Source organism: Bacteroidota bacterium (genome assembly GCA_016714535.1).
In the GTDB taxonomy this organism is placed as follows: domain Bacteria; phylum Bacteroidota; class Bacteroidia; order AKYH767-A; family OLB10; genus JADKFV01.
Window position 1 is genome coordinate 1 of record JADKDR010000017.1, and the last position, 57,671, is coordinate 57,671.

The 57,671-nt window shown below is 38.3% G+C and carries 49 protein-coding genes and 4 pseudogenes (1 of these 53 running past the window's edge); 19 read left to right on the forward strand and 34 right to left on the reverse strand.

The features are described 5' to 3' along the window. On the forward strand, positions 1 to 485 hold a 485-nt coding region (locus IPO27_17935; protein MBK8848310.1), incomplete at its 5' end, for a type I glyceraldehyde-3-phosphate dehydrogenase. Positions 486 to 514: 29 nt separating this feature from the next. Here IPO27_17935 and IPO27_17940 read toward each other — a convergent pair. Then, complete coding sequence (locus IPO27_17940) at positions 515 to 2,314, reverse strand: peptide MFS transporter (GenBank protein ID MBK8848311.1); 1,800 nt, start codon at positions 2,312 to 2,314, stop codon at positions 515 to 517. 234 nt (positions 2,315 to 2,548) lie between these two features. Here IPO27_17940 and IPO27_17945 point away from each other — a divergent pair, with 234 nt between their 5' ends. The 4 genes from IPO27_17945 (at position 2,549) to IPO27_17960 (ending at position 9,095) form a co-directional block, all read left to right on the forward strand. Next, the gene (locus tag IPO27_17945; GenBank protein ID MBK8848312.1) at positions 2,549 to 5,098 is read left to right on the forward strand and encodes a PKD domain-containing protein; all 2,550 of its coding nucleotides are present in this window, start codon (positions 2,549 to 2,551) and stop codon (positions 5,096 to 5,098) included. A 203-nt stretch (positions 5,099 to 5,301) separates the two neighbouring features. Continuing rightward, positions 5,302 to 6,774 carry a glycosyltransferase family 39 protein gene (locus IPO27_17950; protein ID MBK8848313.1) on the forward strand — a complete coding sequence of 491 codons (1,473 nt, stop codon included), beginning with the start codon at positions 5,302 to 5,304 and terminating at the stop codon, positions 6,772 to 6,774. 142 nt (positions 6,775 to 6,916) lie between these two features. Continuing rightward, positions 6,917 to 7,786 carry a lipoyl synthase gene (gene lipA, locus IPO27_17955; GenBank protein MBK8848314.1) on the forward strand — a complete coding sequence of 290 codons (870 nt, stop codon included), beginning with the start codon at positions 6,917 to 6,919 and terminating at the stop codon, positions 7,784 to 7,786. Positions 7,787 to 7,808: 22 nt separating this feature from the next. Further along, positions 7,809 to 9,095, forward strand: a complete 1,287-nt coding sequence (locus tag IPO27_17960; protein ID MBK8848315.1) for a bifunctional folylpolyglutamate synthase/dihydrofolate synthase — start codon at positions 7,809 to 7,811, stop codon at positions 9,093 to 9,095. On the opposite strand, the gene IPO27_17965 is transcribed toward IPO27_17960, so the two are convergent. After that, positions 9,088 to 9,459, reverse strand: a complete 372-nt coding sequence (locus tag IPO27_17965) for a nuclear transport factor 2 family protein (protein ID MBK8848316.1) — start codon at positions 9,457 to 9,459, stop codon at positions 9,088 to 9,090. The two genes, IPO27_17960 and IPO27_17965, sit on opposite strands and share 8 nt — an antisense overlap. A gap of 78 nt (positions 9,460 to 9,537) precedes the next feature. Here IPO27_17965 and IPO27_17970 point away from each other — a divergent pair, with 78 nt between their 5' ends. The 3 genes from IPO27_17970 to IPO27_17980 all read left to right on the forward strand — a co-directional run bounded on the left by IPO27_17970 (position 9,538) and on the right by IPO27_17980 (position 12,431). Next, positions 9,538 to 10,125, forward strand: coding sequence for a hypothetical protein (locus IPO27_17970; protein ID MBK8848317.1), 588 nt, complete (start codon positions 9,538 to 9,540; stop codon positions 10,123 to 10,125). A 144-nt stretch (positions 10,126 to 10,269) separates the two neighbouring features. Continuing rightward, entirely contained in the window at positions 10,270 to 11,811 is a 1,542-nt protein-coding gene (rpoN, locus tag IPO27_17975) for an RNA polymerase factor sigma-54 (GenBank protein MBK8848318.1), read from the forward strand. Between the two features lie 137 nt (positions 11,812 to 11,948). After that, complete coding sequence (locus IPO27_17980) at positions 11,949 to 12,431, forward strand: hypothetical protein (protein MBK8848319.1); 483 nt, start codon at positions 11,949 to 11,951, stop codon at positions 12,429 to 12,431. Between the two features lie 58 nt (positions 12,432 to 12,489). Here IPO27_17980 and IPO27_17985 read toward each other — a convergent pair whose 3' ends face one another. The 7 genes and pseudogenes from IPO27_17985 to IPO27_18015 all read right to left on the reverse strand — a co-directional run bounded on the left by IPO27_17985 (position 12,490) and on the right by IPO27_18015 (position 17,535). Continuing rightward, complete coding sequence (locus IPO27_17985) at positions 12,490 to 12,933, reverse strand: GNAT family N-acetyltransferase (GenBank protein MBK8848320.1); 444 nt, start codon at positions 12,931 to 12,933, stop codon at positions 12,490 to 12,492. A 90-nt stretch (positions 12,934 to 13,023) separates the two neighbouring features. Next, a complete protein-coding gene (locus tag IPO27_17990; protein ID MBK8848321.1) occupies positions 13,024 to 13,509 on the reverse strand; it encodes a hypothetical protein in 486 nt (161 codons plus the stop codon). 21 nt (positions 13,510 to 13,530) lie between these two features. Then, positions 13,531 to 13,983, reverse strand: a complete 453-nt coding sequence (locus IPO27_17995; GenBank protein ID MBK8848322.1) for a hypothetical protein — start codon at positions 13,981 to 13,983, stop codon at positions 13,531 to 13,533. Between the two features lie 31 nt (positions 13,984 to 14,014). Continuing rightward, entirely contained in the window at positions 14,015 to 14,572 is a 558-nt protein-coding gene (locus IPO27_18000) for an RNA polymerase sigma factor (protein ID MBK8848323.1), read from the reverse strand. A gap of 45 nt (positions 14,573 to 14,617) precedes the next feature. Further along, the gene (locus IPO27_18005; protein ID MBK8848324.1) at positions 14,618 to 15,571 is read right to left on the reverse strand and encodes a transketolase family protein; all 954 of its coding nucleotides are present in this window, start codon (positions 15,569 to 15,571) and stop codon (positions 14,618 to 14,620) included. 248 nt (positions 15,572 to 15,819) lie between these two features. Continuing rightward, positions 15,820 to 16,748 (reverse strand): annotated as a pseudogene (locus IPO27_18010) (isoaspartyl peptidase/L-asparaginase). Positions 16,749 to 16,773: 25 nt separating this feature from the next. Next, entirely contained in the window at positions 16,774 to 17,535 is a 762-nt protein-coding gene (locus tag IPO27_18015) for a glycosyltransferase family 2 protein (protein ID MBK8848325.1), read from the reverse strand. A gap of 133 nt (positions 17,536 to 17,668) precedes the next feature. Between IPO27_18015 and IPO27_18020 the strand changes: the two genes are divergently transcribed. Continuing rightward, complete coding sequence (locus IPO27_18020) at positions 17,669 to 19,426, forward strand: carboxypeptidase-like regulatory domain-containing protein (protein ID MBK8848326.1); 1,758 nt, start codon at positions 17,669 to 17,671, stop codon at positions 19,424 to 19,426. Between the two features lie 35 nt (positions 19,427 to 19,461). Then, on the forward strand, positions 19,462 to 20,928 hold the full coding sequence (locus IPO27_18025; protein MBK8848327.1) for an aminoacyl-histidine dipeptidase: 1,467 nt from the start codon (positions 19,462 to 19,464) through the stop codon (positions 20,926 to 20,928). A 172-nt stretch (positions 20,929 to 21,100) separates the two neighbouring features. On the opposite strand, the gene IPO27_18030 is transcribed toward IPO27_18025, so the two are convergent. From IPO27_18030 to tsaD, 15 genes and pseudogenes are all read right to left on the reverse strand, one after another. Continuing rightward, the gene (locus IPO27_18030) at positions 21,101 to 21,388 is read right to left on the reverse strand and encodes a T9SS type A sorting domain-containing protein (protein ID MBK8848328.1); all 288 of its coding nucleotides are present in this window, start codon (positions 21,386 to 21,388) and stop codon (positions 21,101 to 21,103) included. A gap of 146 nt (positions 21,389 to 21,534) precedes the next feature. Continuing rightward, the gene (locus tag IPO27_18035; protein MBK8848329.1) at positions 21,535 to 22,857 is read right to left on the reverse strand and encodes a hypothetical protein; all 1,323 of its coding nucleotides are present in this window, start codon (positions 22,855 to 22,857) and stop codon (positions 21,535 to 21,537) included. Positions 22,858 to 22,872: 15 nt separating this feature from the next. Then, positions 22,873 to 23,079, reverse strand: coding sequence for a DUF2892 domain-containing protein (locus tag IPO27_18040; GenBank protein ID MBK8848330.1), 207 nt, complete (start codon positions 23,077 to 23,079; stop codon positions 22,873 to 22,875). Positions 23,080 to 23,245: 166 nt separating this feature from the next. Continuing rightward, entirely contained in the window at positions 23,246 to 23,911 is a 666-nt protein-coding gene (locus tag IPO27_18045) for a Crp/Fnr family transcriptional regulator (protein ID MBK8848331.1), read from the reverse strand. A gap of 422 nt (positions 23,912 to 24,333) precedes the next feature. Further along, positions 24,334 to 24,669 carry a hypothetical protein gene (locus IPO27_18050; GenBank protein ID MBK8848332.1) on the reverse strand — a complete coding sequence of 112 codons (336 nt, stop codon included), beginning with the start codon at positions 24,667 to 24,669 and terminating at the stop codon, positions 24,334 to 24,336. Between the two features lie 27 nt (positions 24,670 to 24,696). Further along, positions 24,697 to 25,197 carry a T9SS type A sorting domain-containing protein gene (locus tag IPO27_18055; GenBank protein MBK8848333.1) on the reverse strand — a complete coding sequence of 167 codons (501 nt, stop codon included), beginning with the start codon at positions 25,195 to 25,197 and terminating at the stop codon, positions 24,697 to 24,699. Positions 25,198 to 25,498: 301 nt separating this feature from the next. Further along, a complete protein-coding gene (locus IPO27_18060) occupies positions 25,499 to 26,164 on the reverse strand; it encodes a hypothetical protein (GenBank protein MBK8848334.1) in 666 nt (221 codons plus the stop codon). Positions 26,165 to 26,216: 52 nt separating this feature from the next. Further along, positions 26,217 to 27,818, reverse strand: a complete 1,602-nt coding sequence (locus IPO27_18065; protein ID MBK8848335.1) for a T9SS type A sorting domain-containing protein — start codon at positions 27,816 to 27,818, stop codon at positions 26,217 to 26,219. A 61-nt stretch (positions 27,819 to 27,879) separates the two neighbouring features. After that, entirely contained in the window at positions 27,880 to 28,170 is a 291-nt protein-coding gene (locus tag IPO27_18070) for a hypothetical protein (protein MBK8848336.1), read from the reverse strand. A gap of 732 nt (positions 28,171 to 28,902) precedes the next feature. Continuing rightward, a complete protein-coding gene (locus IPO27_18075) occupies positions 28,903 to 29,502 on the reverse strand; it encodes a hypothetical protein (GenBank protein ID MBK8848337.1) in 600 nt (199 codons plus the stop codon). A gap of 25 nt (positions 29,503 to 29,527) precedes the next feature. Further along, positions 29,528 to 30,373: a hypothetical protein gene (locus IPO27_18080; GenBank protein ID MBK8848338.1), complete on the reverse strand. Its 846-nt coding sequence runs from the start codon at positions 30,371 to 30,373 to the stop codon at positions 29,528 to 29,530. Beyond that, complete coding sequence (locus tag IPO27_18085) at positions 30,333 to 32,525, reverse strand: hypothetical protein (protein ID MBK8848339.1); 2,193 nt, start codon at positions 32,523 to 32,525, stop codon at positions 30,333 to 30,335. Before IPO27_18085 ends, IPO27_18080 begins: the two co-directional genes overlap by 41 nt. A 111-nt stretch (positions 32,526 to 32,636) precedes the next feature. Continuing rightward, the gene (locus IPO27_18090) at positions 32,637 to 33,296 is read right to left on the reverse strand and encodes a hypothetical protein (GenBank protein ID MBK8848340.1); all 660 of its coding nucleotides are present in this window, start codon (positions 33,294 to 33,296) and stop codon (positions 32,637 to 32,639) included. 394 nt (positions 33,297 to 33,690) lie between these two features. Continuing rightward, positions 33,691 to 34,980 carry a T9SS type A sorting domain-containing protein gene (locus tag IPO27_18095; protein MBK8848341.1) on the reverse strand — a complete coding sequence of 430 codons (1,290 nt, stop codon included), beginning with the start codon at positions 34,978 to 34,980 and terminating at the stop codon, positions 33,691 to 33,693. A gap of 305 nt (positions 34,981 to 35,285) precedes the next feature. After that, positions 35,286 to 36,316: pseudogene (gene tsaD, locus IPO27_18100) on the reverse strand (tRNA (adenosine(37)-N6)-threonylcarbamoyltransferase complex transferase subunit TsaD). 77 nt (positions 36,317 to 36,393) lie between these two features. Here tsaD and IPO27_18105 point away from each other — a divergent pair. From IPO27_18105 to IPO27_18135, 7 genes are all read left to right on the forward strand, one after another. Next, entirely contained in the window at positions 36,394 to 40,563 is a 4,170-nt protein-coding gene (locus IPO27_18105; GenBank protein MBK8848342.1) for a translocation/assembly module TamB domain-containing protein, read from the forward strand. After that, the gene (locus IPO27_18110) at positions 40,556 to 40,828 is read left to right on the forward strand and encodes a translocation/assembly module TamB domain-containing protein (GenBank protein ID MBK8848343.1); all 273 of its coding nucleotides are present in this window, start codon (positions 40,556 to 40,558) and stop codon (positions 40,826 to 40,828) included. The genes IPO27_18105 and IPO27_18110 overlap by 8 nt, the downstream gene beginning before the upstream one ends. 60 nt (positions 40,829 to 40,888) lie before the next feature. Then, complete coding sequence (locus IPO27_18115) at positions 40,889 to 41,554, forward strand: 16S rRNA (uracil(1498)-N(3))-methyltransferase (GenBank protein ID MBK8848344.1); 666 nt, start codon at positions 40,889 to 40,891, stop codon at positions 41,552 to 41,554. 4 nt (positions 41,555 to 41,558) lie between these two features. Beyond that, the gene (locus tag IPO27_18120; protein ID MBK8848345.1) at positions 41,559 to 42,194 is read left to right on the forward strand and encodes a hypothetical protein; all 636 of its coding nucleotides are present in this window, start codon (positions 41,559 to 41,561) and stop codon (positions 42,192 to 42,194) included. A 12-nt stretch (positions 42,195 to 42,206) separates the two neighbouring features. Then, the gene (locus IPO27_18125; GenBank protein ID MBK8848346.1) at positions 42,207 to 42,515 is read left to right on the forward strand and encodes a DUF4286 family protein; all 309 of its coding nucleotides are present in this window, start codon (positions 42,207 to 42,209) and stop codon (positions 42,513 to 42,515) included. An 84-nt stretch (positions 42,516 to 42,599) separates the two neighbouring features. Continuing rightward, positions 42,600 to 43,364 carry a ribosomal RNA small subunit methyltransferase A gene (rsmA, locus tag IPO27_18130; protein MBK8848347.1) on the forward strand — a complete coding sequence of 255 codons (765 nt, stop codon included), beginning with the start codon at positions 42,600 to 42,602 and terminating at the stop codon, positions 43,362 to 43,364. A gap of 9 nt (positions 43,365 to 43,373) precedes the next feature. Further along, positions 43,374 to 45,311 carry a PD40 domain-containing protein gene (locus tag IPO27_18135; GenBank protein ID MBK8848348.1) on the forward strand — a complete coding sequence of 646 codons (1,938 nt, stop codon included), beginning with the start codon at positions 43,374 to 43,376 and terminating at the stop codon, positions 45,309 to 45,311. Here IPO27_18135 and IPO27_18140 read toward each other — a convergent pair whose 3' ends face one another. The 8 genes and pseudogenes from IPO27_18140 to IPO27_18175 all read right to left on the reverse strand — a co-directional run bounded on the left by IPO27_18140 (position 45,312) and on the right by IPO27_18175 (position 53,131). Further along, on the reverse strand, positions 45,312 to 45,596 hold the full coding sequence (locus IPO27_18140) for a hypothetical protein (GenBank protein MBK8848349.1): 285 nt from the start codon (positions 45,594 to 45,596) through the stop codon (positions 45,312 to 45,314). It abuts the gene before it with no gap. 74 nt (positions 45,597 to 45,670) lie between these two features. Then, positions 45,671 to 45,820 carry a hypothetical protein gene (locus IPO27_18145; GenBank protein MBK8848350.1) on the reverse strand — a complete coding sequence of 50 codons (150 nt, stop codon included), beginning with the start codon at positions 45,818 to 45,820 and terminating at the stop codon, positions 45,671 to 45,673. 230 nt (positions 45,821 to 46,050) lie between these two features. Beyond that, complete coding sequence (locus tag IPO27_18150) at positions 46,051 to 47,100, reverse strand: anhydro-N-acetylmuramic acid kinase (GenBank protein MBK8848351.1); 1,050 nt, start codon at positions 47,098 to 47,100, stop codon at positions 46,051 to 46,053. Positions 47,101 to 47,128: 28 nt separating this feature from the next. After that, positions 47,129 to 48,460 carry a DUF58 domain-containing protein gene (locus tag IPO27_18155; GenBank protein ID MBK8848352.1) on the reverse strand — a complete coding sequence of 444 codons (1,332 nt, stop codon included), beginning with the start codon at positions 48,458 to 48,460 and terminating at the stop codon, positions 47,129 to 47,131. Positions 48,461 to 48,496: 36 nt separating this feature from the next. Then, entirely contained in the window at positions 48,497 to 49,351 is an 855-nt protein-coding gene (locus tag IPO27_18160) for a UbiA family prenyltransferase (GenBank protein MBK8848353.1), read from the reverse strand. Continuing rightward, the gene (locus IPO27_18165; protein ID MBK8848354.1) at positions 49,351 to 50,976 is read right to left on the reverse strand and encodes a hypothetical protein; all 1,626 of its coding nucleotides are present in this window, start codon (positions 50,974 to 50,976) and stop codon (positions 49,351 to 49,353) included. The genes IPO27_18160 and IPO27_18165 overlap by 1 nt, the downstream gene beginning before the upstream one ends. A gap of 40 nt (positions 50,977 to 51,016) precedes the next feature. Further along, positions 51,017 to 51,789, reverse strand: a pseudogene (locus IPO27_18170) (C40 family peptidase). Positions 51,790 to 51,955: 166 nt separating this feature from the next. Continuing rightward, positions 51,956 to 53,131 (reverse strand): acetyl-CoA C-acyltransferase, encoded by a 1,176-nt coding sequence (locus IPO27_18175; GenBank protein ID MBK8848355.1) that lies wholly within the window; start codon positions 53,129 to 53,131, stop codon positions 51,956 to 51,958. Positions 53,132 to 53,256: 125 nt separating this feature from the next. Between IPO27_18175 and IPO27_18180 the strand changes: the two genes are divergently transcribed. Then, a complete protein-coding gene (locus IPO27_18180) occupies positions 53,257 to 54,126 on the forward strand; it encodes a PIG-L family deacetylase (protein ID MBK8848356.1) in 870 nt (289 codons plus the stop codon). Positions 54,127 to 54,183: 57 nt separating this feature from the next. Here the strand turns inward: IPO27_18180 and IPO27_18185 are convergent, their stop codons facing one another. Both IPO27_18185 and IPO27_18190 read right to left on the reverse strand, forming a co-directional pair. Then, entirely contained in the window at positions 54,184 to 54,804 is a 621-nt protein-coding gene (locus tag IPO27_18185; GenBank protein ID MBK8848357.1) for a LysE family transporter, read from the reverse strand. 13 nt (positions 54,805 to 54,817) lie between these two features. Further along, positions 54,818 to 56,351 (reverse strand): annotated as a pseudogene (locus tag IPO27_18190) (GH3 auxin-responsive promoter family protein). 174 nt (positions 56,352 to 56,525) lie between these two features. Here IPO27_18190 and IPO27_18195 point away from each other — a divergent pair. Beyond that, on the forward strand, positions 56,526 to 57,671 hold the beginning of the coding sequence (locus tag IPO27_18195; protein MBK8848358.1) for a methylmalonyl-CoA mutase family protein. Its footprint extends 2,256 nt past the window's final position; only the first 1,146 of its 3,402 coding nucleotides appear in the window; it begins with the start codon at positions 56,526 to 56,528; the stop codon falls past the right edge of the window.

Here is a 57,671-nt window from a genome sequence, read left to right on the forward strand (position 1 = left end):
CCACAGTGCATAGCATGACCGGAGATCAGAATTTGCACGATGCGCCACATAAAGATTTGCGTAGAGCGCGCAGTGCACCGGTTTCCATTATACCAACAACTACCGGAGCTGCAAAGGCATTAAACGATATCTTTCCTGAACTTAGTGGTAAACTCGGAGGTGCCGGTATTCGTGTTCCGGTTATAAATGGTTCGCTTACCGATATAACCTGCATACTTACCAAGAGTGCAACCGTTGATTCGCTAAATGCCTTATTTAAAGAGGCTGCACAATCATCGCTCAAAGGAATTTTGGAATACACCGAAGATCCTATTGTAAGCATAGATATAGTTGGTAATATGCATAGCTGTATTTACGATGCTCAACTTACAAGTGTACTGGGTAACATGGCTAAGGTAGTGGGATGGTATGATAATGAAATGGGCTACAGTACCCGGTTGTATGAGTTGGTAAAACTTTTGCAAAAAAAATACCCGCTTAATTAGCGGGTATTTTTTTTGGACTTTATCAAACTTTAATTTATGCCATGCATCATTTTTTTCAGCATGGGGCATAATGCAAATAGCAATACTGCCGCTATTCCACACAACACTACAAACACCATAAAAAATTCGAATAAATTATGAATGGTGAACCCTGCAAAGGATGGGTACTTTACCGTAATTATGTTTTTTGATTTTATCAAGTTCAGTTGTTCTTCCGATACAACAGTAGTTGTATCCTTAAACATGGTAGTAAATTTAAAATTGTTTTCCTTGGCAAGTTTGTCGTTAATTTCTGCACACTTGTTTTTAGCAAGTAGATATAATTCTTTCCCCGAAGGGTCAACCTTGCCATCCAGTATTCCTTGTAAATCGATATTTTCTTTTTGTGCTGCAACAAACTGCTCGCTTGTTGGAGGTAGGATAGAACCAAGTGTACCTGCAAGTGCATAGCCCGATGCATTGGATAAGAAAAACACCCCAAACAATAAAGAAGCAAAACGCTTGGGAGCAAGTTTACCAACCAACGAAAGACCAATTGGCGACAGACACAATTCACCAAGAGTTTGAATAAGGTATAATAAAATCAACCACTTTACAGCAAGCATACCGCTTGTTCCAAGTTCTTTCACATTAAACGCTATAATAAAATAGCTAAGTGCAATCAATGCCAGCCCAAAGGATTGCTTCATGGGCGAAATAGGTTCTTTTCCATTTGCACGAAGTTTATCCCACAGAATACTGAAAGGAAAGGCAAGAATTACCACAAAAATACCATTGAATATTTGTACCATGGATGGAGGCATATCCCAACCAAAAAAGTTTCGATCGGTTTGGTTATCGGCAATAAAAGTTAATGAAGAACCAGCTTGTTCAAACGCTGCCCAAAAGAAAATGATAAAGAACGAAACAATGTAAATTACAAGAATACGATCTCTTTCAATTTTGGTTAATGACTTATCGCTAATGATTAATCCGGCAAGTGTAAGTCCACTTCCATAGATAATGGAGTAAATATAATTCTGACCGAATAGATAATGAAACACTGCTGCCAGGGCAACAAACGCGACTACCGAAATCATTAATGCCTGATTAGTAAACTGTGCCTTTTGCGATTCGCCTTCTTCAAAATCTGTGGCGTCATTTTTAGATGGTAAACCTCCTATTGGCTTGCCTTCAGGTGTCATCACATATTTATCTTTCAATAAGAAAAAGGTGATTGATCCCAGTACCATGGCAACAGCCGCAGCAAGAAAGCCCCATTTAAAGGCAGAAACATCGCGCGTTCCATCTTCGGCAACTACATCGCCCACCAAAGGACAAATCAGCTGACCAAGGAATGCCCCGATATTAATACCCATATAGAAAATGGTAAAGGCTGTATCCAATTTATTTTTTTCGCTTTTGGGATACAAGCTGCCTACCATACTTGAGATGTTTGGCTTGAAAAATCCGTTTCCAAAAATAATTACTCCTAAAGCAATGTATAATAAGGTGCGTGCAAGCTCAAGATTGGAATCGAATATACTCGCACTGAAAAATAAAAGTAATTGTCCGCAAGCCATAAGCATTCCACCTAGTAATATACAGTTTCGGTTTCCTAAAAACCGGTCGCTGATAAAGCCACCCAGCATGGGTGTTAAATAACAAAGACCAAGAAAGCCCCCATAGATAATGGACGACTCTTCTTTGGACATCATCAATGCGTTGACAATAAAGAGTGTGAGTATGGTGCGCATTCCGTAAAAATTGAAACGCTCCCACATTTCGGTACCAAATAGCACCCATAATCCTTTAGGATGTTTGGTATCGGCTACAGCTGTTTTTGACATAGTTTAAGTAGTTTTTTTATTAAAATTAAAATTTGAAAGGTGGGCTAAAGTATATATTTTTTAGTCGTAACCAACTGCCAGCTTTATTTTATATCAACGTTAACGAATATAATATGTCCTACGTAGTACATACTGAGAGAAATTCTATTTTTGTGAACTTCCGGAAATTTAACTTTTACATAGTTAAGTAGTTCCACGCACTTCAAATCACATATATTAATTAAAAACAGGAGAATGAAATTAAAAACGTTTCTATTAACAGCTTTAACCGTAACCATATACGTTTCTGCCATTTCCCAGGGGCAATGGACGTGGGTAAGTGGCAATAACAATATCAATGTTAGCGCGGTTTATGGAACACAAGGTGTTCCATCGACAGCTAATCACCCACATGCCTTTTACGAAACTAATGATTGGACCGATGCACAAGGCAACCTATGGATATTTGGAGGTCGTGTAGCCGCAGGCGATTGCTACGATGATGTATGGCGTTACAATCCATATACAAGCGAGTGGACGTGGATGGCCGGCAACGCTACCGCCAATAAAACACCCGTGTATGGCACACTTGGTGTTCCCAATACCAACAATACACCCGGTGCACGCCTATGCGCTCTTACATGGGTAGATAATAATGGAGATTTTTACATGTATGGTGGCAGCAACAATCAAGGTAAAAGGCACGCGGACCTTTGGAAGTTTAGCAAGGCCTCTTTAGCATGGACGTGGATTGATGGTTCGCAGCTAACCAATGTTAATGCTTTTAATGGCACCAAAGGGCAGTTTGGAAATTTGAATACACCCGGAAGCCGCGGAGAAACTACAGTTTCGTGGGTCGATAACACTAACAGATTGTGGTTTTTTGGTGGGCAAATGAATACCGCATCCGATTTTTACAACGATGTATGGCAATATAATCTAACTACCAATCAATGGGCATGGATGGCCGGTAATAATGTATTTGGCCCAAATGCTGCTCCTAATTGGGGCACGCAGGGAGTACCTGCCTCAAGTAACACTCCGGGTGCGCGCAATGCCTTTGGACGTTGGCGCGATGCGCAAGGCAATCTGTGGATGTGTGGTGGTATAAAATCAAATGGCAACAATGATGCTTTTAATGATATTTGGAAATATGATATTACTACCAATCAATGGACATGGATGTATGGAAGCGCGCAACCAAATGATACCGGGAATTATTCGGCAAGTTGTTATTTCAACAATGTTGTGAAACCACGTGCACGCCACGAGAATAAAGCTGTTGTAAAAGATTCGAGGGGAAATGTATGGATGTTTGGAGGTACCGATGCCGCAACCACTATTAACTTTCGCGATTTATGGATTTTTAATATGGATACGCTTCAATGGAAATGGATAGAAAATGATGGAACAGCAACCACCACAGCCAATCATGGCACGCTGGGCGTTTATAATGCAAGTAATTTTATGCCTGCGCGAGATGGTGCCATTATGTTTACTGATACTAATTGTAATGTCTATGTTTTTGGAGGAATACTAAGAGCCATTTTTGGGGCTTGTTGGTCAGATACATGGCGTTATACTCCTGATACCAATTGCGTGCCTTGCAAACCTATTCAGCCTGTTGTTGCCTCATTTTATGCAAACGACACTACCGTGTGTGTCAATAGTTTGCTCACCTTCGTTAGTAACTCATCAAGCAATGTTACAAGCTATCAGTGGTATTTGCCCGGCAGTAATATTGGTAGCAGCACACAGCAAATAGTTAGCGGGGTTCAGTATGCTACTTCCGGAACGTATCCTGTGACTTTAGTAGTAACCGATGGCCTGGTTATAGATAGCACTTCGCTTACTATCACGGTTACAGCTCCTCCGAAAAATTTTATAGGCAACGATACCATAGTTTGTAATGTACTAAGTTACACCATTGTCCCCGGAAGTTATCAAACATACTTGTGGAGCAATGGCAGCACCAATCAGGTATTAACCGTAATTACGTCAGGCATTTATTGGTTGGTTGTTAATGATGGAACATGCACCGGGGTCGATTCTATAAACGTAACTTTGCAGCCTTGCGCTGGGCCAACTGCTTCACTTATTGCAAGTAACTATTTATTATGTGAAAAGGGTAGTATAGACTTTACTGATAATAGTGCCGGCAATCCAACACAATGGTTGTGGTACTTTACAGGGGCCAATCCATCAACAAGCACGATGCAAAATCCTACTGGAGTTTTTTATCCCAATTATGGAGTCTTTGATGTTTCGTTGGTTGTAACCAATAGCTTTGGCAGCGACTCTTTGTTTTTTCCTAATTGCATTACGGTAGTTGCTAATCCACCTGCGCCATCTATTACGTATCAAAATAATGAGTTGTGCAGCAGCCCCGCAGTTGGTTACCAATGGTATTTTAATAATGTGCCATTACCTAACGATACCACACAATGTTTTACTCCTGATAGCATCGGTAGTTATTATGTTATTATTACGGATACCAATGGTTGTAATAGTGCAAGCCCTTCGTTTGTGGTTTCGGGCATTAACGATTTTCAAAATGCTGAAAATGCAACAACGTTGCATCCTAATCCCGGTCAGGATCTTTTTACCATAACATTTTTACAAAATGTAAATACGGATGTATTGGTAACCGTATATGATGTAACAGGGAGAGAAGTGCTGTCTGTTTCTCAGGCCAACCATCCACAGGTATTAAATGTAGACTGTTCAACATGGAGCAAAGGGCTTTATCGCGTAATAGTAAATTACAATAATAAATCAGATGCCCTGCTATTTGAGAAGTTGTAGTTTTTATTCCTGAATAAAAAGCAAGTAGTGCAAATGCTGCAAGCTTCACTGTTCTGAGAGCTCGATTTGGTTGCTAAGAAACTTGAAGGAGTGATTATTCTTATAGCTGATAGCCGCTTGCAAAAAAGCGGGAGTGTTCAATTATTATTTTTTTTATCTTTTTGCAAAGTCTATTTCTACTTAATGAATGTCAATCGTTTTTTATGAAGTTGAAAATTGAAACACTTGCTTTAATAGTTTTCAACCTTATCGTTCTTGGGTTGATTGTAAGCGTGGGAATTAATACAGTAAGCCTTGCCCAAATCAATCCGGATGGAAGTTACTATTTGTCCTACAGCGAAAATATGTTCAAAGGATATAGACCATATACCGATATGGGTTTAGACTACATGCCATTCGTAATTTATATTTTCTTTTTTTTCAAAATGATATTTAATGGTATTCAATATGAGCACTATTTAACGATACAAATTTTAAGCTATTTTCTTTCTGGTTTTCTTATCTATTTAATTGTATTGCACTTTACTTTAAGGAATAAAATTGTTTCCATAACAGCCGGATTTTTATTTATCGGTTCTATTTTTACTTTTGATGGAATCTATATTATCCTTGAGCCTTACCTAATTGTCTTCGCACTATTAACCGTTCTTCTTTTAATTAAGGCTAACGAAAAGAACAATTCACTCTTGTTTTTGTTCGCTGGTTTTTTTTCAATTTGTTGCTTTTTTTGTAAGCAATATGGTGTCCTTATTTATCCCGCTGTGGCTATCTATTTTTTGTGGCAGTACTATAGCAAGGTTATTAAATTAAAAAATATGTTTACATTTTTTATGGGAATAGTAACAGCTTCAATTTTGTTTTTGGCTTTTTTGTTTTTAATACACCGCGTAGAGCCTTCAGGTTTTTTTTATTCAATATTCAAACCCCAATATGTTGATAGTTATCCAAATTTATCAATTAATGCATTCATCTCTTTTTTTAGATACTCTGTATTTTATGTATTCCCCATTATCATGTTATTTCCATTTATTTTTATAGAAAAAAATAGCAAACACTTTCCGCAGGTTTTATTAGTGATAGTAGCGGCTGCTAGCTTTTTTTCAGTGATGATTGTAAGACAATATCCGCACTATTTTCAATTGTCATTACCATTCTTAATTATCAGTATCTTTATTTTACTGGAGAAAACAAAGGAGATAATGCCTTTTTTTAAATTAATCAGATTGTATCATTTAGCCTTTTTATTAATGATTTTTTCCATGTTTATTACCATAGTCAGATTGAAACAGTTAAACGAGTATTTGATTGGAAATTATAGCATAAAGCAAACCCAACTCAGCAATGCATTAACAATTAATAAATATATTCCGGCAAGAACATTAACTACTAATCTAAGTGCAACTCTTTCTTTTTCTTATTTGTGCGAATTGATTCCTCCCGATTTTAAGCAATCGGGATTTAATTTCTATCTTAGAAATGAACAGGCTATTCCCAATAAAACGTTCGAGCAGATTGACCAAAGAATAAAGCCAAACATTTTGAATAGTGAGTTTGTGCTAACAGATACAATTAGTGAAACATCATTTCCGGGAGTCAATGTTTTTTTGATTCAGCAGCAATTTAATAAAATTGTAACCACCAATAGTGGATTAAGTATTTGGAAAAAAAAGTATTGATGTTAATCCAATTTGCATATTAATCAGCATGCCCTTATTAATGTTGTAAAAAATTGATTTTTGCTTTCGGCCTAAAAGTTATCTTTGCCATTCGAATTATCTGCAAACATTACAAAGGTATGTTTGCAATTTACAAGGTAGTATGAAAGAAGAAACAGTTGCCGCTAATGAGCGAGTTAAAAAGCCGGAATGGTTGCGTGTAAAACTTCCAATAGGTGAGGAGTACCGTACAGTGCGTGGCTTGGTTGATGAGTATAAACTGCACACCATTTGCGAAAGTGGAAATTGTCCAAACATGGGCGAGTGTTGGGGGGCAGGCACGGCCACATTTATGATTTTGGGAAATATATGTACCCGCTCGTGTGGATTTTGTGCTGTAGCAACAGGCCGCCCTTCTGCCGTTGATAAGCAAGAGCCACAGCGCGTAGCAGAGTCTGTTAAACTTATGAAAGTTAAGCATTGCGTAATCACTAGTGTCGATAGAGATGACCTAAAAGATGGTGGTGCTAACATTTGGGTAGAAACCATTGGAGCCGTGCGTAAACTTTCTCCGGATACAACCCTCGAAACACTAATACCTGACTTTGCAGGAAAATGGGAAAACCTTCAGATGCTGATTGATGCCGCACCCGAAGTGCTTTCACATAACCTTGAAACGGTGCGCAGGCTTACCAAACAAGTGCGCGTGCAGGCTAAGTATGATCGCAGCCTTGAGCTACTTAAGCGCGTTAGCAATTCTGGCTTAAGAACCAAGTCTGGTATTATGCTGGGGCTTGGCGAAACCGATGATGAGATTGTTGAATCCATGCAAGATTTGAGAAATAACGGTGTTCACATACTTACCTTAGGCCAATACCTGCAGCCTACCAAAGCACATTTGCCAATATCAGAATTTATTACTCCCGAGCGATTTGCACATTACAAACAACTAGGTATGCAAATGGGATTTAGGTATGTAGAAAGCGGACCATTGGTACGCTCAAGCTATCATGCCGAAAAGCACCTGTTCTAAAAAAAGTTCTTGACTTTTGCCTATGGACAATTACCCGCTTACTTTAGAATATCTATATGCACAATTGCCCATGTTTCATCGCATTGGTGCGGCTGCGTATAAAGCTGATTTGGACAATACATATGCATTGCTTCACATGGTGGATAATCCCCATTTGAATTTGAAATGTGTGCATGTAGCAGGTACCAACGGCAAGGGCAGTGTATCGCACTGCCTGGCTAGCATCTTACAAGAAGCCGGATATAAAACCGGCCTTTATACTTCTCCACACCTCAAAGATTTTCGCGAGCGTATACGTATTAATGGAAAAATGATTAGCAAGCGCGCAGTTGTTGAGTTTGTAAGGAATTATAGGAATGAATTTGAACAAATCAAACCTTCTTTTTTTGAGTGGACCGTAGCACTGGCTTTTGATTTTTTCCACAAACAAAAAGTGGATATAGCAATTATTGAAACCGGACTTGGAGGACGCCTCGATAGCACCAATGTTATTCAACCGCTGGTATCGGTTATTACCAATATAAGTTTCGACCATCAAAATTTGCTTGGCAATACACTGGAGCAAATTGCTTTTGAAAAGGCAGGCATTATTAAAAATAAAATTCCTGTTGTGATTGGGGAGTATGATAAAAAAGTTTCGCAAGTGTTTATTAGCAAAGCGAAAGAACAACAAAGCTATCTTTATTTTGCTTCGCAAAAATTTAAAATAATCTCGCATATAGTAAGCGATGATTTACTAAAAATTGGTATTAGAGATTGTGAGCTAAATAAAGAACTAAAAGTGAGCCTTGCCCTTACCGGCAATTATCAATTGAATAATGTTTGCACCATTATGCAAACGGTGGCATTGTTAAGGAACACCTTGCCAATTTCTAATACTGCATTAAAACGGGGCTTAACCAAAGTGGTTAAGAATACCGGACTGCAAGGCCGTTGGCAACAACTTAACAAAAGCCCTCTGGCAGTTTGCGATACCGGACATAATCAGGCAGGTATTCAAGAGGTTTTAAAAAATATAAGACGATACTCGTTTGAAAAATTGCATATAGTAATTGGGGTTGTAAATGATAAGGATGTGAGTGCCATGTTGAAGTTATTACCAGCAAAGGCAACTTATTATTTTTGTAAACCATCCATACCCCGAGGTTTGGATGTGCTGCATTTGCAACAACTGGCAGCTAGCTTTAAACTGTATGGCGAAGTTTACACTACGGTAAGGAATGCTTATAGACAAGCAATAAAGAATGCAAACAAAGGAGATTTTATTTTTGTTGGAGGCAGCACGTTTGTTGTAGCCGAAGTTATTTAAAAGCGCCATCTGCATTGATTGCCTCTTTAGGCAACATCATGCCAATATCCCACAGCTCTGCTATCTTTTCAATTTCGAATCTGCAAATATGCACTACCGCAATTCCGGCAGCACCTTCATTTGTTTTAATATGAGAGTGCAAGGCAACAATATTTTCTTCTTCAATTACATGATATACCTTTAATATCTTTCCCGGAAATTCTACTTCGTTTTTCAACATTGCTTCGGCAAGGTTTTCTTTTCCTGCCTTAGTATATGCATTGTGATGAGTAAAATTTGAAGAGGTGTATTTTTCATATGCTTCTGAAATATTTCCTGCAATGATTTGGGTTATAAAATCAAGCGCGATTTTTTTATGACTCATTTAACTGATTATTTAGTTGTTAAATATACGTTTTGATTACATTTGGAGAGTAATAAAAACACGCTTAAAATGAATTGAATGTTTGATATTAAAAATAGTTGTATTCTTGGTTTGCTAATAATATTGTTTTGTGCCTCGTGCGGTCAAAAGCCCGGTGCCCCGGCAAATGTAGAAAACACTGTTAGTCGCGATATTGAAAATCGTAATATGCAGGTGGTTAAGATAAGAGATGCAATTGTCAATTCGGATAAGAAGGCCATAGCAACAATGTGTGATTATGCTGCACTTACCAAACAAAACGATATTTGGTTTCTGATGGAGCGCGAAGGCATTTGTGCTGAAAGTATGCAGTTTGGTTTTACGGAGGAAGTATTGAACAAAAATTATGATAATTTTTTTCCTCCCGAAGTATCTGCCACGCTATCAACCATTGACATGGAAGCGTTTGACAGGTCTGGATTTGCTCAGAGCGATACAACCATTATTAATGAGTTCGAATCAGGTTATACGTTCATTAAGTCGCCATCAGCTACTGAAGTAAATATACTGGTCAATTACAATTATATAGACAATTCAAGTAACGTAACCGAATCTACCGTTAGTTATGTGTTCCGGCTTAATGATAAGAGTAAGCTGATGTTGCAGGCAATAACCATTGCAGGTTAAGGCAAATAAGGATTTGCCTCATTTATTTCTTCGAATGTTTTGATGTGATAATTATTTTTCAAATGTTTGTAGGCGATAAACATTTGGCAGGTTTTTTAGCAACCATGTTTTTTTTATTTATATTCACGTCAAAAATAGTAAGTTGTGTTAAAACAGGGACTACATCAAAAGCTACTTCAGAAGTTGTCGCCTCAGCAAATTCAGTTAATGAAGTTGCTGCAGGTGCCTACAGCGCAGCTTGAACAACGGATAAAGGAAGAGTTAGAAATGAATCCCGCACTGGAAGAGGGGGAGGATGAGAACAGCATAGAAGAAATTGAACAGCAAGAAGCAAATACCGATGATGAAATAGATATTGCTGATGAGCCGGAAAAAGAAGCTGAAGAATATGAAGAGATGGATAGCTACGAAGAGTACGAAGAGAAGCAAACAGCCGAAGAAGACAAGAACGATGATTTTGACTTGAGTGACTATGTTGATGATTTAGATGGCCCTGATTATAAGTACAACACCAATAATAATAGCGAAGATGATGAGCAACTAGAAGTGCCGTTAAGTATCAGTGCTACCTTCCATGATAGTCTTATTGCACAGTTAGGATTAACTGATTTGGATGATCATGAGCTTCGTATTGCCGAATATATCATAGGCAGCATAGATGATGACGGATACTTGCGCAGGGAATTAAGTGCCATGGTTAACGATCTGGCTTTTACACAAAATATTCGATCAAGCGAGGAAGAGCTTTTGCGTCTATTGCGGGTGATACAATCCTTTGATCCCCCGGGAGTGGGAGGTCGCAGTTTACAAGAGTGTTTGTTATTGCAATTAAAGCGGAAGGAACAATCGCATCCCGCAATGAAAATTGCCACCATTATTGTAGAGAAATACATGGAAGAATTTTCGCGGAAGCATTATGATAAAATAGCTTCGCGATTAAACTTAAATGAGAAAGATTTAAAAAGTCTTATTGCCCTCATCCTTAAACTTAATCCAAGACCAGGAAATACGTTTAACGATGGTGTCAAATCAGTTCAGCATATTGTTCCCGATTTTATTCTTACCAATAACGAAGGCAGCATCGATCTTACCCTAAATAGTAAGAATGTACCCGAGTTGCGTATTAGTAGAAACTACATCGAAATGCTCGATACGTATTCAAAAGATAAGCGAACTAATCAGACAAATCGTGATGCTCTCGTTTTTGTTAAGCAAAAGCTTGACTCAGCTAAATGGTTTATAGATGCTATTAAGCAAAGACAAAATACGTTGCTTACCACCATGACTGCCATACTTGAATACCAGCACGACTATTTTATGACCGGTGACGAGAAATTATTGCGACCAATGATTTTAAAAGATATTGCCGACATTGTGGAGTTGGATATTTCAACCGTTTCGCGCGTGGCCAACAGCAAATATGTGCAAACACAACATGGTACCTTTTTGCTAAAGCGGTTGTTTAGCGAAGCATTAAGCACTGATAGCGGAGAAGAAGTTTCGAGTAGGGAAGTAAAACAGATTTTGCTTGAGAATATTCAGGGTGAAGATAAAAAGCGACCACTACCCGATGATAAATTAACTGATATACTACAACAGAAGGGTTATAACATTGCACGCAGAACCATAGCCAAATACCGCGAACAATTAGGCATACCGGTAGCACGGCTACGAAAAGAATTATAAGCGCAGTGAAATTAGCGGCTACCATTATTTCTTATTTGGCACATCCGGTATTAATGCCGATGTTCTTATTTACCTTGCTTTTTTTTCTGCACCCCTGGGTTGGGTTCCTCATTCATGGTCAGCCTTTTTGGATTTTTATGGCCTTAATATTTATTACCACATCACTCATGCCTTTATTATCAGCAATGCTTATGCTTAAGCGGACTGATAATAATACCCTGCAAATGCATTCAAAGGAAATACGCTCAACACCGTTGTTTTCTAACTTTTTATATTATGCAATGGCCACTTATTTTATTTATACGGCCAACCTTCCCGAGGTGCTTTGGCGTTTAATGCTTGCATTTTCTGTTAGTGCCTTTTTGTTGTGGCTCATTAATTTTGAAATGAAAATTTCGCTGCATGCCGCAGGTGCCGGTGCGTTGGTTGCATTGATACTGGCCTTGGGTTTGCAATTTAAGGTAGGTGTAGCTTTCGAATTTAGTTTAGCTTGCCTGATAGCCGGATTAATATTAAGCGCCAGACTTATTGCCGAAGCACATTCAACCTTCGAATTATATGCAGGGTTTTTTATCGGAGCTATTCCTGTGCTTTTGCTGTTGTTGCTAGGTAGTAAGTAGCATATTGCTAAATCAATTTTTCTCAAAGAAAAATCGTGTTACAACAAGTTGAGCGAAACTAGTTTCGCATCATTGGTAGATGAGGCATTTCGGCATCCAGATATTCGGGGCCGCAAGTCGAAAAACCATAAACATTGTAAAATTTTTCAAGTTGCGATTGCGCTGAAATTTTAATGGCCGAAGTTCCAAATTCTTGTTCCATCGTTTGAATGGCCTTTTCAACCAGCAATTTACCAAGTCCTGTACCCCGCATATTTTCTCTTGTAAGCACTCGCCCAAAGGATGGCACCGGGTACACCACACCTGCCGGTATCAGCCGCGCATAGGCCTGAATTTCTCCATCAGAATTTGTTGCAAACAAATGCAGCGACTCTTTGTCCACATCATCTACATCCAGATAAAAGCAGCGTTGCTCAAGCACAAATACCTGCATTCTTATTTGCAATATGGCATACAACTCATGAATGCTTAGCTCATCAAATTTTTTAAGATTCCATTTCATAAGCTGCAAATGTAATTTTTAAAGGGAGCAAAAAAACCGGCTGCAGTTGCAGCCGGCTTATCACTTGAATAAAAAGACTCTGGTTATTTTTTATCTACGCGGGCGACCCGGACCATCACCCGGTGGTCTATCGCCATCTCCTTTGCGTTCTTGTATTTTGCGCAATAGTTCGCGGTTAAACTCACGCTCCAGTACAAACAGCAAGGCCACTTTTTTTACAGGTATCACTTGCCTGAATTGTGTATTATATTTTTTAAGTATCTCTACCTCTTTTTGTTTGTTGCTAATTTCAGTGTCAATCATTTTGCCTGCTTCTTCATTGGTCATTTCATCAATTTCTTCGCTCAAAGGCTCACCTGGCTTATGACCTTTGCGCAGGTTTTTAAGTTCGCTGCTGAATTGGTTATATACCGGCCAGAATTTTTGCGCCTCATCACTCGTTAAGTTTAACCGGCTGGTAAGAAATGCAATTTTAAATTGTTCTATTTTTTCTTCGCGCTTACCCGGTTTTTCGTCTTGTGCTATAGCTACATGCGCTATCGATATTGCAAGTAATATCCAACTTATTAGTTTCATCTTTATTAAATTTACTTAGTATTAAAATTCTATTGAGTCTATTGTTCCGTCAATTTTGAAGTCTTGCACATTCAGGTAGTCAATCATTTCTTCCGAATCAAATTCTTGAAAGCTCAAGTCTTCCGGCAATACTTCGGCTATCTGACTGGTATTTAGTTGTACATCATAGCCTTCGGTCAGAACATCTTCGAGGGTAATGTTGTTGTCGGCCTGCAGCATATTTTCAGGTTGGCGATAGATAAGTATAGCAGCTACTAAACATATACCAACTGCTACCGGCAATGCAAATTTATAATTGGTAGCAAGACTAAAAAATCGCTCATGCCATGGTTGTGGTTTCGCATTTATACGTTGCTGAATGCGGCTATGCAACTGTTCGAAATAATCTTCAGGTGCATCAAAAGGCAATGGCTTGTTTTGGCTCTTTAACCATTCCAGGCTTTTTTCGTTTTCGCTATCGTTTGTTTGGTTCATTTCCTTTATGATTTATTTTATGCAAAATGGTTTAATCTTCTTTTATAAATTTTTCAATTTTTTTAACAGCATGATGGTATGAAGCTTTCAATGCTCCAACAGTAACACCGGTAATTTCGGCTATTTGTTCGTATTTAAGTTCGTCATAGTAGCGCATGTTGAATACGGCACGCTGTTGCTCGGGCAATTTTAATATGGCAAGTTCAAGTTTTAAAATTAATTTATCTGCATTAATGCTTCGTTCGCTTATCAGTTTGTTTTCGAGTTCAGCTGTTATATCATGTATAGGAATAAAAAAGCGGTTCTTTTTCTTTTTTAAAAAGGTAAGGGCTTCGTTGGTAGCAATGCGATACAACCAGGTAAAGAGTTGCGACTCTTCGCGAAAATTTTCAAGACCATTCCATGCTTTGACAAACGTGTCTTGCAGTATGTCATCGGTGTCATCATGATCTATTACCATGCGCCTGATGTGCTGGTATAGTTTCGATTGAAATTTTTTGATAATAAGATTAAACGCATAGTTGCGATTGTCACCATGCTTGTATAGGTGCAATAATTCAGCGTCTGTATAGGAGGTGTCCTTTTGCAAAAACAAAGTTTAAGAAAAACAAAAACGCTAAAACAAACGGTAGTGTTATTTACGGCTAAAGGCAGTTTTGGCTTTTGCAGCTATTGCTTCTGAAGTTAGTCCATATTTTACCAATAGTTCTTCCGGTTTTCCGCTTTCGCCAAAGCTATCATTTACTGCCACCATCTCTACCGGCACCGGATAGTTTCTTACTAAAAGATTTGCAACTGCATCTCCCAGTCCTCCATTTATCTGATGTTCTTCAGCCGTTACTACACATCGTGTTTTGCGCACTGAGTTTAAGATGCTTTCGGTATCCAATGGTTTAATGGTATGTATATTTAAAATGTCGGCATGTATATTTTCTGCTTCCAGCATTCTAGCTGCTTCAATCGCTTTCCACACCATGTGGCCTGTTGCAATGATGGTTACATCACTGCCCTCATTAAGGTGAATGGCTTTGCCAATCACCAATTCATCGGTATCCGAGGTAAAGTTGGGAACCACCGGACGGCCAAAGCGTAAATACACCGGTCCGTGATGTTTTGATATTGCAATAGTGGCAGCTTTAGTTTGATTATAATCGCATGGATTAATTACTGTCATGCCTGGCAACATGCGCATAAGCCCAATGTCTTCCAATATCTGATGGGTAGCCCCATCTTCGCCAAGGGTAAGGCCTGCATGCGATGCACATATTTTTACATTCTTATCTGAATAGGCTATGGACTGCCTAATTTGATCATACACACGGCCGGTACTAAAGTTGGCAAAAGTTCCGGTAAAGGGAATTTTGCCGCCAATTGTTAGACCTGCGGCTATGCCCATCATGTTGGCTTCGGCAATTCCACATTGAAAAAACCGTTGCGGAAATTCTTTGGCAAAAGCATCCATCTTGAGCGAGCCCGTTAAATCGGCACATAAAGCAACAATGGCTTCATTGGTGCGTGCAGCTTCTAACAGCCCATCGCCAAATCCTGAACGCGTATCTTTTTTATTATAAACTTGAAATTCTTTCATAACAAGGGATTATGGTCGCAAATCAAGACTTTAAAATGAGGCTTTGCAACTTTTAGTTTTGAGAAAAAATAAACACACCTAGTTGGCGGCTCATTTAAGTTTAAATGATTACGCCCCCTTTTGGCGTAGTCTCTGACTAAGTACTAATTGAATCAAATCCCCCTCATGTGCTTTAATAACAACAAGGCAAGCCTTGCTTAATAAAAATCAAACATGTTATTTTGAAAGCTTGAATCTTTATCGCAAGCTTAGTCACCATAAATGCTGCACACAATTTCTTGCTTATCAGTTATAAAGGCCCTGTACATTCCATCTGAATTAAAATCGAGCACGACAATGCCTTGCGCGTCAACGGCAATCAATCCGCCTTCGCCCTTATCTTTCGAAAGTTTATTAAACAGAACTTCGTGGCACGCATCTGCCAGACTCATATTTTTGTAAAGCATCAGGCAATGAATATGGTGTGCTACCACTTCCCTAATAAAATATTCGCCATGCCCGGTGCATGATATAGCACAAGTTTGATTGTCGGCCCACGTGCCGGCACCAATAATTGGCGTATCGCCTATGCGGCCATAGCGTTTGTTAGTCATTCCTCCGGTAGAAGTTGCAGCAGCAAGGTTGCCGTGCATATCCATGGCTACAGCCCCTACAGTTCCCATTTTTTTTGTTTGAGCATGATCCAACTGCACCTTCTCACTATCGCGAATGCTTAACAACTGATTGTATCGGAATTCATCAAAAAAGTACTCGTCCGCTTCAATCGCTATGCCTTGCTTTTTTGCAAACGCTATGGCACCTGTTCCACTTAACATCACATGTTCTGTTTTTTCCATCACCAGTCGGGCAAGTTGAACCGGATTTTTTATTCCACTTACACCAGCCACTGCTCCTGCCATTTTTGTTTCTCCACACATAATACTTGCATCCATTTCATGATTACCTTCATGCGTAAACACCGAGCCTTTGCCGGCATTAAACAATGGATTGTCTTCCAGAGTTTTTACAGCAACTTCTACCGCATCCATAGCTGTTGCTCCTTTTAGTAATTGCTCATATCCCAAAGCTATGGCATGGTGCAGTCCCTTTTTATAAGCAGCTTCTTTTTCGGAGTAAGTAAGTGTGGCAATAAAGTGCCTGCTCCGCCATGTATGGCTATCGTTGGTTTTTTATCCATCATTTTTTTTATAGTAGGATTGGTTTTATCTATTTCTGTTTTGCAAATGTAATCGTTCGGTGTATTTAAGATAATTTCCATAAGCCATCATGGTGGCAATGCGCCAACCTGCAAGCCCTTCTAAAAAGCCTAATTTTAGCACATACGATTTTATAAAAGTAAATGCAGGATTTACAAATTGCGCGCCCCAAACAGTGCGTTTGCCTTGATCGTAATAAGACTTGGCACTTATCTGCGCAAACCTTTTGGTTTGTGCTACATGCTCCGCATAATTGTAAAACGTGAAATGCAATAAGTTGCCAGTCAGTTTACCAAAGATGGAAGCAGGGTTATTAAATTCAAATTTGTCATGTGGATTGTAACCTCCCCATTTTCCAAAATGTCGATTAAACAAACGCAACTTGGTATCAGGGTACCAGCCACCATGCCTTATCCATTGCCCGCAATAGTTGGCTAGTCGGTTCATGCAATAGCCGTGATGTGCAGGTTGCTCTTTTATTTTTTTTATACTTGATAGAAGTGTTTCGTCTAGCGCTTCGTCAGCATCAAGGCTAAGAACCCAATCAAAAGTAGCCTGTGCCATTGCATAATTTTTTTGTTCAATATATCCTTCAAAGGTGTGCTTTATAAACTTTGCTCCGTAGCGATGGCATATTTGTTCAGTTGAATCGGTAGAGTAGGAGTCTATAACAACTACCTCATCAGCAACCGGCATTACCGATTGCAGGCAGCGTTCGATGTTGTGTTCCTCGTTAAAAGTGATTATGGCAACCGACAGTTTAATCATGCGCAGCAAAAGTAACGTGAATATTGATTTATGCGAATAGCAAATGCGATTGCATGCTAACAACAAATAATTAGGTCATTACAAAAATTATTCGCAGCTACATGATACTTTTGTAACTTTCAAAACGAAATTGATGAAATTGCTACTAAGCCTGCTATTGTTGTTAGTTTCTTGCTACGGGTACTCGCAGCTTTCTGTTCAGGGAGTTGTGGTTGATGCTCAAACTAAGGAGCCTTTACATTTTTGTAATGTTGCCATAATCACAACCGGGCAGGGCACGCTTACCAACCAGGATGGCGCGTATAAATTTACCATTATTTCCGATAAGGACACTGTATTATTTTCTTATCTTGGTTTTAAAGATGAAAAGATGCCTGCATCTTTTCTGTTTAAAAATCCGAATGTATTGTTGGAGAGAAAAAGTGTTGCCTTAGGTGAAATAACGGTTAGCGCAGGCAATGACTTTTTATATGAAACCATTGCGCAATGCCGAAGTAAAATAAAGTCGCTGCCCAAACAAGCTTCGCAAGTATATTTTCAGCTTGAAACTGAAATTGATAAACAGCCGGTCGAAATGCTTGAGTGCTATTACAATGGATATGCAACGGGAGGTTCCATCGAAAAATTACTTTTAAAGAATGGTCGTATTGGACTTGCCAGATCAAAGGATGGAGGTTTTTTTCTCAGTCAGAATACTTCACGTGCTGTTTGCTATTTAGATTTAATAAATGGTCATGAATTTTTGCCGGCTACAGTATTTCAGTTTGATAGCAAAAAGTTGAAAAAACTTTTCAATTTAAATTTTATAGATGAAACTGATAGTATTATGCATATTGGTTTTACTCCGGTACGAGATACAAATAAGTTTTTTGAAGGCGAGATATGGCTAAGAAAAACAACCTATGAGATAGAGAAAATTGAAATGACATGTGCGAATGCCAGCATACATCCATTTCTTCCCTTGTTTGAAGATGGCATTGTAAAAAATATAACTATAAGTATAACTGAAGGTTTTTCCACTAATAGCGGCAATACCCATTTGCATTATCTTGATTTTGGTTATGAATTGACTTATAGCAATGGACAACCGAAAGCAAGGCTGAATAACGGTAGTAAGATAGATTACAAGGTAAGCACCAACGGACTATTATTATTTTACGATAGCAAAAAACTATTTCAATTGCCCTATTACAAATATAATGATGAAGCAACCGATTATCGCAAAATTACCTCCATGCCTTACAATCAAGCATTTTGGGAAAGCAACTTTTCATTCGAGCTTACCGAAAGGCAAAAAAGAAGCTTAAACTTTTTTAAAGAAAATGGTGCACTGGCTAACTATAAGAATAATCAGACTGGTGTAAAAGGCAATTACAATGTATTCGAGGATAACACGATACGATGGTCATCCGAAACCAGAATTGGCTTTAAGGCGAACCAACTGGATTTGAAGCTGCAAAAAAACATAAAGAATATACAAGGTAAAAAACTGCTGCCTTATGAGATGTATAATCTGAGTATGCAAATTTTTCTTGATGTTAATACCATTGATACTGTTATTATTTATTTCTCACAGACCATGTTTGATACCTTTGATTCGTATTTTTATTTGGATATAGATGCCTATACCGATTGTTTTCTTAATATTGCTTTTGATCTGTGTGAAATAGAACGAAGAAAAATGGAGCGCACTTTGCTCTCAGGTGTATGGAGCAACGCCCAGGTTGATTCTATTTATGGACATACATCTGCAAACCTAAAAAATCAAACCACTCAATACTTCAGGGAGGTGCAAGTAGGTAAGAATAGGAGAGCACTATCAGACTGGAATAATTATGTTTTACAATATCTGAATATTGATAATAAAAAAAAGCTTGGATTAACAGATTAGATAGAACAATAAAATACATTTGTAAAAAAACAATTATGTCACAAACAATAAGAGAACTGGAGCCTAAGGAAATATGGAATCATTTTGCAGATTTAAATGCAGTACCTCGTCCATCAAAAAGAGAAGAGCGCATTATTGAATTCATGATGCAGTATGGCAAAAAACTTGGCTTGCCAACAACAAAAGATGATGCAGGAAATGTTATTATAAAAAAGCCTGCAAGCAAAGGCATGGAAAATAAAACGCCTATCGTACTCCAAAGCCATCTTGATATGGTGCATCAAAAAAATGGTGATACCAATTTTGATTTTTTCTCGCAAGGCATTGACATGGATGTGGATGGCGATTGGGTAAAAGCCAAGGGCACAACGCTCGGTGCCGATAATGGCATTGGCGTTGCCAGTATAATGGCCGTGTTGGAGTCAACTACCATTGAGCATCCGGCAATAGATGCATTATTTACTATTGACGAGGAAACAGGCATGACCGGAGCATTAAGTTTGAAAGGCGGTATGCTTGATGGTAAAATATTATTGAACCTCGACACCGAAGATGATAACGAACTAACCATTGGTTGTGCCGGTGGAGTTGATGTAACTGCAACAGGAAGTTATCCGTATGAGTCTTCGCCACCCAATGTGGGAGTGTTTAAAATTTCAGTAACGGGATTAACAGGTGGACATTCGGGTATGGATATTTATAAAGGCCGTGGTAATGCAAATAAAATAATGAACAGAATTTTATTGGCCGTTTACGAAAAATTTGGCATACAAATTAGCAGCATCGATGGTGGCAGTTTGCGCAATGCCATCCCGCGCGAGTCGGTTGCCGAAATAATTATTCCATCAACCGAAATAGATTTGTTTGCACCCTTTATTAAAAATATAGAAACAGAATTAAAAGCCGAATGCAAAACAACCGATCCCAGCCTTTCTATATCGATTGAAAAAATAGAAGGGCCAAAGCAAGTTATACAAAAGGGGTTTCAAATAAAATTGCTGCGGTGCTTGTATGCCGCTGCCAATGGGGTTTACCGAATGAGCCCCGACATTTTGCATTTGGTACAGACATCAAATAATCTGGCACGTGTGCTTGTTAAAGAAGGTGAATATTCTATCCAATGCCTAACACGTAGTTCGGTAGACAGCGAGAAAATGGATTTGGCAAATTCATTAAAGTGCACATTTGAATTGATTGGTGCTCGAGTGGAATTCAAAGGTTCATATCCCGGATGGACACCAAACCCAGATGCGGCAATTGTAAAAATCATGAGCGACTTATATAAGGAAATGTATAAAGAAGATGCATTGGTAAGTGCATGCCATGCAGGATTAGAATGCGGAATATTGGCCACCAATTATCCCAGTATGGAAATGATTTCTTTTGGTCCTAATATTCGAGGTGCACATTCGCCTGACGAAAAAGTGCAAATAAGTTCTGTGCAAAAATACTGGACATTTTTTCTTGAAACATTAAAACGAATACCTGACAAGCGTGCCTAGTTTTTGAACATTTGCGATAATATAAATAGACACTTTTATTTATCTTTTTTCTTCTTCGCATCCTCTGCGGTTGATTCTTTAAAAAAAAGTCCGGTAACTTAAAGTCACCGGATTTTAATTCTACTATGTTACTAGTTAGTTGGGTTTGTGCAGGAGAATTGATTTGTTGATTTTATTTTTCAATCACCAGTTTCTTACCTGCAATTTTATCATTCTGAATTATGCGGACATAGTATACACCGTTAGTTAATTCGGAAGTGTCAAATCCAACCTGATTAATTCCCATTGCTAAATTCATAAGTGAAAATTGTTTCACAACTCTACCTGTAATATCCATAATCACAATGTTTGCTTCTCCTGGCGAATCAATATTAAATGCCAGAGTTGCGTAATTTATAACGGGGTTAGGATAAACTTCAATTTCCATTTCTTCAGACTCGTTAGAAGCGTTAGCAGCCATGCGGCATGCTCCGGTTGTGAATGTTTTTGTAGCTGAAAATGGGGACGCAACATCAATACCTACCGTATCGCATAGGGTTCTTATTTTCCATTCATAGGCAGTATTACAAATTAAGTTTTTTATAGTAACTGCTTTGTTTGCTCCGTTTACAAACCTTTTTTTCCAGAAGGTAGCGGTGGCTTTTTATGCCATATTTCATATTGCACGGCCCCTGGAACTATGGCCCAGTTAAACTTTGCCTGCGAAGCAGTAATGTTTGATGTGCTAAGCGAAATAGGAGTTTGGCATACAACTGGTTGAACAAAGCGCGCAGTAGTACCACCGGTAACGTACACATTATTATCGGTGCCAAATTCAAACCAAACAGGATAACCGCTTGGTGTAGTAGTAGCCCATGCAGAGGAGCCATTACTGTTTACTTTGCATACTCCCATTGACGACATGGTGCTTCCTGCAATAAATACATTGTTTGAAGCATCTATGCGCATAGGAGTAAGAGCAAGTAGCGACAAGCCCGGACCATCAGCATCCAGATTTTGCCACAGAAAATTTCCTGCTGAATCGTATTTCAAAAATACTACTCCGAAAGTTGAGGGAGGATAACCGCCAATTACGGGTTTGCTATCGGTGCCTACTTCGACCTTGCTGCAGTTGTTTACATTGGTTTGCGACCATATTATTCCGGCAGTAGGAGATAATTTTTGGAGCACATTATTAGGACTGCCACCATTGATGATATAGGTATTTCCAAATGCATCGCCTGCTGCATCGCCAACAATAAAACTTGCAACACCACCAAGGCTCCATATATTATTGCCGTTAAGGTCAATTTTAGAATAGCCATTAAAATTACCGGTGATTCCGCGGTGCGTAATCAGAATTTTATTATCAGGCGTAAATTTAAATGTAACCGGTGCCCCAATTCCTGCATCAAAATAATTCCATACCGATGCTCCGGTGGAATCAAACTTTTTCACTTTGGTTACCTGCCCGTTTGGTCCGGTACCTATACCAAGAACGTAGATATTATTGTTAGCATCCACTAAGCATTTCCTTGTTGACGAGCCATCGAAATTGCTTTCATAAACTACTCGCCACAATAATGCTCCTGCCGCGTTGAATTTCATCAATAGGCTTGCTGCATTAACAGGATTTGAGTATCCGGAACGAATGGTGCCTGACACAAGCACATTCCCTGACTTGTCGGTGGCTACCCATGTAGCCACTTCGTGTCTGGTATTATCGGTGTTGTTGTATGTTGCATTCCACATGATGTTGCCGGTTGGGCCACGCTTGGTAAGAGTAATGTCTCCTCCTGGATTATAATCCCAGTTGGCAGTATATGAATTATTACTTGCATCCAATGCAATTGAAACACCACCTGGATAGTTGTACCAATCTACGGTTACCTGTGCCTGTGTTATAGAAGTTAATAACACGAAAGCCATTACGATTTTATTTTTTATCATTTTTTGTGTATTTAATTATTTATTGACCGAGCAAGTTGAGAAACCTTCAAGTGTATAAAGAGGGCGAAAACTGACTATGCTGGTAAAGGCAAATACAACAGCCAAAACGAGTAATACTATGCCTCCTGTGCCACTTACCACATTTTTAAAGTAAAGCGTTGCAAATACTAATGCAAGAATAATTCTGATAATCCGGTCTGTTGAACCCATGTTTTTTTTCATCTTTTATTTTTTTAAGTGTTTAGATATTTTACGATTAAAACAATGGCTGCTATAATTGAAATGCAAAGAATGCATACCATTATAAGTTTCAAAATTGTTTTTTTATCAGCCATTTATACTGCAAATAAACGGAGTCCACTTAACGTATGAAGTGACCAATGTCACCTTATGAAAATATTTCTATCGAATCATGGTGTTGCTTTAGTAGTTTTTCGTTTTCCAATTTTTTAAGTAGCCGGCTCACTACCTCGCGAGATGTACCAAGGTCACATGCAATTTCCTTATGCATTATTTTAATTGGGTTATGTTGTGTGATTTTTATTTTTTCGCGCAAGTAATTCAATACGCGTTTATCAAGTTTATCATAAATTAGATGGTTGATAGTATCAATCAATTCAGCATAGCGCAAGTCATATTGATTGTAAAAGAGTGTATTTATTGCAGGATAAGTATGCACCCATTTGTTTACCATATCGGTAGGCAAAAGCAAAACTGTTGATTCCTGCTGTGTAACGGCAATAATTTTGCTTTTGTCGTGGTGTATGGCTGACGAAAAGGACATGATGCAACTTTGGTCAGGTTGTATATAATAAAGCAACAGTTCCTTGTCTTCGAACCTGGTGTAAACTTTTATCAATCCGCTTAAAACAATAGGAACCACTTTTACATACTGCCCTTCGCGAATAAGTTCAACATTAGCACCAAAAGTTTTAACATGGGCAGTATCGCTTATTTCCTTAAGCAGATCTGAGCCCAGGTAACTTAAGCGCTTGTCCAAGGTATTATCTGAGTTAGTTTCAAACTCATCGCTTTTATCAATTTGATTTTGCATAATGACAGAAAATTTATTTAAGTTTAAGAATCTTGTGCAACTAATACAATCGCTAAAATACTGAACGCTTATTATTCTGTTACAAATAAATTACCCAACAGGTAAAAAATTATGATTAAGCCTGGGAATTCTTTTGGTGAGCATATGCTTAGACTGTTACCATTTGCCTTTGGTTGGTGTTTTCACCAGCCAAAGACGAGCAGCATGCACCCCAAACATCTTAAGAGGCTTACCTATTCTCAGCTTTGATTCTGATGATAGTGAATATGTCTTTTTTAGTGATAGGGGAAAGTTGATAATGATATTTTTAAAACTCGATTTGCCTATCAGATTATCATAATAGAATAGCAGATGCATTTAATGCGATTGAAAAAACAATTTTCCGTTTCAAACAAAAGATGAAATGATAAGTAAATCCATCATTAAAAAGGTAAGTCCCCGAACGGGGGATTTCCATTATTAAAATTATTTACATAATATTTAAAATCATACTCGGCATAAAAATGTGCTTCAGCATTGGTACAGATATTAAAAACATCAAAGGTATTTTGAGGGCGATTATCATTCGGTTGATTACCATCACCTTGGTCGTTCAGCACGCCAATATTATTTTTTTCTAACACTGCCCATGCATGTGCCTCATGGTTTTTGTAGGTATTGCAGCGTATGTCAAGCTGTGGGTTGAGGCCTTCGGCTTGGGTGCTACAACTAATGAGCAACAAACTACCAATAATTAAAAGATGTATTTTCTTTAGCATAGTATAAGTACGTAATTGGCAATTGCATTATTGCTTTACAAACTTAGCAAAATACTGCACATCTTCAATATTTAGTTGTACACAGTACAACCCGCTTGGCAGGTGATGTACAAATACAGGGTGGGGCAGCGTATTGTTTACCATTTTTTGTTGCAGTACTATTTGCCCGGTACTGTTAGTAACGGTTACTGTATATGTATCGGCATAGTTGTGTTTTCTGTCTAGTTTACAAACAAAGAAGTTAGCACAAGGATTGGGATACACCTGCATCTCAACTTTGCTTGCAACAGTTGATTCACTTGGTGGCAAAGCCGTATAGAGCGCACATCCATTACTATCGCAGCCGAGGCTATCCACCTTTACAAGCCAAGCATCTTGGTTACCACTAGGGCCATCAACTGCACTGCCGGGCATTATAAAACCACCATCGGCTGTGGGGTACACATTGCGAAACCAAGCATTTTCATTTCCCACAGGGAAATCTCTATACCAAAGTAAATTGCCTAAGCTATCCATTTTTGCTAACATACCATTTGCAATATAATTAATTTGGTCGCGCTCAAGAGAGCCTGATGAAATTATGCTACCGTCTGTTAATTCTCTAGCAAACCAAAATTCTGTTTCACCCTTTAATAGGTAATTTTTTTATTGAATTTGACACTACCAAGTGTCAATTTTATTAAGAGTAGCTCTTAAAAATTATTCACTTGAAATTGCCCAGCTATTAAATAGTTACCATCTTCTGTTTTTGTTATTCCAATTCCAGTATCAATTTCAAAAGTTCCAAATGTCTTATGCCATTTTTTATTGCCAAGCGAATCAGTTTTTATTAAGTAAACATCGCGTTGCCCCGCCCCATAGCTCCTTGTCCAGCCGAGGAAAAAAAACCTTTATCAGGTAGTTCGATGCTTGATGTGGCAGCATCATAATTTGGAGCAATGTATTCTTTGTCCCACAAATAGTTGCCATCTTTATCTAATTTCATAATGCAGGCATTGCCATCGGTAATGGCTTTGTCCACCTTTTGGCCTGTAATTAGATAGCCACTATCACTACATTGAGAAATGCATGTACCCCCATAAAAGTAATTGGTATCAGGCGCATATTTTTTAAACCAAATACTATCGCCCAAAGTATCCGTTTTTAATATTGAAAAATAGGAGGCGGTATTTTTATCACTGTAATAACTTCCAAATGCATAGTTGCCATCGAGGGTTTTTAATGCACTGTAAGTTATATAATAATCAATACTGTCATTTCCATAAATTCTCTGCCATATGGTGTCTCCAAGTAAACTTATTTTTGTTACTGCTAATTGTTTCGCATTCAAATTCAAAAATAATGTATGCATAGGCAATATATATCCATCGGGTTCAATTATTAAATCGTGAGTACTATCAATTATTTTATCATAAAATTTGTTAAATGTATTTTGAGAAAATGAGATTTTAGCAAATAGAATGTATATTAAAATCAATTTAATTTTCTTAACCATAATATAAAAATTAAAAACGGCCATCAATTGATGACCGTTTTACTAAGAGAAATTAATTTTGTATAATTAGTTTTTGTCCGCTCACAAATTTATCATTTTTGTACAAAGTGATTTGATAAATGCCATTGGCAAGGTGAGATAAGTTTATTCTTGATTCCACTGAATTTGCTATGTGCTTATACAATTGTTGTCCAACCATATCGGTAACCATAATTTTATTTGCCACTTTGCTTTCATACACATTTAGTTTCAAATTGAAATTGCCATTGCTTGGGTTGGGTTCAACAACAAAAATATTTTCAACAATTGAGTTTGATAAGTTTTTGCTTATCAATCTTGGTGTCTTATTTCCAATTGGCATTATATGATGTTTGAAGTTTCCCTCATTTATTTTCATCAACAAATTTTCTGCTAAGTTTGAAACCAATGTTTTGTTGTTTACAATATTATGCAGCGTATTTTTATCATTAGCTGTTACACTTGAAAGCTGGTTTTTGCTTTGTGCAAATCCAATCATAAAAGTATAATAATCAACATAGTCAATATCAGTTTTTGATTTTAATGATGTTAATGTGTTTTGTGCATGTATAAAATTATTTTGAGCAATATAAAGGGGAACCAACAATTTTTTTGCTTCGCTTGTATTCAATTTTGATAAATATTCAATCAATAAACTATCGGTACCAGTAGTATCTTTGGCTGCATACTGCATTATTAAATCGTTTATCATGGCTTGCTTTTTGGTTGGGTCTTGTTCATTGTCAATTGCCATTTTCAATTGGTCGCAGGGTAATGTTGGGCAGGGGTCGTCAATTGTGCATTGGTCTTCTGTTAGAGGATTTCCACCATCTTGTATTCCTACTCCTAACCCAAACAATATAGGGCTGCTACATTGCGGGTAAGTGGCAGCCATGCTTGTATTATTAAACACAAAATAATTAAAAAGATATTCGCTATAAATATGGTCTTCGCCATTGGGGCATATTACAAATTCGGCAAAGGTGTTTTGGGGGCGAATGTCTTGTGTTTGTGTCCCCGTCCCTTGGTCTTGCAGCACGCCAATATTATTTTTTTCTAACACTGCCCATGCATGTGCCTCGTGGTTGGTGTAGGTATTGCAGCGTATGTCAAGCTGTGGGTTGTCGCCTTCGGCTTGGGTGCCAATTACGGTTTCATCAAAGATATTATGGTCTATTGTGCGGCCCCAATTAGCACTGTTGGTAGCAACTACACCGTAGTTGGTTCCGTGGTTAGGTACCCAGTTTGGGTCACCAATAAAGTGGTTGTCCTGATTTATTTCAAATAATCGGCTACCATCCATCCATACTCCAAAGCCTGGGTCGGTATCGCCTCGTGGTATGTTAAATACTCTGTTGTTATGTATAAATGATATTGGTGCTGAATTAAGATATACACCACCCCAGCAACGGTCAAATACATTATGAGTAATAACATCCGGACTAAACGTAATACCTGTAAACCAGCCATCAATGCCGTGATAGAGATTGTTAAAGTGATTACCTTGGTTGTTTATAGCAAAAGCTCTAATGTTGGCATCAAATGCAGTTATGCCAACCCCACGGTCTTCGTAATTAAATCCTCCATGGCCATTGAAGGTATTATTTATAATGTCCACATCTCTTACATCCCACATACTTATAAATTGAGTGGTGCCGTCACCATTGTAGTACGAGCCCGGTAATGAGCCGGTGCATTCAAATAAGGAGCCATTTATAAAACTTAGGTTGGATTGCTGCGTATATGGGCCAAAATGTATGCCACGCCTGTTTTGTAAAAATTGTGTACCAGGGAAAGTACGTACTATTCCTCCACATTGTCCACGATGGATTTATTACCTTATACGGTATTCCGTCCACATTCAATGGATTGCCTGGTATTAAAGGATTGGTTGGATAAAAATCTGATTTCATCCATTCTATGCCGGGGGCATCCATCGTTTGTGCTACGTTTCGCTTAAATGGAAACTGTAAAATTGCGAGCAACATTAATCCAATGATTAATTGTGAATTGTACAGTGTGCGGTGTTTGATTTCATAATAGGAAGTTTTTAAAATTATTGATTAAAAGTAAGTAAAAGTTTGATACCATTTACTATCCCATGAAAATAAATATGTGATTTTCATACTATTAAGTTGAGCCGTTGTTGGAGTATTTTCAAACCGCCCAAAATTTTAAAATTTGTTGAGCCCCCTTGTATTCAACCCTTTCAGAGTTTTAGTCCTTTTATTTCATTACCCCACATTGCATTCGGGGTTATTCGTATTAAGGCCCTTCAGGCTTTAATTTATTGTATGATCCAATAACAATATGGGTGTTGATTTATTTTTATTCTTAGTACGTATGTTGCAAGTTTATTTCTTTTTTACAAAGTACTTTAATTGCAAATGTTTTTACTATGAGGTTACCATACCACTTTCATTGTCGACTACACGCTAATCCAAGTAGATAATAGTTTATAAAATTTAGAGCTTGCTTAAATTTTATCTAATTGTTTTATTATGTCAAATTTTCCGTTTATCTGCGTTATATTTTTTGCCTTTAGGACGCAGGCTATAGGCTGCAAAATATGCCTTGCTAAACAAAAAATTTGACTATAATAATTCCAAAACATAAATTTTAAACAGGCTCTTAAAAAGTCATCTTGTTTATGGTTGGCTCAAAAAGTATTGTTTGAAAATTAATTAAAAAGAACTTTTACTTTTAGCAGCAACGAATTTCTATTCATCTATCCCGAGATATTTTTTTATAAACTCATTTTTCTTGCGTTCGGTACTTAGCATGTATTGATAGTCGGGCATGTCATCCTTGCCTTTGCTGTAGCGGTTTTTTTCTTTTTCGTTTGCTATAATCTCATTGAACTTACTATCGCTGCTTATAGCCTGCATTACTCCGCGTTGGTAGTTGAAGTAGTACCAGGTATTGGCATCTAATTCAAAATAAAAACTGAATACATCGGCACCTTTTTTCTTTTGCAAGTCGCAGTACCCTGTTACCATGCGGCTTACAGCATTTTTATAAACAAAGCCTATTCCAATTTGTCCGGTGCTTTTGAATGTATTGGTTTCGGGGTAATACACTAATTTTATATCAGATAAGATGATGCTGTGTCGCAATTCATCGGGCACACGCTTGGGTGTTCCAAATTGTGCAATTTCGCTATTTACCTTTTCCCATTTTTCTTTTCCTATCAGGCGGGTCATGCTTTTGCCATAGATGGGGCGTGCATCATTCGTGGCCTTTAGGTTGCTATACGAAGCAAGTACATCATTCATGGCAGATAATGCTTTGTCGCTAAACATAAAATCGAGGTCGAGCACTGCATCAATTTTAATCGAATCGTTTTCAAGATTTTTTCCAAACTGCCAACCACATTGACTTTGAATTGTCCATGCTTAGTCGTGTATCAATGTAACCCTCACCATATACATGGCATGTGGTAGCATTCAAACTTAGGTATGCATCCGAATCGTTTACAGGTGTTATGCGATACTCGGTAGTTGCATTGTCATAAGATAGTACACCGGCAGATGAGAGTATTTCCTCATCTGATTTTTTGCGTTTTTCAGTAATGAAGGTTGCATACACACCATCACTATCATTGGTAAAACAAAAACCACTAAACAAACTTTCCCTGGTTTCGTTTACCGGATTGCGCACGGGTATCGATACACCTTTGGGATCTATATCGCTGGCAAAACTAAACCAGGCACTTCCAATTTTTTCGCAATTGTGTGAGAAGTGTGCATAGCCATCAAAGAATAGTGGCTCCTTGGGCGCACGAATTTTTACCTGCCCTTTGAAATTTGTATTAGGTGCAATAACAAAGTTTGCCGTATCATCTACCAGACCAAAGGCATAGGTTGATTTAGAGGTGTCAATGCCGATGCGTTCAAGATGAATGAGGTGCTTATTATTTGCTTGGTCGGTGTATTCATAATCACCGGTACCCTCGTATCGCTTGCGCGATGCTATATCGATGCTTGCATTTACAAACGTGTGGTATTTGGTAGTCGTATTAGCAATAACCATTGCATTTTGTAGTGTTTGCATCTTTGCACCTTTTTCAACTACTACTTTACCACCATAGGGCTTTACCTGTGCATCGCCAGTAAGTACTTCTTTTACATCTGTACCACGCATATTGTAATCAGCAAGGCTGTAATTGAGCCATGGCGAATTCCAGCGCAAGGAGTCTTGTAATGCATGTACTAATGTAAGAGGCCCCATCTTTTAAGTCAGATTTAAACTGTAGCTCGCGTGCAGTTATGTCCCAATCAAATTTTTCGATATTGCTGGTGTATTGATTAGCCGGAAAATCAACACGGCTGCGCGCATCATTAGCTTTGAATTTTCCGGTCTTGCTATTCAAATCTACTTGTGCATTAATATTTCGTGCATCAATAGCGAATGTGCCTTCGTCATCACTCTTTAATCGGAAGCCTGAGGAGTCGGCACCAAATCGTGATTGTTCAAAATTGAAATCGCGCGATAGCAGTTGAGCATCGTAGAAGCCCGCTGTGCCATAACCGCCAAGCCCCTTTGGGGCAAGGCGCAGGCTGCCATCAAGATAAACTTGCTTGTCATACAAGTCAAAATCTTTTTCGCGCTTATGTATATCCATGTAATCTTTTTTAGGAACCCAAACTACATCTACATTATTTGCTTTTACAGCAGGATAATTCTTCTCGCGTCTGATTTCAAAATCATTAGCATCGGCAAGGGTACTGTCAGGAAAAAAGTAAATGTGATCGGAAATGGTTTTGCTGCTTAAGTAATCGATGTTGCCTTTGCCTTCAAGTCCTTTGTTGCTTAATTTCAACTTATTGGTAAATGTGCCTTTACCCTCATATGCCTGCATGCCTTCGGGAGGAGTGTCCATTTCAAATCCTAACGAATAATCTTCCTGCACCAGCAACGATTGTTTCATATCGGGAAAAATGTTGCTTACAAAAGTCCCTTCAAAGCGGACATCTTCTTTGCGCACTTTATCGGTACCACGCATTTCAAAAGGCTCAACTTTAAAATAAAATAAATCGCGTTTGTAAACGCCTCCAAATACATTGGGATTATCCCAATACACATAACTATTGCTGGTACAAGTAAAGAGTGGATAACTAGGCGCTCTTTTAACACCCGATTTATTTTCAAGACTATCGATAATTATTTCTCCACTTATTCCTTTGAGATAATTTTGTACTGCTATCAAGGGATATTCACCATTGGCATCCGGAATTTCTCCCGGTACCTTTATGCGCATACTGTCTATATCATTCAGTTTTATTTTAAAGTCATCATATAGGAATTGAAAATTATTGCCATAAAAATCGAGACGACCTGCACGCAATCTCCCTTTGTATGAGAAATCGCGATTGCTACGCATCAATACCTCCTGATCGCTTGGAACAATAAACACATTATTGGAGTCGCTCAACACCACATTGGCAACACCTCTGATGCGCAAATCAAAATTTAGCAGATTAATACTTGCATTGGGCAACTTGGCAATTTGCGATTCAACTATAATTCCATCATAGTCTGTTTTGTTGCTAAATGCTTTGAGGTAGTAATATAGTTTATCTTTTATTGTGGCTTTGTCTGTTTTAAAATCAAATGATAGGAATCCATTATTGCTTAGATAAAGCAACATGCCTCGCACTTCGCTTGGTTGCATGCGCATTTCTTTTGCAAGATCTTCGGTCATCACATAATCGGTGCCATACTTTTGTGCAAACTTTTTTACCACATACAAAGGCGATTCATCATTAATGCTTTGTATTTTTTTAAACCGATTCTCGCTGAAGTAATTTGCCGATTCAATTCGCATTTTACTTTCACCCTGTCCCGAGCCCATTTTCATATCAATTATGGGGTCATCAATTTTCCAGGTAAGTTCTTCCAGATAAATATCAACATCATGATACGAATCGAAAAACGGACTTTGTTGCGCACCACGAGTATCACGTATTACCGTAATTTTTTTATCCTTATTAATGTATTTGAAATTTGTGCCGGGATGCACAATGCTATCCAATATACCCGGCAAGGAATCAACCTCCCAGTAGATGCAGATGGACGCATTTTCGCTGGCTACACGCTCTGGCGTGATGAGAAAAGATTTGGATGAGGCTACAAAAAATGGCTTATCTTTTCTTTTGAAAATAAGTTGCGCATTCTGCACATCATTTCCTGCTCCAATCATTTTGCTACCCCTCATGTCAAAGCCTCCTTTATATTCCGCATCTTTAATTAAGTTGGTTATTTCTATCTCTCTGGTATAACTTTGGAAGCGTGGGTACGAAGCATTGTCTGTATCGCTGTTAGCAATAATTTTATCGAGCATAAGCCCTTGCAGTACATTCGAAAAATATTTTTATGATAAAAGCTCACACTGTCGGCAGTATAATCCGAACCGGTCATGTCAATGGTGTAAGTGGAAAGATCGCAGTAAACATCAGTTGGCGAAAGACCAGCGCGTTCCCAGGTAATGCGGGCTACCCGTGCCTCGCCACAGGCGAAGGTTGGGATAATACGCTCCGAGGTTTTTTAAAATAAAAGAGCTGTCGCCTTTAGCATAGCATTGTAAGTTTAGCGTTGGATATACTATTTTGGGTAGTGAGTCAAATTCAAATGAATAGTTTGTGTTATCTGCAGCCCAGCGTACCGAATTACTTTCGTAGAGGGAATTTTTTGCAAAGAATACAAAGCAGTTTTCAATAAAATCGCTGAACTTACGCATCGTACCTAACGATGATTTTTCGAGCGCAAGATGCCAGTTCTTAAAATCGGTAGGTGTTTTGCCGCCTTCGGCAAAACCAATAAGTGCGCGCATGTAATTTGAAAAATCCGGATTGGGTTTCAATCTTTTTTTAAGCATCAGGTTGGTAAAGTCGTAAATGTCCCTTTGCTGTGCCGGTGTAAATCGCCCTTGTTCCCACAAGGGTAAAAACTTATCCATGATATCATCTGCCTCTTTCTTAATTCCCAATTCAAGAAATGCCTGCATTTCTTTGGGAAACTTAACTGCATCGGGTGTAAAGCTTTTGATAGATTGGGCATGCACCACCATAGTCATCCAGATGAGCAGCAGCCCGGTAAATATTGAACGTATCATATTTTTATATTCAGAATAGAGATGTGACTCCTATTGAAAAGCCTTTGTTACAATTAATGCCCTCGCGTTATTTAGAAATTTTTGATTTTAATTCTTAAAAAAATTAGAACTCAATTTGACTAAATACAATATGCCCTAATTGTGAAGCAAGCATCAACAGTATGCAAATTAATATTAAAATAACCGTTAACATTCAACTTTAACGAAGTTGTACATAGATTGTGAAAAACTTTTTATTGGCCATTTTTTGCATGGCCTTGTCTCAGATGCAGCATAGAAACCTATTTGGGCATATCGTTTTAGCATAGGATAAAAAAATAAGGCCACTTACTTAGAAGGTGGCCTCAGCGAAGTGCTATTTATTTTACCGGTCATGCTTTGCATGACTGGCTTATTATTGTTTTGTAAATCTGAAAACAGAGGCGTTTTTGTTTTCAATAGAAACCGTGTATATACCCGGTGCCAAATGGGCAATTGAAATAAACGGGTCTTGCTCATTCAATTTTTTAGTAATTAAATTTTTTCCTGTCACATCACATACCGATACCGTTACATTATTGGTAATGCCGTTTATCTTGATTACATCACTAGCCGGATTTGGAAATAAGGAATATGAATTTTCAACACTTTCATTAATAGAAATAGCGCCTGTATAATCTATAACGATGGTGCCCGGTGATACAGAAACAAAAAATGAATCTATCATACCTCCGGTTGCATAGTCATAAATGTAAACCTGGCCATAGTTGACAAAGTCGGTGTTGCCGCTATAGAGGTAATTATTAACCTTATCGAAAGCCATTCCATAAATGGATCTGTTTACACTTAAAGTAGTGGTGGTGCTTTGTTGACTCAAGTCGAATTTCTTTATTGAATTTTCGCCCATTACCTGATAAGCAATTTCACCCTGAGTAGGCGAAAACACGCTCGATGCACAGCCGCTGCTCACGTTGAGTTTGGTGGTTTGGGGCATTTGATTTACTAAATCTAAACTACTAACAGAGGCATTGGTGAAATCTAAATTATTAAGCGTCACAATTTGATTGTTCGTTTGGTCTAGTGCCAAATAATCCGGATTCAACCCATCTGGCCCAAGGTCAATTTCATTAACATAGGATTGTAAGTTTAAATCGACCACACCAATTTTTCCTACATAGTTGGGAAAAAAGAATGCATTGTTGAGTGCAATGTAAGCTTTGTCATTTTTCACGGCAATTCCTTCGCATGTAAAGGCAGGACCTGTCATATTATTCAACTCATATATAAAGGCAAGATTGTTTTTATCATAAACCTGAAAATAATTATTTGCAAGGCCAACATCGCCACGTGTACATAGTAATTGATTGTTCCATACATCCATTTTACGAATACCATCTATGGGAGTAAAATGTGTTTGCGTATGGTTAGTTTTATCAAAACGATAAATACCATCTGAAGCTGCTATGTAAATTACATTTCCTTCAATAATTAAGTCAGAGGCAAATTGGGCATTGGCAAAAGTGGCAAAAGTGGTATAGTTTTTTGTTATCGGATTATAATAGCCTGCGCTGGGTGCAGTTACAATGGTGCTCGTATTCCAATCATAGTATCCCTCGTTAAGCACATATACATTTTGTACGGTTAGCTGTGCATGTGCTGCTAGTGCTATTAAACATGCAAATAATAAAGAGGCAATTTTTTTCATTTTGTTTTGTTATGTTTTTTGTGCAAATGTATAAACACACTTAAATTAACCTAAATAAAACCTTTTTTTTTCAATTATTAACTACACGACTATAGTTTCAGGCCTATTTGTTTGGAGAGATGTTGAAATTATCGAAGTTCAGTTTAACAAGGATTTGGGTTACCATGTTTTTAATTGCTGCTTATTATTTTTGAGGCAAAAATTTCAAATAACCCGAATGTTGAGTTTAGGCTGTAAAAAAAGCATATCATGCTTATTGATGGAATTTTGTCAGATAAGGCGATGGATTTACTTTATAAAAATATTTACAATTTATCAAAATCCAAACGGGCACTGGCTGCAATATTCTGGCTTGCAAAACTTTTCGATTTAAGTTTATAATAGCCTGCAATAGCAATCATGGCAGCATTGTCGGTGCAGTATTCAAAAGGGGGAATAAATACATTGAGATTAAGCGCAGCGCCCGTTTCGGTCAAGCGGCTTCGCAGGTAGCTGTTAGCCGAAACTCCTCCAGCAATTGCAATATCGCTCACGTTATATTCTTTGGCGGCTTTAATAAATTTATCGAGCAAAATTTCGACAATCGTGTGTTGTACCGATGCGCATATATCATCACGGTTACTTTCAATAAAGTTGGCATCGGCTTGTTGGTTTTTATTAATAAAGTTGAGAATGTTTGTTTTTAATCCACTAAAACTAAAATCGAATCCGGCAATGGATGGTTTGTTAAAAGTAAACTTAAGAGGATTTCCTGTCTTGCCATATTTGTCAATTAAGGGGCCACCGGGGTAGGGCAGGTGCAATATTTTACTCAACTTATCAAACGCCTCACCGGCAGCATCGTCTAAGGTTTGGCCAATTATCTCCATGTCAAAATAATCGCGCAGCAAAACCAATTGGGTATGTCCGCCTGATACGGTAAGGCACAGAAAAGGAAACTGTGGAGTACGGTCATCGCTATTTTTTTTAATAAAATGAGCAAGAATATGAGCCTGCATGTGATTTACTGAAATAATAGGAATGTTTAGTCCCATGGCCATTCCTTTGGCAAAACTGCTGCCTACGAGCAACGAACCCAACAAGCCGGGACCTTGCGTAAATGCAATGGCTGAGAGCTGTGACACTTTGATGCCTGCACTCTTCAAAGCTGCTGTTACTACTGGTACAATATTTTTTGGTGCTCGCGCGATGCCAGCTCCGGCACTACACCTCCATAAGCTGCATGTACACTTTGATTGGCTATAACATTGCTCAGGATGCTTTCATTACGGCATACCGCAGCCGATGTTTCGTCACACGATGATTCTATTGCCAGTATGTAATTCTCGTTAACCATATTTTGCAAAACTAATTAATGCCTAGCTCATTCAAAAATGAACCGCTAAATTGTACTTTAGCCAACCGTTTTAAAAAATGATTAGGAAGGTTTTACGCATAATAACAGGTTTGCTGCTAACAGTACTTTTATTGTTGGTTTTTCTTGTTGTTGCAATACGTTTTCCTGCCGTACAATCGTTTGTAGTTAACAGGGCAGCATCTTACCTTAGTAAGGAACTAAAAACAACTGTTTCTATAGGCTCGGTCGATTTCCAGCTATTTCGCAATTTTATTATCCGCGATTTATATGTTGAAGATGAAAAAAGAGATACCCTTGCCTACATTCCAGTTATAGAAGCTAAAGCCAGTGTGTTTTCTATTGCCGATAGCCGATTCGTTTTTGACAATGTGACTTTAGCCGATGGAGTTATCAATGTGAAACGTTTTAAAGAACGGAAGGGCTTAAACCTCGATATAATAACAGACTATTTTGCAGGGGGAGATACAGACACAAGCTCTAAGTCGAAGGTTGACTTCCGTCTGCAACGAATTCAATTAGCTAACATGCGCTTTCACTATCGCGACTTGCGCCATGATGGCCATACACCCTGCGTAGATTTTGATGACATACGCATTGATAGTCTTTTTGTAGATGCTGATCATTTTAATTTTGATGATAGCACAACATTTCATGTAAATAATATTTCCCTTAAAGAACACAAGGGATTTCGTATTTCTGGTTTCAAGTCAAATACGGTCATAAAAGATAATGAGTTTACCTGCAACAATCTCCAGATAATTTCGCCCCAAAGTAATGTTGCCGGGCAACTTACCTTTTTGTTTAATGACTGGGAAGACTTTGATGATTTTATTGATAGTGTCAATATACGCTCTTCTTTTGCTAACACCGTAGTATCGTCAAATGATATCCAATATTTTGCAAAGGAATTATTCGGGCTTGATAAGTCGGTCACATTTGAAGGTACGGTAAAGGGAAAGGTTCCAAACCTTCGCGGAAAAAATATTAAAATTACCTACGGCAACCAAAGCTTGATAGCTGGTAATATCAGTTTGAATGGTTTGCCAGAAATAGAGGAAACTTACGTAGATGCCGATTTAAAAAATCTGGTACTGAGTTATGACGATGTAGCACGCATTCCATCCTATCCATTTTTAGAAAAGAAGAAACTTGAAATACCATCATGGCTTGTGCCTTTAGGTACCGTAAATTTCAAAGGCAAATTTATCGGGTATCTTCAGGACTTTGTTACCTACGGCACTATTAAAACCAAGATAGGGACCATTGTTGCTGACGTGAATCTAAAAACAGGAACATCGCTCGAGCGTTATAGTGGTAACATACAGGCAGTGGATTTTGATTTGGGTAAAATGTTTGATGCCTCAAACGTTATTGGCGCTACTTCGTTCAATTGTAAAATAGATGGTCAATCATTTGACATTGAAAAAGTGAACGGAAAAATTGAAGGGCAAGTGGACTATATAGACATATACGGTTACCGTTATTCTAATCTTGAAGTAGCAGGTGATGCATCCAAAAAGTTGTTTAATGGAGCAGTGTCTATTAATGAAGAAAATATTTCGCTCGACTTTAACGGGAAAGTTGATTTTACTTCCGAAACCCCACAGTATAACTTTAATGCAGATGTGGCGCAACTTAAGCCGGTAGCATTGCAATTATTTAAACGCGATCCAACATCAGCTTTTAGCGGCAATGTAACGCTTAATGCACGCGGCAAAAACATAGACGATGTAATTGGCTCCATTCAGATAAGCGACTTTACTTATTCTGAAAAAGAAAAATTAATTATTGCCGACAATATTCTCTTCAATTCGGAAATGGAAAACGGTTTGTACAATATCAGTCTTAATAGTGATGTAGCCAATGCCAAGTTTAGAAATGTACGTAAACTTAGTACCGTTTTTATTACACTTTACAATACGATAACAAACTATGTTCCTACTATTAAGCCAATTCCAAATAAAGGAGAAAAGGAAAATTGCCAATTTGAAATAGTAGCTAAGAATCCGCAACCCGTGTTAGATATTTTTGCTCCGAGTATAAAATTAGCGCCCAATGCTACAGCATTGGGAAATGTAAATACCCACACGAACGAAGTCAATATAAATGCTTATGGAGATGTATTTCAGATTGATGATAATAGATTTGAAGATATTAAGATAAGCGGAAATAGTAAAGAAGGCCGATTTTACTTTACCAGTACAATTGGAAATTTGTTTTTGCGCGACAGTTTGCCTATCGATCATATTACCATAGCAGGGCAATCGGATAATAAGAGCTCGTTTATAGACTGTCGTATTCATGATTTTGATACTGCCACCAATAAACTTTTATTAGCATTTGACACCGAATTTCTGGATGGTGGAATAGCAAATATTACAATCAATCCTTCCAGCCTGATTAAAGTAGATACGCTAATCTGGAAGGTGGCTAAAGAAAACAAGATAAAATATTCTCAAGCTGGCTGGCTATTCGAAATGGTAGAATTAAAAAATAACTATAACCATATGCTTCGCTTAGATGGAGTAATAAACAGCGATCCGGAAAATTCATTAAAGTTGAATTTTAATGATTTTGATGTGGCACCACTTAATAAAATTCTCTATGCATATGATTTACAGTTTGGTGGTATAATTACCGGGCGTGTTGATTTATTCAGCCTTGCTGCAAAGCCGCGACTCGATGGCGATATACAAATTCGTAATTTTTCTTTTTTCAACGACTCGGTAGGCGATGCGCATGTGTTAGCCGATTATGATTCAAATAAGGATAAAGTAAATTTGAAAGGTGAGGTGCTTCGAAATGGAGATAGCAGCATAGCGTTTAATGGATTCTATCAGATTAGCGAGCGAAGCGATTTTTTGGATTTTGATATCCGCGTGCAGAAGTTGAACTTAAGTGCCTTGCAACATTACTTTAAAGGAATTGTAAGCGATTTGCGAGGAAAGGGCTCGGGCAAGCTGCGCTTATATGGTGATCCTGCCGAGCCATTTATTACCGGCAATGCACTTTTGCAAAAGGCTTCATTTAAGGTTGATTACCTTGGAACACGCTATTCCTTAAGCGATGATATCGATTTTAAAGAAGACTACATCGGTTTTGATAATGTAAAATTGAATGATATTAATGGAAGCGAGGCAATAGTGGATGGAAAATTATACCATCGTTTTTTCGACAATATGTCGTTTGATTTAAATATAAACGCAAAAAAGTTTCAAATGCTGAACACCACCATAAAGGAAAACGACTTATATTATGGAGAAGCTTACGGTACCGGGAAAGTTAAAGTAGGCGGCACCCCTGACCTTATGCGTATGGAATTAACCATGAAGACCGAACGGGTATCGCCCAAAATTTTTACCAAAATTAATATGCCTCTTTCATCGCCTGAAGAAATCAGCAATGATGAATACATTACTTTCATAAATAAGAATCCTGCTACAAATGTGGTGCAAGCTAATGCCAAACGCATTCCTGTAAAAATTGAAGGGTTCGATCTTGATTTTAATATAACTGCAAATACAGAAGCAGAGATAAATCTTATTTTTGACGAAAAGGTTGGCGATGTTATTACAGGCCGTGGCAATGGCAATATTAAAATGTCGATAAGCCCCGATGGTTTATTTTACATGTTTGGCGATTACAACATAACGCAGGGAAAGTACTTTTTCAGTATGCAAAACCTGGTTGGCAAGCCATTTGAAATAGTGTCAGGCAGCAACATACGCTGGAACGGAAATCCTTACGATGCAAGCATTGATATTAAAGCAAGGTATGAGAAAATGGTAGGGCTATATGATTTATTGCAGGATACAGCTTCGTTTCGTAGCAGGCAAAATGTGTATGTAATACTCAATTTGAAAAATAAATTATTTAGCCCCGAAGTTTCATTTGATATTGAAGTGCCTGGTGCCGATGCTAATCTTGAATCGCTTATACGAAGATATATTAATACTGAAGACGAAAAAAACCGACAGGCCATGAGTATTTTATTTTTAAATAAATTCAGTGTTCCCGAAGATATTAAACAAACGCAGGGGTCAACCTTAATATCGAATACAACCAATGCATCCAGCAGCCTTACCGAGTTTTTGAGCAAGCAATTGAGCGATTGGGTTAGTAGCCTTGGCCGCGAAGTGGATCTCGATATAAATTTAAATTATACGCAAGGTGATGCTATCACACCTGAGCAATACAATGTGTTGCTTCAAAAAATTATTGAATGACCGCATCATAATTAGTACCAATGTTGGCCTTGGCACAGGCACATCTGTTAATAATACTTCGGGTAATGTGGTAGGAGAGTTTAATATTGAATATCTGGCAAGCAAGGATGGCAATTTCAGGATTAAAGCCTTTAATAAATCCAATATCAATAATATTTATAGAGTCAATCAAGCGCCCTATACGCAAGGGGTGGGTTGGTTTTATCGAAAAGATTTTGACTCGTTTGAAGAATTGTTAAAAAGAAAGAAAACTACATTAAAGTAACTCATGAACTGGCCTGATCTCCCTGTATTTATTACGGACCATTTTAACGATTCCGAAGTCATGCTTCGCAAAAGTGAGGGCCATCAGGCTACAAAAGTACTGCGCCTTAAACCGGGCGATGCGCTAATTGTAACAGATGGCTTTGGCAAGGCAGCTGTTAGTAATATTCAAAGCATAACAAAAAATAGCGTGTTTGTGATACCCCACTATATGCTTGAAAGCAACAGTGCTTGTCAGTCAAAATTGCATATTGCAATTTCACTTCTGAAAAATACGGAACGATTAGAATGGTTTGTGGAGAAAGCAGTAGAGTTAGCTATAGATAGAATTACACCTTTGCATTGCCAACATACAGTGAAAACAAATTTGAGAACCGACCGTTTGCAATCGATAATCGATTCTGCTTGCAAGCAATCGCAACGCGACCGGTTTCCAACATTAAGCCCACTTACAAAATTTGAAAATTTTATTTCTGAAAAAACTAACGACACCAAGCTAATAGCTTGTTGTTTGGATGCGAAACCAAAATTTGCGCTTAACAAAGTACTTCCTGCTAATACCAATACCACCGTAGTTATTGGTCCTGAAGGAGATTTCTCGCAAATGGAAGTAGAATTGGCGCAAAAGCATAATTTTGTAGCGGCATCATTTGGTGATGCACGCATGCGAACTGAAACAGCAGGATTATTTGCTGCAGCTTATTTTTATTCGATTAATTGTTTTTAATAATATGAAACGACTTGTTTTATCCTTGGCAATTGCCACAATTGCACTTAATGTAAACGGACAACGCACAGCACGCTTCGAGTCGAGCAGTGTAATTGGCGGTAGTGCCGTACCTTATAGTGATATTAAAGCTTTTTTTGCCGTTATTGATAGTGGTAGTATCGGCAGTAATTATTTTACTATTTATTTTGAAATCCCTGATTCTTGCGAAGAACTTGGATTACGCACATTTAGTCCTGTGCCCCAATTAACATCGCCTAACAGGGGTGACCTTAGTACCGAAAATTATTTTGAACGGAAAGTGCTTTGGGACAAGACATTTGACCCCGCTATTAAATTATATCGCGCTGCTAATTACAAACCACAAAACCATGCTGTAAATAAGGAGTATGCCTGGCAGATTGTTGGCAGTAATGATGATAGCAAAGAAATGCCCACACAACCCAATATGAAAAATGGCAATGCGCTTGTTCGGTTAACTGCTAAATCGCGGCTGATACCTCCCGGGTTGTATAATGTTGTTATTGGCGATAACAAAAATACAAACTGGTTTGGCTCGTTTATGCTTAATATAGGTGTAAATGCTCACTGGCAGGGCTTTTGGATGGGCACCGACCTCGGACTAAAACCTCAATATTAAAAAGCTGTAACTATGATTATATACAATGTTACAATCAATATTGACTACAGTGAACATCATGCATGGCTCCAATGGATGAAGCAGGAGCATATTCCCGATGTATTGAATTGCGGGGTGTTTACCGAGGCACGTATGGTAAAAGTAATAGTCGATGAAGAACAGGGTGGCGAAACCTATTCGGTGCAATATACCTGTGGTACCATGGCCGATTATGAACGCTATGTTGATAATTTTGCCAAAGCAATGCAAGCCAAAGCTGCCGAAAAATTCGGAGGAAAGTTTGTAGCATTCAGAACACTATTACAAACGATAGACCTGTAGTAGTGGTTTTTTATAAGGTTTAATCAGGTGTACAATTCCATTTTTAATAACTTAGTTCTTTTAACATAATCAATACTCAATAGCGTGCAGGTAGCTCCGAAAAAATCGTTTGGTCAACATTTTCTTAAAGATGATGCTATTGCATTTGCAATAGCCGATAGTTTTGGAGAAGAAGAATTTGATACAGTTGTAGAAGTGGGGCCAGGCAAGGGCATTCTTACCAAGCATTTATTTACAAAGTATGGTAATAAATTGTCGGCAGTTGAAGTGGACGAAGATTCCATATCATATTTGCAAACCAATTATCCGGCTTTGGCCGAACGAATTATTTACAACGACTTTCTGCAAATAGATTTGAGTATTTTCAACTCAACCAAGATAGCCGTTATTGGAAATTATCCATACAATATATCTACACAAATCATTTTTAAAGTTTTGGATTATAAGGATTTGGTTGCCTCTTGCGCAGGTATGTTTCAGTTAGAAGTTGCCAAGCGAATATGTGCTGTGCCCGGCAACAAGGATTATGGCATACTTAGCGTGCTTGCTCAGGCGTGGTATAATTGTAAGTTAACCATGACTGTACACGAACATGTATTTGAGCCACCACCCAAAGTAAAATCCGGTGTTATACTTATGGAGCGCAATTCAGTAACCAAATTAAATTGCAATGAGGCACAATTTAAGACTGTTGTTAAAGCAGCATTTAATCAAAGACGAAAAACACTGAATAATGCGTTAAAGAGTATAAATGTTAATCACAAAAAAATTCCCTATGCCGGTTTGCGGGCCGAGACTTTGTCTGTAAGTCAGTTTGAAGAACTTACCAATGAGTTGTATTCTAAATAAAGGAGCCGAATGAAAAAAGTGTTGATTCGTGAAATGTTTGCTGCAATCGTAGTGCTTCTTATTTCTTGTGGTTGCTATGCGCAAAAAGGTGATTACACAACAAAAAGCAAAGCCGCACAAAAATATTATGAGACTGCACAGCGCTATTATGATAACCGTGACAACGACAATGCAAAAAGTGCCTTGCACGATGCGCTAAGTAAGGACAGTAATTTTGTTGAAGCACTCATGTTACAGTCAGCAGTGTTTGCCGATGAGGGAAATTATCTGTTGGCCATAGCAAGCCTTCAAAAGGCGGTTAGTATTAATCCTGATTTCTTTGTAAACAACTGGTACTCGCTTGGCCGGTTTCAATTGATAGCTGCGCAATACGACCAAGGGTTAATAAGCTTTTCTAAATTCTTATCTGATAAAACTATCAGCAATCAATTGCACAATGAGGCAAGCTATTATAAGTCATGTTGCGAATTTGCAATTCAATCAGTTGCTCAACCGGTTGATTTTAAGCCTGCATCTATGGGAAGTGCAATTAATACAGATGCTAATGAATATTATCCAACCATCCTCTTAGATGGCAGTGAGTTTTATTTTACACGAAGCAGGTTTGGCAGCCGAGGCGGCATTGAGCAAGAAGATTTTTATATAGCTAAATACAAAGATGGGCAATGGCAAATGGCGCAGAATGCCGGAGAGCCGCTTAACACGGCAACTAACGAAGGTGCAGCAACCATTTCGGCAGATGGGAGTATGTTGTTTTTTACTGCTTGCAATAGGCCTGATGGGCAGGGCAGTTGCGATATCTACTACACCCGCAAGACAGCAATCGGTTGGGCCGAACCAAAAAATCTTGGAGCCAAAGTAAATACGGCATCATGGGAGTCACAACCCTCTTTTTCGAGCGATGGAAAGTCGGTGTACTTTATTCGTGGCATATATGATGAAAACAGGAAAAAGCGAACCGATATTTATGTTAGCAATCTGGGCAACGATGGATTTTTTCAAACTCCGGTTAAGTTAAGCAATGTAATTAATACTGAGCGGAGCGAGGAAAGTGTTTTTATTCATCCCGATAACAAAACGTTGTATTTCTCATCGAGCGGACATGTTGGGATGGGTGGTTTGGATATCTATATGGCCATGCGCAAAGATGATGGCACATGGGGAAAGCCGGTAAATTTGGGCTTTCCAATTAATACAGAAGCAGATGAAAATAGCTTTATTGTGAGTGCAGATGGTTCAACGGCATATTTTGCAAGTGATCGCGAAGGTGGAGCAGGGGGGCTTGATTTGTATTCCTTTGCTTTGCCAGCCAAGCTGAAGCCACAACCAGTTACATATGCTCGTGGGCATATTTTTGATAAAAGCACAAATCAAAATTTGGATGCAAAATACGAACTAATTGATGCTGCCAATGGCAGCATTCTCAAATGGGCAAATGCCAACCACGAAACAGGAACCTTTATCCTTGCTTTGCAAAAAGGAAATAACTATATCTTAAATGTAACTCAGCCCGGTTACCTGTTTTATACCGACAGTTTTCAGTGTACCACCAATGCCGATTATAATAAGCCTTATCGTATAGAGGTACCGTTACAAAAACTCACCTCCGGAGCAACCATGGTGCTAAAGAATGTTTTTTTTGATTCGGGCAAGTTTGATTTAAAACCAGAGTCGAATACAGAATTAACAATCTTGTTTAATTTTCTGAATCAAAATCCAAATACAAAGATAGAGATATCGGGTCATACCGATAATACAGGCTTAGCTGCTACCAACCTTACACTTTCAGAAAATCGAGCTAAGGCGGTTTTTAATTATTTACAAAGCAAAGGGATAGATCCGTTACGACTTAAGTACAAAGGCTATGGTGATAAGATGCCTATTGGCGATAATCAAACAGAAGGCGGAAGGGCTCTTAACCGCAGAACTGAAATCAAAGTGCTGTAACTAGTTTTTAATCTTGATATAGATTATCTCCTTTTCGGAATTGGAATTAACAACATTGTCATAAAAAATCATTCCTTCGTTTGCAGTGGTACTCATGTTAATTTGTAAGGTATCATCAAATACAACGGACTCAAACGACATTTTTCGTTTATTAGCAGTACGCAAGGGAAGTATGTGTGAGTGGCTATTGCTTCCTGCCTCCTGACAACGCATTTCATACGTTTTATTATTGAAACTTAGCTCATAGCGTGAGAGCATGACCGTGTCGCCACTTTCCGAAATCATAAATTTTATGCCGCTATAATTAGTTTCACTGCTTTTATTCCATTGACAATATATTCTGCCTTCGTTGGTTAAGGTTAACCAGGTACCTTGTAGCCATGCATTTTTTCTACCTCACGCATAGTGTACGTAAAGTCGTCTCTGCGTAAGGTGGCTGCTAATGAAATTAATGCCAGAACTAAGACATTAATAAAAAGCGTATTAGAATATTTGAATTTAAAGAGCAATTTATTTTGACTAATTATTTCCTCGTAAAAATATTAATTATAAGGGAGTTAGAACTTTTCAACAGGTTGTTCATTACTAACAACCTTGTGTTCATTAGGGCAAAGCCATGTTTCTGTAACGTGTTAACAAGTTTTTTGGAGGTGAAGTGCCTGTTATTCTTGGTAATGAAATGCCAAATAGGTATTTTTGTTTAACGAAAGTAGGGTAAAGGATACAAAAAGTTAAATTATTACAGGTAGATGGATCCACTTATGGAGTCGTGGCTACTTCCGGTAACGCTACTTAATACATTGATTTGATTTGTGATTCTAAGGCATCCTAAAAAAGCGAAAATCAAGGCCTCTTTATAGTTGATAATAATATTATCGGGCAGTATAATCCTTGTTGAAGTTTGTTGTTGAATCTGCTCTAGTAAAAAACTATTAAATGCCCCGCCACCGGTAACCAGAGTTTGAGCATCTGCACTTAAATGCTCATTTATGGTAGCAGCAATTTGATTTGCAATATGAACGTTGCAAGTAAATAGTACATCTGCAATATTTTCGTAGCAATCAATTATTGGAATAATACTTTGTTCAAAAAGCTCACGTCCTAAACTTTTAGCACCTTTTTCCTTGTAAAATTTAAGCGCATTTAAATCTCCGAGAAGTTCGGGTATAAGTTTTCCCGACCGCGCTGTGTTGCCATTTTCATCATATATGAATCCTATTTTATGGCAGAGGTAATTAAGTATCATATTTACATGAACAATATCAAAAGCAACTCGTTTATCTTTTTTTTCAAAAGAAATATTTGCAATGCCACCCAAATTGAGGCAAGCCTGATAGGTAGAAAAAAGTAAGCGGTCGCCAATAGGAACCAGTGGAGCGCCTTGCCCGCCTAGGGCTACATCGGTGCTTCTGAAGTCGCAAACTGTTGTTATTCCTGTGCGTGCAGCAATAATTGCTCCTTTGCCAATTTGAACCGTATAACCTTTGTCGGGTTTGTGAATTACCGTATGCCCATGCGAAGAAATTAATTCGGGTTTCGCTTTGTGCTTATAATTAAATTCTTGTATGCACTCGCTCCAATAGTAGGCAAGGTAAGCATCCGCTGCTACAATTGCTTGCGCAGAGTCTTTATGTAAGGATGATAATTTTTGTTGCAAAGCATGGTCATAACCAAATGTTTCGGCAGTAATAATTTCGTAAATCCATTTTCCATCTTTTTGCTCAAAGCGGCATAGCGCAATGTCTAACCCATCAAGGGATGTGCCCGACATAAGTCCTAGTGTAAGCATAATAAAACAGCGTAAGTATTAAATGAAATCAAATCAAATTGCGGGCTTTAAATTCAAGGTATTTATTAACCGTGTTAGCGGTTAATGATTCCGGAGTGGTCAGCAAAGCTGGAATGCCATACTTATTAAGTTCTCGTACTATAAGTTTTTTCTCGCTAATAAACTTTGAGGCTATGGTATGCTCGTAAACTTCCTGCAAGGTTTGAGCAGGTGTATCTACCAACGCTCTTAATTCCGTATTTTCAAAAAACACAACCAGGCAAAGATGGTTAACTGCAATCTTACGGATAAATCGCAAGTTGCGTTCTAAACCACGTAACGTTTCAAAATTAGTAAAGAGTACAATTAAACTTCGTTGCGTTATTTTTTTTCGAATCGTGTTATAAAGCGATTCATAGTCACTTTCGTTAAACAGCGATTTTTGGTCGTATAACAAGTCGTTAATTTTTAAAAGCTGAAACTGCTTACGTTCGGCTATAAGCACATTGTTTACTTTGTTAGAGAAGGTGATAATTCCGGACTTATCACTTTTTTGCAACGCAATATTGCTTAACACCAGCGAAGAGTTGATAGCGTAGTCAAGCAAGGTCATTTGATTGAAAGGCATTTTCATAACACGGCCTTTATCAATAATGCAGTAAACATTTTGTGATCGCTCATCCTGATAGTTGTTAGTCATTAGTTGACCTCTGCGTGCAGTGGCTTGCCAATTCATACTGCGGTAATCATCGCCCTGCACATACTCACGTATGTGCTCAAACTCCATACTTTGACCGATGCGTCTTATTTTTTTAATTCCAATTTCGCTTAAGCGGTTGCTTGCAGCAAGCAATTCGTATTTACGCATTTGTATGTACGAAGGGTAAACTTTTATTTGTTTGTTGCGTGCAAAAATAAACCTGCGTTTTATCAACCCGATTTTGCTTAAGGCAAAAACATTTATTCCACCAAAGCTGTACTCACCGCGTTTTACTGGACGCAAGTTATACGTTATTACATGCTCGGTACTAGCAGGTATGGTTGATAAAAAACGAATGTCCCGTCTCTGAAACTGAAAAGGAATTTCATCAATAATTTCAAAATGGATAGTAAAGGCATATCCATTAAATAGGTAGATACGTACTTCATTGTCATCTCCATTTGAAAAACGATCAGCCGTAATGCGCTGCGCTTTTAAAGGTTCGGCATAGCGAAAAAGCAAGAGGTAGTCAATAATTAATAGTCCGGTCGAAGCATAGAAAATAATTTTTGCAGCATGACTTAATACCGGAACAAAAAAGGCAATTACAAATAATACTGCTATGCCACCGAATAACAAAAAGAGTCGTCCGGTGAGAAACAGATTTTTAATGTAGTGCATGCCTAATGATATTAACTCCGCTAAACTAAAAATAAATTATTGTAAAAAAACGATATCGCAAATAGCGAGTATACCAAACACGATAGAGGCAATTCCATTGGTTGTAAAAAATGCCATGTTCACTTTGCTCAAGTCGTTTGGCTTTACCAGCATGTGCTGGTAAAATATAAGTAGAATAAAGATGATTGTACCGGATTGGTAAACCAATCCGGTATGAAAGCAGAAGGCAGTAACTAACAGTAAAGCCGCACTTGCAACATGTAACCCTGACGATAAACGTAGCGCATTCACTTTGCCTAAAAGTCGTGGAACGGAATATAAATTATGTTGGGAGTCAAACTCCTCATCTTGCAGTGCATAAATAATATCAAATCCTGCAACCCAGGTTAATACTGTAAAACCAATAATTACAGGTTGCCAGGCAAAATGTGCAGTAACAGCAAGATAGGCTCCAACCGGTGCTAAAGCCAGACCAATTCCTAATACGATATGACAAAGCGCAGTAAAACGCTTGGTGAAACTGTACCCTAAAATTACTGCCAATGCAACCGGTGAAAGGAGGAAACAAATGCGATTGACAAAGTAACAGGTTAAAACAAATGCGAATGCTGTGGCAATGGTAAAAATTAACGCATGCTGCGGACTAATAGTTCCTGCAGGAATTTCGCGAATGGCTGTGCGTGCATTCAGTATATCAATATCACGATCGATATAGCGATTAAAAGACATGGCCGCACTGCGTGCAAAAACCATACATAGTATCACTTTGAGTAAAAGCCACCACGATAACTGAAAATTGACCGATGCTGCGCCCATAAAAAAACCAAGAAGCGCAAAGGGCATGGCAAAAATAGTGTGTGCAAATTTTATAAGTGACAGGTATCGCTTCATTACATTTCGATATTCAGTTTTTGAATAGCCTCGTATTTGCCTGCATTTAGTTGCAGGATGTAAACGGCCCCTTTTGCTATGCCTGGGCGTTTTATTTCAAGTTTGTTTCGGCCAGCCGGAGTTTGCATAAACGAATATCGGTCGAGCAACTTGCCACTTTCATCACTCAAACTTATATACACATCCATGGTGTGATCAGTGCTAACATATATTTCAATGGTTTCTGTTTTTATATTCGGATTTACTTGTAATTGCAAGGTGTTTACACTTTGCAGGTTGGGGTTTATTATTGCTTTTTCATTTTTAATCAAATATACTTCGCGAAGCGTATTATAGGGCCGCGAAAATTCCCCTTCGGTTTCCCAAAAGGTATTTTGCATATCACTTTTTATTCCACCAATAATGTATCCTGTCAATATAGTATCACCAATTAACGAGTCCATTTGAATTACGCCATTTTGGTAGCTAGCAATATTTTCGGCTTTTATAAATTGTGCAACAGCTGTATAATACTCATCAAGTGACGATTCGAGCAGGTATTCTGTTTTACTGCCGCGTTCATTTGTAACAACATTGCAAATCGTTTTTACATGAGGGACATTATTATTTTGTACCGGTATGCCTATACTATCGTAGTAGTGAGCTATTCCACCCAGAAAAATATGATGCTGCGAACGCTGCTTGGTGCTATAAAGTGGAATTACAGGGCAGCTGTAATGATTATAATATTGAGCAAAGTGCGGCAGAACGTGATAGCCTCCGGTATCTACTCGTACGGCATTCATATAGGGCAAATCCATCCCATATTGAAATACGCCTGAGTAAATATCAAGATATTCGTGGTTGTATTTGTCGCGTGCTGCAACAAGGTTGTAATCTCTGCGGTGCAGATTAACGGTATCGGTATATGTTTTTATTTCAACTACCTGAAGCAAATTATTTGTTGAGTTTAGCTCGAATACTCTAATCTGATTAGAGTAAATTTGATTAAAGCCCGGTCCAAATTCTGGCCCGTTAGGATTATATCGACCTTCAAATACATGTCCTCCTATAAGATAAAATTGATTATTAAGCATGTGTAAGTTACCACCTGTAACCTGAAAAATGGGGTTTTGCACGTGTTGGAAGCAATTTGTAATTGTTGTTCCATTTTCAATGGCTGCAATGGTTTTATCTATATCAAATACCAGCATACGGTCGAAGGTGTGATGCTCATCAAGACTAGCACTATAACCATAACCACCGCATGCATATAGTTTATTTCCTAACTGGTAACATTGATGATTAGATGCCACCAACTGATCATAGATGTAGCTTTCCAAACTATCAATAGCACGGCTTATGCATTTTTTTGTTTTTACGTTAATCACTATTGCGTTAAGATTCCTGTTTTCGATATCGAAAGCTGCAAATGGCTGCCTTTTATGTAAGCCATCCAGACGTCCACCAATCATCAGTATTTTATCGCCAGACTTGCCTGCAATGGCCGAATGCACGCTTACTAAACTATCCGCAGTTAATGGCTTAACAGTAATGGTGTATGGAAAAAGTTGTGCACTTGAAGTTGTATTAATAATCTGACAGCAAATCAGTAAGAAGTAGGTGGTTTTCAGTAAATACATCATTGATAATGGTAGATAGCAAAGTTGATAAAACTTTTCTTTTTTATAAAATACGCTTAATGATCCGAAGCTTGTGCGTATATTTTTTTAGTACCTCGTTAAATATTCCGTAGTGGTCAATTTTATCAATTCGTACACGGCCACTGGCATGAATAATTTTAGATGAGTTAATCAATATTCCCGTATGTATGATATTGCCTTCTTCATTTTCAAAAAAGCAAGATCGTGTTGAACACACTCTTCAAGCAAATGGACCTGTCGGCCTTCTTCTGCTTGCTGTGCGGCATCGCGTTGAATTTTTATTCCTGATAATTTATAAATCATTTGAGTAAGACCACTGCAATCAATTCCAAACGGACTGCGGCCTCCCCATAAGTAAGGAGCATTGTAATACATGTAAGCATCTTCGAGTAATTTGGCAGGAGTGCGAATGCATTTATCGGTATTGCGCATGGCTCCTTTGTAAGCATACATTCGGTTACCAATATTAAAAGTTTCTTTGTTTAGAAAGGGCAAATAACTTCCAAGCACAATAGGGAAGGGTTGGTCTGCTTCAATTATACCTACAAGGTCATAGCATACATTGTAGGAATCACGTTTGAGTTTTTCGAACTCGAAAATTTCAGTAGCGTGGCATTGCGCCTGAACCACCCACCCGGTATAATTATCGTAATCGGTTCGAATGCGTATCCATTCATTTTGACGTTCGGTGATCTCAAACAAATCTCCGAACAATAACTGCGAAACCATTTCGCTACGATGGCCGGGTTCGGCACGCATTGGTACTATACTCTGTATACAAACTCCGTGTGTCATGGCTTTATTTTGTTTGCTGCGATTGCGTGTTTACGTTTAATTTTTTGCTGTCGTGCACTATTAATTTTTAAAACATTTTAACTTCATACTACTGTTTAAATTAGCGAGAGGTGTTAGTGTAATAATTGTTTTTCAATTGGGTTGCACTAACCGTTGTTGCAGGGTGTTAGCACATTTCGATTACAATGGCACTACCACCGCCACCACCGTTGCATATAGCTGCAGCACCAACTTTTGCATTATTTTGTTGAAGTACATGAAGCAACGTAACCACAATGCGGCAACCACTACTTCCTAAAGGATGCCCTAACGATACTGCACCACCATTTACATTTACTCGTGCTGGGTCTAGTTTCATAATTTGGTTATTGGCTAATGAAACTACCGAAAATGCTTCGTTAATTTCAAAATAGTCTATATCGCCTAGTTGCTTTCCTGCTTTGGCAACTGCCAAAGGCAGTGCCTTGCTTGGGCTGGTTGTAAACCACTCAGGTGCCTGTTGTGCATCAGCATATGAAACTATTTTAGCAAGTGGTTTTATGTTTAGTTCTTTTACTTTTTTCCCACTCATTAATATTACGGCCGAGGCACCATCATTTAATGTACTTGCATTGGCAGCGGTAACTGTACCATCTTTTTGAAATGCGGGCTTCAATGTTGGTACCTTAGCAAAATCTACCTTTTTGTAATCTTCGTCTTCGCTTATTATTGTTTCTTTTCCCTTAACGTTTATAGTTACCGGTACAATTTCATTTTTAAATTTTCCGGCTTCGTAAGCTGCAGCACTTCGTTTATATGATTCTATTGCATGTGCATCTTGCTCTTCGCGCGTAATTTTGCACTCTGCAGCGCATAGTTCGGCTGCATTGCCCATGTGATAGTCTTTGTAAACATCCCATAGGCCGTCTTTCACAAGTCCATCTGTAATCTGACCGTGGCCATATTTATAGCCATTGCGGGCTTTATCAAGATAATAGGGTACATTGCTCATGCTCTCCATACCTCCGGCTACCATAATATCTTTATCACCATTTGCTATAGCTTGTGCAGCCATCATAATGGCCTTCATGCCTGATGAACACACTTTATTAATAATGGTTCCCGGTGTTGTAACGGGTATTCCGGCACCAATACTTGCCTGGGTTACAGGCGCCTGTCCTATTCCTGCGCTCAGTGCATTTCCCATTAATACCTCTTCTACCATGTCGGGTTTTACTCCGCTACGTTCAAGTGCTGCTTTTATAGCTATTGCTCCTAACTGCGGAGCACTCATGCCTGAAAAGGAACCGCCAAAACTTGCAATTGGTGTTCGCACGGCACTAACAATAAATACTTCTTCCATTTTTTTTATTTTATAAATTGAATTTTTAACCTGTTTAATCTTGTTATTTGGGCGCGCAATTACGGCATTATTTACCGAGGCGACAAAATTCGTAAACTGCGAGTTATTAAAATAAATTTAAGGACATGTTAAAAGTACTTACGCTTATTATTTGCTTTGGTTGGGCATTTCAACTAAATGCACAAACAGCTATAAAACCAAAAGTTTTGTTAGTAACTGCCCATCCGGATGATGAAACAGGATGTGCTGCTACTGTGTATCGTATTACCCATGAGTTGAATGGTGAAGTTGAATTATGTGTAATAACTAATGGAGAGGCTGGGTATAAATATTCAACCTTAGCCGAACCCATCTATCAACTAAAGCTTACTGAAGAAGCTATCGGACGAAAGCACCTGCCTGCCATAAGGAAAAGGGAGTTAATAAAGGCGGCCAAAATTATCGGGATTAATAAGATTTATTTTCTGCTTGAAAAGGATAGTCATTATGGCCTTGACGAACGCGACCCGCTTGATACTTCCTGGAACAGTACTCGGGTAGAAAAAAAACTGCATGAAATAATGGTAAAAGGCAAGTATGATTTTGTGTTTTGTATGATACCCGATTCATCTACACATGCTGGGCACAAAGCAGCCACATTGCTTATTTTGCGCACTATTCAAAAATTGAATATTCCCAAACCCATTGTTTTGGCTTATGATGTAACAGATAGTTTAAGTACGGATAAAAACAATTTTTTACAGTTGAAGGATTACACCGAAACCAGATTTGATAGAACCGTAGCTCCATTTGAAGTAAGCAGATTAAAAAAGTTTGGTTTTAAAAACAGGTTGGATTATCGCATAATAGTTAACTGGGAAATTGCCGAACATAAGTCGCAAGGGGTAATGCAAACCGCAATGAACAGAGGTGATATTGAGCGTTTTTATTATTTCGCTCTAAATTCTGAACAAGGTAAACTGAAAGCGCAGGAGTTGTTTGATGCTTTGAAGTAAAGGCAATTAAATAAAACTTATAATTCTTAAACAGGCTATTCGTTGTTTTGGATAAAATCAATTCATCAATTTCCACAATATTTGTAAACCAAAAAGTATAAGTGCAACTCCGCTAATTTTATTAAAAACAGAAAGCGCCTTTGTACTGATAAACTTGTTAAGGTAATTGGCTAAATATGATTTAGCAATATCAGTAGCAAGCACTGTTGCTAAAGACGTTGCAAAAAATAAATAATTTTCTTTCTTATCATATCCTTGCAAGCTGATGGCACTTACAACACCAATCCAGAAAATAAGTGCAAAGGGATTAAATGTATTAGCCGCAAACCCCCGCAACACATAACCGGCAATAGTTTTACTGTTATAGCGAGCAGGCTGAAGATCACGTTGCGGCATTTCTACTTTTTTAAAAATGGCAAAGGCGCCCCATGCAACAAGAATAATTCCTCCGGCCAGGCCAAAAATAAATTTAGCAGTGACATTTTGATTAATAAATTTATTAGCGAGTTGAGCGATAATAATGCAAACTGCATCGCTAATCATAACTCCGGTAGCGATGTATGCTGCAGGTTTAAATCCCCTGTTAAGGCTGGTAAAAAGTATTAGAAAAAAAACAGGGCCAATTAAAAAGGCTAATCCGAATCCCAACAAAAAACCTTGCCAAAGAGCCTGTAACATAGTGCAGCAGTAGTTAAGCGTCAATGGTTTGTGCGGAAACAAAATGTTTCCATTCGTCAAGATTTTTTTTCTTAATAACCCTGGGGAATTTATTTTGTCCGCCAATCTTACCCTTTGAGCCAAGGTAATTTATAAATACCGAATCGGGTATTATGGTTACCATTATTTCTTTTAAGGCTGCACTGCGTTCAACCCGATAATCATCGTTAAGTAATTTTAGTTTTTCATCGAGTCGCATTTTCAGCTCTTCGGGCTTTACATTACTATCAGTGCCTATCCACCAGTGATGTGCAAATAATGTTTGAAATGGAATTCCGGCAACACAAAATTCGCGAATGGTAATATTCATTTCATCGCTTACCATCTCAATAGCCTTGTTCATATTATCAACCGAAAGATGTTCGCCATAAACTTAGGAAGTGTTTGGTGCGTCCGGTAATTTTAATTTCGCAAGTCTTCTTATTGGTAAAACGTATGGTATCTCCAATTAAATAGCGCCAGGCTCCCGCATTACTCGATAAGAGTAGCGCATACTCTTCACCTTCTTTTATTTCATTTACTAGTAAGGTTTCGGGTTTGCCTTTTAGTTCGCCTTCATCGTTAAAATTATCGTCATTAAATGGAATGAACTCGAAAAACAAACCGTTGTTTAAGTTAAGTTTCATGTCCTGTTCGGGAGCTTCTTGCATGGCAATATAACCTTCGCTGGCCAGATAGGTTTCGATATAGGTAACCGGTTTGCCAAGTAATGCAGCAAAACTTTTGCGGTAAGGCTCAAGACTTACCCCACCGTGCACGTAGAGGCTTAGGTTAGGCCACATTTCGTGAATGTGGTTGAGTTTATAGCGAGCAATAATTTTTTCGAGCAGCATTTGCAACCATGCCGGCACACCTACAATGATGCCAATATCCCATTGCGGAGCCATTTCGGTTATTTCTTCCAATTTAGCTGCCCAGTTTTTTTGTTTCGAAATTTTGCGGCCCGGTTTATAAAAATGCTGAAACCAAAAGGGAATTTTACTAGCCGTTATTCCACTTAAATCCCCTTCAAAATAACTGCCATTGCGCTCCAGATTTGTACTACCCCCTAACATAAGAATTCCTTTTTCGAAAACTTCTTCGGGCACATCAAAATTGCGCAGGGTAAATATTTGTTTAATACTTTGCTTTTGTATGGACTTTACCATGTCGCGGGTAACGGGTATATGCTTGCTTGATGAGTCGCTTGTTCCGCTACTTAGCGCAAAATATCTTACCTGACCCGGCCAACACACATCTTCATTTTCATGGAGGCATTTACTCCACCAGCTTTTAAATATGGTGCTATAGTCATGTATAGGCACCGATTGCCGGAAGGTGTTAACAAAATGACGGCTTCGCAGTATCTGGCTGAATTTGTAATAATCGCCAAAGTAGGTATATTGAGCCTTTCGCAATAATTTGCGTAAAGCTTTTCGCTGTTTTTGTATAGGGGTATTCAACTCATCCTGGTTCACCAATGCCCGGAGTTCAATACCCTTTTTAATAATACTACCTAGTAATGCCATAATTAATAAAGGAACTCAAAGGAATAAAAATTTTATGAAACTTACACAGCAAGTAATTTCTATGGCAATTTTGCCGGGCAAACCTTATATACAGGTTGGGTGTTATTAAAGGTAATTTTTCCAACTCAAATTTTCTCTCTACTATTGTTGTGAGATTAATTTAAAAAGCATTTTATGATAGAAGCAAAACCATATCATCCAAAAAATAAAATTCGAATAGTTACCGCAGCCAGTTTGTTTGATGGGCATGATGCAGCCATCAACATCATGCGAAGAATTATACAGTCGAGTGGGGCCGAAGTTATCCATTTGGGGCACGACCGCAGTGCGCGCGAAGTAGTAGAATGTGCCATTCAGGAGGATGCCAATGCTATTGCTATGACCAGTTATCAGGGTGGGCACAATGAATACTTTAAGTATATGCACGATTTGCTTAACGAGCGGGGCTGTGGTCATATTCGTATTTTTGGTGGTGGTGGAGGTACTATTTTGCCAAGCGAAATTGATGATTTGCATAACTACGGTATTACCCGAATTTATCATCCTGATGATGGACGATCGCTTGGCCTGCAAGGGATGATTAATGATTTGTTGCAAAAGTGTGATTACCCTACCGGATTTAATTTAAATGGTGAGGTTAAGCATCTTTCTACATCCAATCATAAAGAGATTGCACGCCTGATATCAGCTGCCGAGAATAATCCGGAAGAGTTTGCCAAGCAATATGAAGGCGTACAGGCAAAGATTGAAAGCCGCAAATCAAAAGGTATAGACACACCGGTACTGGGCATTACCGGAACAGGTGGTGCAGGTAAGTCATCACTGGTTGATGAGTTGATACGTAGATTTTTGATTGAATTTAAAGATAAAGATAAGGGAATAGATTTCGGTAGTACAATTGCTGTTATATCTGTGGATCCGAGCAAACGAAAAACAGGTGGCGCATTGCTTGGTGATCGAATTCGTATGAATAGCATCAGCAACCCGCGCGTGTATATGCGCTCTTTGGCTACACGCCAAAGCAATCTTGCCTTGAGCAAACACGTGCGCGAAGCTATTGATGTACTAAAAGCTGCCGGTTTTGATTTAATAATTTTAGAAACATCCGGTATAGGACAAAGTGATACCGAAATAACGGAACATAGCGATGTATCGCTGTATGTTATGACACCTGAGTATGGTGCAGCATCGCAATTAGAAAAAATTGACATGCTCGACTTTGCTGATGTAGTAGCGCTTAATAAATTTGATAAGCGTGGTGCATTGGATGCACTGCGCGATGTGCGAAAACAATACAAACGAAATCACAAAATATTTGAT

Coding starts and splice junctions, on each gene's coding strand:
- IPO27_17940 (MBK8848311.1), bottom strand. CDS start 2,314: ATGTCAAAAACAGCTGTAGCCGATACCAAACATCCTAAAGGATTATGG.
- IPO27_17945 (MBK8848312.1), top strand. CDS start 2,549: ATGAAATTAAAAACGTTTCTATTAACAGCTTTAACCGTAACCATATAC.
- IPO27_17950 (MBK8848313.1), top strand. CDS start 5,302: ATGAAGTTGAAAATTGAAACACTTGCTTTAATAGTTTTCAACCTTATC.
- lipA (MBK8848314.1), top strand. CDS start 6,917: ATGAAAGAAGAAACAGTTGCCGCTAATGAGCGAGTTAAAAAGCCGGAA.
- IPO27_17960 (MBK8848315.1), top strand. CDS start 7,809: ATGGACAATTACCCGCTTACTTTAGAATATCTATATGCACAATTGCCC.
- IPO27_17965 (MBK8848316.1), bottom strand. CDS start 9,459: ATGAGTCATAAAAAAATCGCGCTTGATTTTATAACCCAAATCATTGCA.
- IPO27_17970 (MBK8848317.1), top strand. CDS start 9,538: ATGTTTGATATTAAAAATAGTTGTATTCTTGGTTTGCTAATAATATTG.
- IPO27_17980 (MBK8848319.1), top strand. CDS start 11,949: ATGGCCTTAATATTTATTACCACATCACTCATGCCTTTATTATCAGCA.
- IPO27_17985 (MBK8848320.1), bottom strand. CDS start 12,933: ATGAAATGGAATCTTAAAAAATTTGATGAGCTAAGCATTCATGAGTTG.
- IPO27_17990 (MBK8848321.1), bottom strand. CDS start 13,509: ATGAAACTAATAAGTTGGATATTACTTGCAATATCGATAGCGCATGTA.
- IPO27_17995 (MBK8848322.1), bottom strand. CDS start 13,983: ATGAACCAAACAAACGATAGCGAAAACGAAAAAAGCCTGGAATGGTTA.
- IPO27_18005 (MBK8848324.1), bottom strand. CDS start 15,571: ATGAAAGAATTTCAAGTTTATAATAAAAAAGATACGCGTTCAGGATTT.
- IPO27_18015 (MBK8848325.1), bottom strand. CDS start 17,535: ATGATTAAACTGTCGGTTGCCATAATCACTTTTAACGAGGAACACAAC.
- IPO27_18020 (MBK8848326.1), top strand. CDS start 17,669: ATGAAATTGCTACTAAGCCTGCTATTGTTGTTAGTTTCTTGCTACGGG.
- IPO27_18025 (MBK8848327.1), top strand. CDS start 19,462: ATGTCACAAACAATAAGAGAACTGGAGCCTAAGGAAATATGGAATCAT.
- IPO27_18030 (MBK8848328.1), bottom strand. CDS start 21,388: ATGGCTGCTAACGCTTCTAACGAGTCTGAAGAAATGGAAATTGAAGTT.
- IPO27_18035 (MBK8848329.1), bottom strand. CDS start 22,857: ATGATAAAAAATAAAATCGTAATGGCTTTCGTGTTATTAACTTCTATA.
- IPO27_18040 (MBK8848330.1), bottom strand. CDS start 23,079: ATGAAAAAAAACATGGGTTCAACAGACCGGATTATCAGAATTATTCTT.
- IPO27_18045 (MBK8848331.1), bottom strand. CDS start 23,911: ATGCAAAATCAAATTGATAAAAGCGATGAGTTTGAAACTAACTCAGAT.
- IPO27_18050 (MBK8848332.1), bottom strand. CDS start 24,669: ATGCTAAAGAAAATACATCTTTTAATTATTGGTAGTTTGTTGCTCATT.
- IPO27_18055 (MBK8848333.1), bottom strand. CDS start 25,197: ATGTTAGCAAAAATGGATAGCTTAGGCAATTTACTTTGGTATAGAGAT.
- IPO27_18060 (MBK8848334.1), bottom strand. CDS start 26,164: ATGGTTAAGAAAATTAAATTGATTTTAATATACATTCTATTTGCTAAA.
- IPO27_18065 (MBK8848335.1), bottom strand. CDS start 27,818: ATGTGGGATGTAAGAGATGTGGACATTATAAATAATACCTTCAATGGC.
- IPO27_18070 (MBK8848336.1), bottom strand. CDS start 28,170: ATGTTGCTCGCAATTTTACAGTTTCCATTTAAGCGAAACGTAGCACAA.
- IPO27_18085 (MBK8848339.1), bottom strand. CDS start 32,525: ATGCTCGATAAAATTATTGCTAACAGCGATACAGACAATGCTTCGTAC.
- IPO27_18090 (MBK8848340.1), bottom strand. CDS start 33,296: ATGATACGTTCAATATTTACCGGGCTGCTGCTCATCTGGATGACTATG.
- IPO27_18095 (MBK8848341.1), bottom strand. CDS start 34,980: ATGAAAAAAATTGCCTCTTTATTATTTGCATGTTTAATAGCACTAGCA.
- IPO27_18105 (MBK8848342.1), top strand. CDS start 36,394: ATGATTAGGAAGGTTTTACGCATAATAACAGGTTTGCTGCTAACAGTA.
- IPO27_18115 (MBK8848344.1), top strand. CDS start 40,889: ATGCTTCGCAAAAGTGAGGGCCATCAGGCTACAAAAGTACTGCGCCTT.
- IPO27_18120 (MBK8848345.1), top strand. CDS start 41,559: ATGAAACGACTTGTTTTATCCTTGGCAATTGCCACAATTGCACTTAAT.
- IPO27_18125 (MBK8848346.1), top strand. CDS start 42,207: ATGATTATATACAATGTTACAATCAATATTGACTACAGTGAACATCAT.
- IPO27_18135 (MBK8848348.1), top strand. CDS start 43,374: ATGAAAAAAGTGTTGATTCGTGAAATGTTTGCTGCAATCGTAGTGCTT.
- IPO27_18140 (MBK8848349.1), bottom strand. CDS start 45,596: ATGATTTCGGAAAGTGGCGACACGGTCATGCTCTCACGCTATGAGCTA.
- IPO27_18150 (MBK8848351.1), bottom strand. CDS start 47,100: ATGCTTACACTAGGACTTATGTCGGGCACATCCCTTGATGGGTTAGAC.
- IPO27_18155 (MBK8848352.1), bottom strand. CDS start 48,460: ATGCACTACATTAAAAATCTGTTTCTCACCGGACGACTCTTTTTGTTA.
- IPO27_18160 (MBK8848353.1), bottom strand. CDS start 49,351: ATGAAGCGATACCTGTCACTTATAAAATTTGCACACACTATTTTTGCC.
- IPO27_18165 (MBK8848354.1), bottom strand. CDS start 50,976: ATGATGTATTTACTGAAAACCACCTACTTCTTACTGATTTGCTGTCAG.
- IPO27_18175 (MBK8848355.1), bottom strand. CDS start 53,131: ATGGAAGAAGTATTTATTGTTAGTGCCGTGCGAACACCAATTGCAAGT.
- IPO27_18180 (MBK8848356.1), top strand. CDS start 53,257: ATGTTAAAAGTACTTACGCTTATTATTTGCTTTGGTTGGGCATTTCAA.
- IPO27_18185 (MBK8848357.1), bottom strand. CDS start 54,804: ATGTTACAGGCTCTTTGGCAAGGTTTTTTGTTGGGATTCGGATTAGCC.